At 71.5% G+C, this 57,296-nt stretch carries 49 protein-coding genes, 1 tRNA gene and 1 pseudogene (2 of these 51 cut by a window edge); 18 read left to right on the plus strand and 33 right to left on the minus strand.

Going from position 1 to position 57,296, the window contains the following annotated elements; all coding sequences use genetic code 11:
- The 14 genes from J3P30_RS04815 to rpoB all read right to left on the minus strand — a co-directional run.
- Positions 1–577, minus strand: partial view of a type 4a pilus biogenesis protein PilO gene (locus J3P30_RS04815; RefSeq protein ID WP_210479826.1) — the 5' portion only. It extends 8 nt beyond the left edge of the window; 577 of the gene's 585 nt are visible here — the first part of the coding sequence; the start codon lies at positions 575–577; its stop codon lies off the left edge, out of view.
- On the minus strand, positions 574–1,245 hold the full coding sequence (locus J3P30_RS04820) for a hypothetical protein (RefSeq protein ID WP_210479827.1): 672 nt from the start codon (positions 1,243–1,245) through the stop codon (positions 574–576). Before J3P30_RS04820 ends, J3P30_RS04815 begins: the two co-directional genes overlap by 4 nt.
- Positions 1,242–2,306, minus strand: a complete 1,065-nt coding sequence (gene pilM, locus J3P30_RS04825) for a type IV pilus assembly protein PilM (protein ID WP_210479828.1) — start codon at positions 2,304–2,306, stop codon at positions 1,242–1,244. Before pilM ends, J3P30_RS04820 begins: the two co-directional genes overlap by 4 nt.
- A 2-nt stretch (positions 2,307–2,308) precedes the next feature.
- Positions 2,309–3,121, minus strand: a complete 813-nt coding sequence (locus tag J3P30_RS04830) for an A24 family peptidase (protein ID WP_210479829.1) — start codon at positions 3,119–3,121, stop codon at positions 2,309–2,311.
- Positions 3,121–4,983, minus strand: coding sequence for a hypothetical protein (locus tag J3P30_RS04835; protein WP_210479830.1), 1,863 nt, complete (start codon positions 4,981–4,983; stop codon positions 3,121–3,123). The genes J3P30_RS04830 and J3P30_RS04835 overlap by 1 nt, the downstream gene beginning before the upstream one ends.
- Positions 4,977–5,549 carry a PilW family protein gene (locus J3P30_RS04840; RefSeq protein ID WP_210479831.1) on the minus strand — a complete coding sequence of 191 codons (573 nt, stop codon included), beginning with the start codon at positions 5,547–5,549 and terminating at the stop codon, positions 4,977–4,979. The genes J3P30_RS04835 and J3P30_RS04840 overlap by 7 nt, the downstream gene beginning before the upstream one ends.
- Complete coding sequence (locus tag J3P30_RS04845) at positions 5,546–5,956, minus strand: hypothetical protein (RefSeq protein ID WP_210479832.1); 411 nt, start codon at positions 5,954–5,956, stop codon at positions 5,546–5,548. Before J3P30_RS04845 ends, J3P30_RS04840 begins: the two co-directional genes overlap by 4 nt.
- Before the next feature lie 81 nt (positions 5,957–6,037).
- On the minus strand, positions 6,038–6,487 hold the full coding sequence (locus tag J3P30_RS15380; protein ID WP_210479833.1) for a type II secretion system protein: 450 nt from the start codon (positions 6,485–6,487) through the stop codon (positions 6,038–6,040).
- A gap of 186 nt (positions 6,488–6,673) precedes the next feature.
- Positions 6,674–7,906, minus strand: coding sequence for a type II secretion system F family protein (locus J3P30_RS04855; protein WP_210479834.1), 1,233 nt, complete (start codon positions 7,904–7,906; stop codon positions 6,674–6,676).
- Positions 7,903–9,222, minus strand: a complete 1,320-nt coding sequence (locus J3P30_RS04860) for a type IV pilus twitching motility protein PilT (protein WP_282593725.1) — start codon at positions 9,220–9,222, stop codon at positions 7,903–7,905. The genes J3P30_RS04855 and J3P30_RS04860 overlap by 4 nt, the downstream gene beginning before the upstream one ends.
- Positions 9,223–9,250: 28 nt before the next feature.
- Positions 9,251–10,909, minus strand: a complete 1,659-nt coding sequence (locus J3P30_RS04865) for a GspE/PulE family protein (RefSeq protein ID WP_210481870.1) — start codon at positions 10,907–10,909, stop codon at positions 9,251–9,253.
- A gap of 467 nt (positions 10,910–11,376) precedes the next feature.
- A complete protein-coding gene (locus tag J3P30_RS04870; protein WP_210479835.1) occupies positions 11,377–11,946 on the minus strand; it encodes a hypothetical protein in 570 nt (189 codons plus the stop codon).
- A gap of 402 nt (positions 11,947–12,348) precedes the next feature.
- Positions 12,349–16,212 carry a DNA-directed RNA polymerase subunit beta' gene (locus tag J3P30_RS04875; RefSeq protein ID WP_210479836.1) on the minus strand — a complete coding sequence of 1,288 codons (3,864 nt, stop codon included), beginning with the start codon at positions 16,210–16,212 and terminating at the stop codon, positions 12,349–12,351.
- A 49-nt stretch (positions 16,213–16,261) separates the two neighbouring features.
- Positions 16,262–19,750: a DNA-directed RNA polymerase subunit beta gene (gene rpoB / locus J3P30_RS04880; RefSeq protein WP_210479837.1), complete on the minus strand. Its 3,489-nt coding sequence runs from the start codon at positions 19,748–19,750 to the stop codon at positions 16,262–16,264.
- Between the two features lie 478 nt (positions 19,751–20,228).
- Here rpoB and J3P30_RS04885 point away from each other — a divergent pair, with 478 nt between their 5' ends.
- The 3 genes from J3P30_RS04885 (at position 20,229) to J3P30_RS04895 (ending at position 22,921) form a co-directional block, all read left to right on the plus strand.
- Positions 20,229–21,095: a spermidine synthase gene (locus J3P30_RS04885; protein ID WP_210479838.1), complete on the plus strand. Its 867-nt coding sequence runs from the start codon at positions 20,229–20,231 to the stop codon at positions 21,093–21,095.
- A 94-nt stretch (positions 21,096–21,189) separates the two neighbouring features.
- Positions 21,190–22,332 (plus strand): sorbosone dehydrogenase family protein, encoded by a 1,143-nt coding sequence (locus tag J3P30_RS04890; protein WP_210479839.1) that lies wholly within the window; start codon positions 21,190–21,192, stop codon positions 22,330–22,332.
- Positions 22,333–22,426: 94 nt separating this feature from the next.
- Entirely contained in the window at positions 22,427–22,921 is a 495-nt protein-coding gene (locus tag J3P30_RS04895; RefSeq protein WP_210479840.1) for a SprT-like domain-containing protein, read from the plus strand.
- A 19-nt stretch (positions 22,922–22,940) separates the two neighbouring features.
- Here the strand turns inward: J3P30_RS04895 and J3P30_RS04900 are convergent, their stop codons facing one another.
- Entirely contained in the window at positions 22,941–23,243 is a 303-nt protein-coding gene (locus tag J3P30_RS04900) for a DUF427 domain-containing protein (protein WP_210479841.1), read from the minus strand.
- A gap of 89 nt (positions 23,244–23,332) precedes the next feature.
- Here J3P30_RS04900 and J3P30_RS04905 point away from each other — a divergent pair, with 89 nt between their 5' ends.
- On the plus strand, positions 23,333–23,842 hold the full coding sequence (locus J3P30_RS04905) for a hypothetical protein (protein WP_210479842.1): 510 nt from the start codon (positions 23,333–23,335) through the stop codon (positions 23,840–23,842).
- A gap of 170 nt (positions 23,843–24,012) precedes the next feature.
- Positions 24,013–25,422 carry a DEAD/DEAH box helicase gene (locus tag J3P30_RS04910; RefSeq protein ID WP_210479843.1) on the plus strand — a complete coding sequence of 470 codons (1,410 nt, stop codon included), beginning with the start codon at positions 24,013–24,015 and terminating at the stop codon, positions 25,420–25,422.
- On the opposite strand, the gene J3P30_RS04915 is transcribed toward J3P30_RS04910, so the two are convergent.
- On the minus strand, positions 25,419–25,961 hold the full coding sequence (locus J3P30_RS04915) for an NUDIX hydrolase family protein (protein ID WP_210479844.1): 543 nt from the start codon (positions 25,959–25,961) through the stop codon (positions 25,419–25,421). The two genes, J3P30_RS04910 and J3P30_RS04915, sit on opposite strands and share 4 nt — an antisense overlap.
- 125 nt (positions 25,962–26,086) lie before the next feature.
- On the opposite strand from J3P30_RS04915, the gene J3P30_RS04920 reads away from it, so the two are divergent.
- From J3P30_RS04920 to J3P30_RS04935, 4 genes are all read left to right on the plus strand, one after another.
- Positions 26,087–26,731, plus strand: a complete 645-nt coding sequence (locus J3P30_RS04920) for an alpha/beta hydrolase (protein WP_210479845.1) — start codon at positions 26,087–26,089, stop codon at positions 26,729–26,731.
- Between the two features lie 33 nt (positions 26,732–26,764).
- Positions 26,765–31,306: an ATP-dependent helicase gene (locus J3P30_RS04925; protein WP_210479846.1), complete on the plus strand. Its 4,542-nt coding sequence runs from the start codon at positions 26,765–26,767 to the stop codon at positions 31,304–31,306.
- Entirely contained in the window at positions 31,299–32,093 is a 795-nt protein-coding gene (locus J3P30_RS04930) for an Fpg/Nei family DNA glycosylase (RefSeq protein ID WP_210479847.1), read from the plus strand. Before J3P30_RS04925 ends, J3P30_RS04930 begins: the two co-directional genes overlap by 8 nt.
- Before the next feature lie 194 nt (positions 32,094–32,287).
- The gene (locus J3P30_RS04935) at positions 32,288–32,569 is read left to right on the plus strand and encodes a hypothetical protein (RefSeq protein WP_210479848.1); all 282 of its coding nucleotides are present in this window, start codon (positions 32,288–32,290) and stop codon (positions 32,567–32,569) included.
- A 26-nt stretch (positions 32,570–32,595) separates the two neighbouring features.
- On the opposite strand, the gene J3P30_RS04940 is transcribed toward J3P30_RS04935, so the two are convergent.
- The 5 genes from J3P30_RS04940 to J3P30_RS04960 all read right to left on the minus strand — a co-directional run bounded on the left by J3P30_RS04940 (position 32,596) and on the right by J3P30_RS04960 (position 36,776).
- Entirely contained in the window at positions 32,596–32,820 is a 225-nt protein-coding gene (locus J3P30_RS04940) for a hypothetical protein (RefSeq protein ID WP_210479849.1), read from the minus strand.
- 118 nt (positions 32,821–32,938) lie between these two features.
- Positions 32,939–33,349, minus strand: coding sequence for an ATP-binding protein (locus J3P30_RS04945; protein WP_210479850.1), 411 nt, complete (start codon positions 33,347–33,349; stop codon positions 32,939–32,941).
- The gene (locus tag J3P30_RS04950) at positions 33,342–33,677 is read right to left on the minus strand and encodes an STAS domain-containing protein (protein ID WP_210479851.1); all 336 of its coding nucleotides are present in this window, start codon (positions 33,675–33,677) and stop codon (positions 33,342–33,344) included. The genes J3P30_RS04945 and J3P30_RS04950 overlap by 8 nt, the downstream gene beginning before the upstream one ends.
- A 1-nt stretch (position 33,678) precedes the next feature.
- The gene (locus J3P30_RS04955) at positions 33,679–35,595 is read right to left on the minus strand and encodes a glycosyltransferase family 2 protein (protein ID WP_210479852.1); all 1,917 of its coding nucleotides are present in this window, start codon (positions 35,593–35,595) and stop codon (positions 33,679–33,681) included.
- Positions 35,592–36,776, minus strand: a complete 1,185-nt coding sequence (locus J3P30_RS04960; RefSeq protein WP_210479853.1) for a PP2C family protein-serine/threonine phosphatase — start codon at positions 36,774–36,776, stop codon at positions 35,592–35,594. Before J3P30_RS04960 ends, J3P30_RS04955 begins: the two co-directional genes overlap by 4 nt.
- Positions 36,777–36,971: 195 nt before the next feature.
- On the opposite strand from J3P30_RS04960, the gene J3P30_RS04965 reads away from it, so the two are divergent.
- Positions 36,972–37,247: a hypothetical protein gene (locus J3P30_RS04965; RefSeq protein WP_210479854.1), complete on the plus strand. Its 276-nt coding sequence runs from the start codon at positions 36,972–36,974 to the stop codon at positions 37,245–37,247.
- Here J3P30_RS04965 and J3P30_RS04970 read toward each other — a convergent pair.
- From J3P30_RS04970 to J3P30_RS04980, 3 genes are read right to left on the minus strand one after another with little or no spacing between them, the layout of a single operon-like run.
- Positions 37,217–39,226 (minus strand): glycosyl hydrolase, encoded by a 2,010-nt coding sequence (locus J3P30_RS04970; protein ID WP_210479855.1) that lies wholly within the window; start codon positions 39,224–39,226, stop codon positions 37,217–37,219. The two genes, J3P30_RS04965 and J3P30_RS04970, sit on opposite strands and share 31 nt — an antisense overlap.
- The gene (locus J3P30_RS04975; protein ID WP_210479856.1) at positions 39,223–39,954 is read right to left on the minus strand and encodes an HlyD family efflux transporter periplasmic adaptor subunit; all 732 of its coding nucleotides are present in this window, start codon (positions 39,952–39,954) and stop codon (positions 39,223–39,225) included. Before J3P30_RS04975 ends, J3P30_RS04970 begins: the two co-directional genes overlap by 4 nt.
- Positions 39,951–41,678: a glycosyltransferase family 2 protein gene (locus tag J3P30_RS04980; protein WP_210479857.1), complete on the minus strand. Its 1,728-nt coding sequence runs from the start codon at positions 41,676–41,678 to the stop codon at positions 39,951–39,953. The genes J3P30_RS04975 and J3P30_RS04980 overlap by 4 nt, the downstream gene beginning before the upstream one ends.
- A gap of 281 nt (positions 41,679–41,959) precedes the next feature.
- On the opposite strand from J3P30_RS04980, the gene J3P30_RS04985 reads away from it, so the two are divergent.
- Positions 41,960–42,613 (plus strand): type 1 glutamine amidotransferase, encoded by a 654-nt coding sequence (locus tag J3P30_RS04985; protein ID WP_210479858.1) that lies wholly within the window; start codon positions 41,960–41,962, stop codon positions 42,611–42,613.
- Here J3P30_RS04985 and J3P30_RS04990 read toward each other — a convergent pair.
- Positions 42,593–43,189 (minus strand): LysE family translocator, encoded by a 597-nt coding sequence (locus J3P30_RS04990; RefSeq protein ID WP_210479859.1) that lies wholly within the window; start codon positions 43,187–43,189, stop codon positions 42,593–42,595. The genes J3P30_RS04985 and J3P30_RS04990 overlap by 21 nt on opposite strands.
- Before the next feature lie 113 nt (positions 43,190–43,302).
- On the opposite strand from J3P30_RS04990, the gene J3P30_RS04995 reads away from it, so the two are divergent.
- Positions 43,303–43,977 (plus strand): rhamnogalacturonan acetylesterase, encoded by a 675-nt coding sequence (locus tag J3P30_RS04995; RefSeq protein ID WP_210479860.1) that lies wholly within the window; start codon positions 43,303–43,305, stop codon positions 43,975–43,977.
- A 52-nt stretch (positions 43,978–44,029) separates the two neighbouring features.
- Here the strand turns inward: J3P30_RS04995 and J3P30_RS05000 are convergent, their stop codons facing one another.
- The 4 genes from J3P30_RS05000 to J3P30_RS05015 all read right to left on the minus strand — a co-directional run bounded on the left by J3P30_RS05000 (position 44,030) and on the right by J3P30_RS05015 (position 48,053).
- Positions 44,030–44,677 (minus strand): hypothetical protein, encoded by a 648-nt coding sequence (locus tag J3P30_RS05000; protein ID WP_210479861.1) that lies wholly within the window; start codon positions 44,675–44,677, stop codon positions 44,030–44,032.
- Positions 44,678–44,753: 76 nt separating this feature from the next.
- The gene (locus J3P30_RS05005) at positions 44,754–45,671 is read right to left on the minus strand and encodes a carbohydrate ABC transporter permease (RefSeq protein WP_210479862.1); all 918 of its coding nucleotides are present in this window, start codon (positions 45,669–45,671) and stop codon (positions 44,754–44,756) included.
- Complete coding sequence (locus J3P30_RS05010; protein ID WP_210479863.1) at positions 45,668–46,666, minus strand: carbohydrate ABC transporter permease; 999 nt, start codon at positions 46,664–46,666, stop codon at positions 45,668–45,670. The genes J3P30_RS05005 and J3P30_RS05010 overlap by 4 nt, the downstream gene beginning before the upstream one ends.
- A gap of 67 nt (positions 46,667–46,733) precedes the next feature.
- Entirely contained in the window at positions 46,734–48,053 is a 1,320-nt protein-coding gene (locus J3P30_RS05015; RefSeq protein ID WP_210479864.1) for an ABC transporter substrate-binding protein, read from the minus strand.
- A 264-nt stretch (positions 48,054–48,317) separates the two neighbouring features.
- On the opposite strand from J3P30_RS05015, the gene J3P30_RS05020 reads away from it, so the two are divergent.
- A complete protein-coding gene (locus J3P30_RS05020; protein WP_210479865.1) occupies positions 48,318–48,917 on the plus strand; it encodes a putative glycolipid-binding domain-containing protein in 600 nt (199 codons plus the stop codon).
- Here J3P30_RS05020 and J3P30_RS15075 read toward each other — a convergent pair.
- Together J3P30_RS15075 and J3P30_RS15080 are read right to left on the minus strand one after the other, a co-directional pair.
- Positions 48,851–50,236 (minus strand): beta-galactosidase, encoded by a 1,386-nt coding sequence (locus J3P30_RS15075; RefSeq protein ID WP_246852709.1) that lies wholly within the window; start codon positions 50,234–50,236, stop codon positions 48,851–48,853. The genes J3P30_RS05020 and J3P30_RS15075 overlap by 67 nt on opposite strands.
- 484 nt (positions 50,237–50,720) lie before the next feature.
- Positions 50,721–51,236, minus strand: a pseudogene (locus J3P30_RS15080) (beta-galactosidase); the annotation flags it as partial.
- Positions 51,237–51,395: 159 nt separating this feature from the next.
- Here J3P30_RS15080 and J3P30_RS05030 point away from each other — a divergent pair.
- The 4 genes from J3P30_RS05030 to J3P30_RS05045 all read left to right on the plus strand — a co-directional run bounded on the left by J3P30_RS05030 (position 51,396) and on the right by J3P30_RS05045 (position 55,110).
- Positions 51,396–52,451, plus strand: coding sequence for a DNA polymerase IV (locus tag J3P30_RS05030; RefSeq protein WP_210481871.1), 1,056 nt, complete (start codon positions 51,396–51,398; stop codon positions 52,449–52,451).
- A 176-nt stretch (positions 52,452–52,627) separates the two neighbouring features.
- On the plus strand, positions 52,628–53,560 hold the full coding sequence (locus tag J3P30_RS05035; RefSeq protein WP_210479866.1) for a CPBP family intramembrane glutamic endopeptidase: 933 nt from the start codon (positions 52,628–52,630) through the stop codon (positions 53,558–53,560).
- A 190-nt stretch (positions 53,561–53,750) separates the two neighbouring features.
- Positions 53,751–54,560: a creatininase family protein gene (locus tag J3P30_RS05040; protein WP_210479867.1), complete on the plus strand. Its 810-nt coding sequence runs from the start codon at positions 53,751–53,753 to the stop codon at positions 54,558–54,560.
- A gap of 334 nt (positions 54,561–54,894) precedes the next feature.
- Positions 54,895–55,110 (plus strand): hypothetical protein, encoded by a 216-nt coding sequence (locus J3P30_RS05045; RefSeq protein ID WP_210479868.1) that lies wholly within the window; start codon positions 54,895–54,897, stop codon positions 55,108–55,110.
- A 219-nt stretch (positions 55,111–55,329) separates the two neighbouring features.
- Here the strand turns inward: J3P30_RS05045 and J3P30_RS05050 are convergent.
- A tRNA-Ser gene (locus J3P30_RS05050) sits at positions 55,330–55,419 on the minus strand.
- A gap of 129 nt (positions 55,420–55,548) precedes the next feature.
- Between J3P30_RS05050 and radA the strand changes: the two genes are divergently transcribed.
- The gene (gene radA / locus J3P30_RS05055; RefSeq protein ID WP_210479869.1) at positions 55,549–56,931 is read left to right on the plus strand and encodes a DNA repair protein RadA; all 1,383 of its coding nucleotides are present in this window, start codon (positions 55,549–55,551) and stop codon (positions 56,929–56,931) included.
- Between the two features lie 36 nt (positions 56,932–56,967).
- On the opposite strand, the gene J3P30_RS05060 is transcribed toward radA, so the two are convergent.
- Positions 56,968–57,296, minus strand: the 3' portion of a protein-coding gene (locus J3P30_RS05060; protein ID WP_210479870.1) for a hypothetical protein. Its footprint extends 316 nt past the window's final position; 329 of the gene's 645 nt are visible here — the last part of the coding sequence; its start codon lies beyond the right edge, outside the window; it ends in the stop codon at positions 56,968–56,970.

Genomic DNA, 57,296 nt, shown 5'->3' on the forward strand with positions numbered 1-57,296 from the left:
GCGGCGATGCGTAGGCGTACCCGGACAGGCCGCCCTGGAAATCGCCTCCGTCCTCCTGTAGTGCGAAGGTGAGCCCCGACGGCAGGAGGAGCCGGTCGGCCTCCTGGACCCGGGCGACGAAGTCGAGCAGGCCGTCGAGCGTCCCCTCCGCCGTGAGCTGCACAGGGATCGCGACCGTGCCGGGCGCCGCCGCCGGGTCCTCGCCCTCGGCGCCGCCGGGGGTGTCGGCCGGGGCGAGCGCCAGGGCGTCGTTCGATCCGAAGGCGATGACGCGCACCCCCGCGGCCGCCGCGAGCTGCGAGAGCTCTCCGACGAGCGCCGGCATCGCGGTGTCCTCGGGGAGGGCCGCCCGGAGCTCGCGGACGTCGGCCTCGAGCCCGTCGCGGTCCTCCGCCTGCCGCTGCAGCTCCGCGAGCTGCCGCTCCTGCGTGGCCACGAGTGCGGCGACCGACGCCCGCTGGGCGCGGTTGTCCTCCGCCACGGCGAGCATCGGCTGCACTCCGAGCAGCCATCCACCGGCCAGCACGGCGACGACGGCGAGGATGCCGCCGCCGATCCACACCCGGGACAGGTTCATCGGTCCTCCTCCGAGACGTCGAAGCGGTGCGACCAGGCGTCCTCGCCGACGCCTACCGTCACCTGGGCGGTGATGGTGCCGTCGTCGGCGGCGCTGATCGATCCCGGCTGTGCATCGGTGTAGCCGGGCAGTGTCTGCAGCGCGGCCAGCCAGGCCTCGACGGATGCGAGGTCGGAGGCGGTGGCCGTGAGCGAGAGCGTCGCGATGCGCGGCGCCTGCAGCGGCGCGGTCGGCTGCACGATCTGCTCGAGCGGGGTGCTCGCCTGAACGTCGGCCGACTGGAGGGCCATGCCGGGTGCGAGGGTGCCGCGGATCAGGCCGAGGTAGGCGGACCAGTCCACGTCGGTCGCTGCCGCAGCGGCCCGCTCCTCGAGGAGCCGGGAGCGCGTCGACAGCAGCTCGCGGACGTCGCTGTACTCCGCCTGCGCGGCGAGCAGAGCGTCGCTCTTCGCCCGCTCCGCCTGCAGGGCCGAGGCGGTCTGGGCGACCAGCACGGACATCGCCCCCATGCCGACGGCGACCGCGCCGATCGACGCGACGACCATCAGCAGGACCACCCGCACGGCCCGGCGCCCGCGCTGGGCGGCGAGGACCGACGGCGGGAGGAGGTTGGCGCGCGGCGCCGCTCCGAGGAGGAGCGGGGACTTCCGGGACAGGGCGATGCTCACGCCGCGCCTCCGCTCGCGAGGCCGACGGCCACGGTCATGGCGCCCCAGCCGCCGGACGGCTCGCGCTCCTGCAGGGCCCGTGCGAGCGTGATCCCCTCGAGCGGGTTCCCCTCGCGGACCGGCACCCGTGTGAGCTCGGCGAGCGCGTCCGGGAAGCCCGGCAGCCGCCCGGCGCCGCCCGTGAGCAGGATGCTCTCCACCTGGTCGCCGTGGTTCGCGGCGTAGTAGGCGAGCGTGTTGCGCAGCCCGGAGAGCAGCTCGCTCGTCACCGAGAACACGATCTCGAGGACCGTCTCGTAGGCGAGGGTCGACAGCCCCTCGGGAGCCTTGGGAGTCGCGACGAGGCCCACCATGCGCTTGAGGCGCTCCGCCTCCTCCTCAGCGAGGTCGAGGCGGTCGGCGAGGGCGCGGGTGACGTCCTGGCCGCCGGCCGGGATGATGCGCACGAAGCTCGGCACGCCGTCCCGAGCGACGACCACGATGGTCGTGGTCTCGCCCACGTCGATGAGGGCCACCGAGCCCGACGCGCCCGCGCGGGGCAGCAGGACCCTGCTGAGCGCGAACGGGACCAGGTCGACGCCGACCGGGTTCAGGCCCGCGAGCCGGGCCGCGCTCACCTTCGCCTCGACCGACTCCTTGACCGCGGCGATGAGCAGCCCGCGCACCATGGGTCCCGAGTCGCCCTGCTCCTCGGCGACCGGGTAGAAGTCGAGGAGGGCGTCGGCGACCGGGACCGGGAGCAGGTCCTGCACCTGGAAGGGCAGGCTCTCCCGGATGCGGTCGAGCGGCATCTTCGCGACGGTGAGGTCGCGCACGATCACCTTGTGGTTGCCGACGCCGAGCACGACGTCCTTGCTCTTGAAGCCCGCGCTCGCCCAGAGCCGGCGGAGCGCGTCCGCGACCGTGTTGGGCTCGCGGACGTCGCCGTCCCGGACCGCCCCCTCCGGCAGCTCGATCTCCTCGTAGCGGTGCACGGCCGCACCCGGCTTCGCCGGGTCGTGCACCTCGGCGGCGCGCACGGTGGCGCCGCCGATGTCGATCCCCACGATCCTCGTTCCCATCGTCAGTCCCCCAGTCCGAACAGTGAAAGATAGGCCTCGGCGAGCGGAGCGCCCGCGAGGATCCCGAGCCAGGCGCCCGCGAGCATCCACGGGCCGAACGGCACGGCCGTCCGTCGCCCGGCCCGGCGCAGGGCGAGCAGCGCGACGCCGAATCCTCCGCCGAGCAGGAAGCCGCTGACGGCGCCCACGGCGAGCTCCGCCCAACCGAGCCAGCCGAGGTACAGGCCGAGGACGCCGGCGAGCTTGACGTCCCCTCCGCCCATGCCGCCCGGCACGCCGAGCGCGAGGGCGAGGTAGACCGCTCCGACGAGCAGCATCCCGGCGCCGGCACGGGCGAGTCCGCCGAGGTCGCCGCCGAGGACCGCCGCGGGCACGAAGAGCGCGGCGCCGACGACGTAGGCGGGCAGCACGAGCGCGTTCGGCAGGCGCCGGACATCGAGGTCGATGAGAGCGAGCGCGACCGTTATCGCGGCGAGGTAGAGGAAGGCCAGCAGCGTGAGCAGGCCCGGCAGCGCGCCGGGGCCGGCCGGCAGCGCCGGGACGAAGCGGACCGCGACGACCGCGAAGGCGGCCGCGGTGCCGAGCTCGACGAGCGGGTACCGGATCGGGATCGGCATGCGACAGGAGCGGCAGCGTCCGCGCAGCAGCAGCCACGACAGCACGGGCACGTTGTCGTGAGGGCGGATGCGCATCGCGCAGCCGGGGCACGCGCTCGGCGGGGACACGACCGACAGCCCCCGCGGCACCCGGTAGATGACGACGTTGAGGAAGGACCCGAGCAGCGAGCCGAACGCTCCGAGCAGAACCGCGGCCATCAGCCCTCCTCGGTGACGTCGAGCCGCGACAGCAGCTGGGCCGAGTAGGTGGGCGTCGGCGAGGAGGTCGAGGTGACCGCACCGGGCACGTTGACCGCCGCCTTCGTGATGGAGCTGTTGTTCGGGTACGTCACGAAGCCGCCGTAGATCTGCCCCTCGAAGCCGATGAGCTGGTTGCTGATCGACACCGTGCAGGGCGAGTAGAGGAACCAGTGCGCGCCCGTGATCTCGGTCCTGTTGTTGATCGCGATGTTCGCACCGGGGCTCGTGCAGCTCGGCGCGTACTGCGTCGGGCTGGTGCCGGCGACGGGGCTCCAGGAGATGCCGGGCCCGTCGGAGGGCACGATCCACATGAGGTCACGGACCGTGCTCGTCGAGGACGCGACCTTGAACGCGTTCGACGCCTCGAAGCCGCTGGTGCTGAGGATCGCGAGATCGCCCTTGAGCGTCAGGGTCTCGTTGTTCCAGGTGAGGGGCGTCGAGCACCCCGTGACGAGGAGCAGCTGCTTGCCGCTCCAGGCGCCGGCGAGGAACGCCTTGGCGTCCGCGCACGAGTTCGGCCCGTCGAAGGTGTGGATGCCCCACCCGGTCCACTTGGCGAGCCCGGTGGGGCTCATCTCGATCCGCGGGAGCTCCTCGCGGACGGGCTTGGTGACGACCGGCAGCACGGGAGCGACCGACGGGTAGCCGAGGGTCGCGGGCAGCGCCGCCGCCGGGTTCGGGGCGGGGATGGCCGGCTGCGAGCCGCACGCGGCGAAGCCGCTTCCCGCGGTCTTCTGGCACGAGCCCGCCACGTTGCCGATCCGCTCCGGCGCGATGCCGATGGTGCCCCACGCGCGCACGGAGCCGCCGACCGTGGTGTCCCGCAGGCCGCTGCCGGACACGCCGCCGTTCCGGACCACGACGTCGTGCCCCACCACCTGCGTGCTGTTCGCGGTGGACGCTGTGAAGCCGGCCTCCGCGTAGGCGCTGCCGCCGACGCTCGCGCCGTTCTTCGATGTGATGCTGCCGCCGAGCGCGACCACCGAGCCGCACACGCCCCACTCGCGGGCGGTGCCGGGGCAGGGAGCCGAGCCCGGGGCGTTGTCGAGCACGACGCTGCCGTTCGTGACGATCGAGCCGTCGAGGTGCGAGGAGTTCGCGAGGGTCATCGTGCCGCGGCCGGCCGCGTAGATGCTGCCGGAGAGGTTGACGGACGAGCTGAACGAGGCGTTGCCGCCGATCCAGATCGTGCCGAGGCCCTGGCACGTGTTCTCGAAGGCGAGGTCGCCCTGAGCGGTGATGTCGCCCTGGATCTCGAGCTGCGTCCGGCAGTAGATCGTGCCGTTGCTGTAGAGGTCAGCATCGGTCTCGCCGGTCTCCGACTCCTCGATCGTGACGTTGTTGTTCAGCGTGAACGAGCCCTCGCTGAAGACCGCCTTGTCGAGCGGCGCGGGACCGCCGCTCGAGCCGAGGGTGAGCTCGGCCACGACGGTCCGCTCGTCCCCGTCGGCGCTGCCGACCCCCGAGTCCGCGGCCGCGCCGGTCGACGAGATCCGAGCGGCGACGGGTGTGCCGGCGACCACGGTCCCGCAGGGCATCTCGTTGCCGGCGGCGTTGATGTAGGTCACCGTCGCGCTGAACGCGGGCGACGGCGAGGTGAGGCTGCAGACGTAGTTGCCGGCGAGGAGGTTCGCGTAGACGGCGTCGACGCCCGCGTCGGCTGCGGCGAGCGACTGCACGTTGGCCCGGCTGGAGGTGCTGTACGCGGCGCCCGTCGCGGCGGAGGTGAGCACCGCGGCGGAGACGACGCCGATCACGAGCAGGAGTCCGACGACGGCGGCCATGGCGCTGCCCTCGTCGCCGCGGAGCCGCCTCAGCACGTCGCACCCCCGGTCGAGTTCTGGGGCCGGGACGCGGCAGTGGTGCTGATCCGCGCCGCGCTGCCCTCGTCCTCGGCGACGAGGAGCTCGACGCGGAGCTGATTGGAGGACGCGGTGAAGGGCGCGCTCGTCCCGGCGGGGAGACGCACGTCGTCGGCGAGCAGGGTCCACCCGGCAGGGTCCGCGGCCGCCGGCGCCGCGACCGGACCGGCGGTGCTGCTGTCGGTGTAGAGCGCCGAGTCGCCCGCGGACCAGAACCAGGCGACGCAGCGCCAGGTCGCGGTCCCCGTGGCGTCGACCGCCGCGACCCGGGCGCGGACCAGCTGGCCGGCCGCGGTCGCACTCTCGGCGGTGAACCAGGACGAATTGCGGATGCCCTGGACGATCGAGCGCGTGACGACCTGCGCCTGTGCGGATGCCGAGGTGGTGGAGGAGACGTCGCGCTGCGCACCGATGCCCGCGATGAACACGCCGCTCACACCGGCGAGCACGAGTGCGAGGAGCGCCACGGTGACGATGAGCTCGATCAGGGTCAGTCCGCGGTCGTCCGCGGCAGCGCCGCTCATGCCGCGCTCACGAAGATGAGGGTCGTGGCGCTCGCGAGCACCGATCCGCCGCCGCTCACCGACACGGTCAGCCGCGCCGTGCCGGGATACGCCGGCGGGCAGGTGACAGTGCGGCTCGAGGTGAGGGCGATCCCGCGACCGGTCGAGGCGGCCAGCGCCGGAGCGGCCGCATAGGCGGTGATCCCGCTGCAGGTCGCCGTCTGTCCGCGGGCCTCGGCGAGCTGGCGCTCGACGAGCTCGGCCGCGGTGGCGCGGTCGGCGCTGCCGGCGGCGAGGGGGGGGCTGCCGGCGATGAGCGGGGCGAAGGACAGGGCGAGGAGCGCGAGCACGAACATCGCGATGACGATCTCGATCAGCCCGATGCCGGCGTCGCCCTCGGCGACCTCCGACCGGATGGTCTCGCTCATCTCCCTGCACCTCCCCCGGTGGTTCGTAGAGATCCGGTGAGGGTGGGACCGGCCCCCCGGCCGGTCCCACCCTCGTGTCGATTACGGAGCGGTCGTCGCGCTGGTGGCGGGGCCGGCGGCGCAGGTGCCCTTCTGGGCGCCCTCCTCGTAGGAGACGAAGTAGTCCGTGGTGCCCGAGCTCTCGCTCTCGCCGTCGATGCAGAACTGCTCACCGCCGGTCGTGATGGTGAGGTCGCCGGAGGAGGCGCCGGCGTCGAAGCCGTAGTCGGCCAGCGTGTCGAGGTCGGTCGTGTCCCCGTCGGGGTTGGCGACGAGGTAGCTGACGTAGGCGATCTTCGCGTTGGCGAGGTCGGACTGGATCGCCGAGTCCTTCGCCTGGTCCTGCTGCGCGAGGAAGACCGGGATGGCGATGGCGGCGAGGATGCCGATGATGAGAACGACGACGAGGAGCTCGATCAGGGTGAAGCCCTTCTCGTCCTTCTCCAGCTCGTCGCGCTTGGCGACGAGCGCCGTGCGGATGTTGGTGATCATGTTCACTGTCCTGTTCGTTTCCTGATGCGGATGACAGGAGGCCCCCCAATTGGTCCCCCACGACGATGGTGGCGGCTCTTCTACCGGCGCACATCCCCGCGTCAGGGGTACAAACGGGTAGCGACATGCCCCCATTTCTAGGGGGATCAGGCGCGTGTCGGTCCTCGCAATGGGGGACAAACCGCCCTAGTGGACGAGTGTGAAGATGCTGAAGATCGGCAGGTAGAGGGCGACGATCATGCCGCCGATGACGACGCCGATCACGGCGATCATGAGCGGCTCGATGAGCGAGGTGAGCTGCTCCGTGGTCGTCTGGACCTCGTCGTCGTAGAAGTCGGCGATCTTGCTCAGCATCGTCTCCAGCGCGCCGCTGTCCTCGCCGACGGCGATCATCTGCGTCACCATCGCCGGGAACACCGGCTCCTCGGAGAGGGGGACGGCGAGCGAGCGGCCCGAGCGGACGGACTCCTGCACCTTGCGCAGGGCCCGCTCGATGACGAAGTTGCCGGAGGTCTCGCCCACGACGGAGAGCGCCTGCAGGATGGGCACGCCGGCGCCCATCATCGTGGACAGGTTGCGGCTGAAGCGCGCGATCGCGACCTTCTTGAACAGCTGTCCGAACACCGGGAGCCGGAGCTTCAGAGGATCGACCCTCGATCGCACCCGCTCGGTGTGCTTGTTCCGGCCCCACCACCAGGCGAGGGCGACGCTCCCGACGACGAGGACGGGGGCCACCCAGCGCATGGCCTCCGAGAGCCACACGAGCACCTGGGTCGGCAGCGGGAGCTGCCCGCCGAGGCCCTCGAACATCGTCTTGAAGACGGGGACGATGAACAGGAGCATGCCGATGACGGCGAGGACCGCCATGGCGAGCACCACGACCGGGTAGGTGAGCGCGGACTTGATGGTCGAGCGCAGCTTCACCTCGGACTCGTAGTTCCGCGCGACGGACTCGAGCGAGTCCTCGAGGAACCCGCCGGTCTCGCCCGCCCGCACGAGGTTGATCATGAGCGGCGGGAACACCTCGGGGTGCATGCCGAACGCCGAGGACAGCGACGCCCCCAGCTCGACCTCGTTGCGGACGGTGGCGAGCGTCTTCGCGAGGGCCTCGTTCTCGGTCTGGTCGGCGAGGATCGTGAGCGTCCGCAGCAGCGACAGGCCGGCGCCGACCATCGTCGCCATCTGGCGGCTCATGACCGCGAGGTCCTTGAGCCCGGCCCGCTTGCCGAATCCCGGCAGGGTGATCTCCCGCTGCAGCCCGGTCCCGGCCGGCGCCTCGTCGATCGCGATGGGCGACAGGCCCATGCTCTTGAGGCGGGACGCCACGGCGGACTCGCTCGCCGCGTCCAGCTTGCCCTTGTGCACCCGGCCGGTCGCGTCGCGCCCGCGATAGGCGTACGCCTTCACGGTCGCGCTCACCGCGCGGCCCGCCGCCCGGTGCCCGGCTCGAACGAGAGGTCGCCGAGGTCGAAGCCGTGCCCGGAGACGGGCTCCGCCCGGTGGATCAGCATCTTCAGGCTCTCGAGATCCTGCGCCTTCTCGAGCGCGGCGGCATGGGTGATCGTGCCGGAGTCGACGAGCTCGGCGAGGTTCTGGTCCATCGTGTGCATGCCGAGCTCGCGGCCGGCCTGCATCGCGGAGGGGATCTGGTAGGTCTTCGCCTCGCGGATGAGGTTGCCGATGGCCGCGGTCGCGAAGAGGACCTCGGTCGCGACGACGCGGCCCTTGCCGCTCGCCCGCTTGACGAGGGTCTGGCAGACGATGCCCTGGAGGGTGGCCGCGAGCTGCGCTCGGACCTGCCCCTGCTGATGGGGCGGGAAGACGTCGATCACGCGGTCCACGGTCTGGGCCGCGCTCTGCGTGTGCAGGGTCGCGAAGACCAGGTGACCGGTCTCCGCCGCGGTCAGCGCGACCGAGATCGTCTCGAGGTCCCGGAGCTCGCCGATGAGGATGACGTCGGGGTCCTGGCGCAGCACGTGCTTGAGGGCGTTCGCGAAGCTGTGGGTGTCGCTGCCGACCTCGCGCTGGTTCACGATCGCCTGCTTGTTGGCGTGCAGGAACTCGATCGGGTCCTCGACCGTGACGATGTGGTCCGCGCGCGTCCGGTTGACGAGGTCGATCAGCGCGGCGAGGGTCGTCGACTTGCCCGATCCGGTCGGGCCGGTGACGAGGACCAGGCCCCGGGGCAGGCCCGCGAACCGTCCGACCACCTCCGGGACCCCCAGGTCCTTCAGCTGGCGGATCTCGGTGGGGATGATGCGGAAGGCGCCGCCGAGCGAGTCGCGCTGCTGATAGAAGTTGACGCGGAAGCGGGAGTCGGCGGACAGGGAGTAGGCGAAGTCCAGCTCGAGCTCGTGCTCGAACTTCTCGCGCTGCGCCGGCGAGAGGATGCTCGTGAGCGCCGCGGCGACCTTCTCGCGGGTCCAGACCGGGGCCCCCGGCACGGGGCGCAGCGATCCGTCGACGCGGATCATCGGCGTCGCGCCCGCCGTGACGTGCAGGTCGGACGCGCCCGCGTCGACGACGGCCTGCAGCGCGGCGATCAGCTCCGGATCGTGCCCGGAGCGCTCGGGACGCGTGCGCACCGCGCCGCCTGCGGTCTCGTGCACGCGCGCGGCGCTCCGCTCGCGCAGCCCTGCCGTGCCGAGCTCGTGCACGCGCACCGGCTCACGGCCCACGTCGGGCACCCCGGTGCCCGCCAGGTCCCAGACCGGCCGTGCGTATCCCTCAGTCATGCGTCTCCCCCCGGTTCCGCGACGTTCGTCAGGCCACTACTCGGAGGATCTCCTCGACCGAGGTGAGCCCCATCCGGACCTTCGCCCAGCCGTCCTCGCGCAGCGTGCTCATGCCCTGCTCGATGGCGGTCCGCCCGATCGTGAGGCTCGACGCGCGCTCGACGGCGAGGCGCTCGATCTCCTCCGACACCGGCATGACCTCGTGGATCGCGATCCGGCCGCGATACCCCGTGCCCGAGCAGCTCGGGCACCCGACCGGCCGGTAGAGGTGCGGGATCGCCTGCCCCTGGAAGAGGCCGAAGCGCAGCGGGACCAGCTTGCTGACGTCGTGGTCGTACGGCTCCTTGCACCGCTCGCAGAGCCGGCGGGCGAGCCGCTGGGCGACGACGCAGTCGAGCGCGGAGCCGACGAGGAAGGGCTCGATGCCCATCTCGGTGAGGCGCGTGACGGCGCTCGGCGCGTCGTTGGTGTGCAGCGTGGAGAGCACGAGGTGCCCCGTGAGCGACGCCTCGATCGCGATCTGCGCCGTCTCGTGGTCGCGGATCTCGCCGAGCAGCACGACGTCCGGGTCCGAGCGCAGGATCGAGCGCAGCGCCCCGGCGAAGGTCAGCCCCGCCTTGGGGTTCACCTGCACCTGGTTGATGCCGGGCATCAGGTACTCGACCGGGTCCTCGACCGTGATCACGTTGATCTCCGGCTTCGCCACGGCCTTGAGCGTCGTGTAGAGCGTCGTCGACTTCCCGGAGCCGGTCGGCCCGGTGACGAGGATCATGCCGTAGGGCTTGCTGTAGGCCTTCTGGTAGTTCTCCAGGTTGCGGCCCAGGATGTGCAGGTCCTCGATCTTGAGCGCGGTGTTCGAGTCGTCGAGGATGCGCATGACGACCTTCTCGCCCCACACTGTCGGCAGGGTCGCGACGCGGAGGTCGATCTGCCGGCCCGCGTGGGCGACGGAGATGCGGCCGTCCTGCGGGCGCCGGCGCTCGGCGATGTCGATGTCGGCCATGATCTTGAGTCGCGAGATGATGCCGCTCTGGATCGCCTTGGGCGCGCTCTGCATCCGGTGCAGGACGCCGTCGATGCGGTAGCGGACCTGGACCTCGTGCTCGCCGGGCTCGATGTGGATGTCGGACGCCTGGTCCTGGATGGCCTGGCTGATGAGCAGGTTGACGAAGCGCACGATCGGCGCCTCGTCGTCGGCGTCGACGACGGGCGCGGGTGCGAGCTCGGGAGCGCTCTGCTCCTCCAGGGCGTTGGTGAGGTCGGTGAGCTCGCCGTCCGCTCGCAGGTGACGGTCGATGGCGGAGAGGAGGTCCTGCCGCACGGCGACGCGGACCTCGATGAGCCGGCCGGTGACGGCGCGGAGGTCGTCGAGGGCGATCAGGTTGCCGGGATCGACCATGGCGACGGTCAGGCGATCGCCGCTGAGCGCGATGGGCAGCAGCTCGTGGCGGCGGCACATGTTCGCGGGCACGAGCGCGATCGCCGCGCTGTCGATCGGATAGTCGAGGAGGTCGACGGTGGGCAGGTTGGCGCGCAGCGCACGGGCCGTCGCGACCTGCGCCTCGGAGACCGCGCCGCGCGCGACGAGCGCCTCGACCGCGGCCTCCTCGTCCAGGCCGGACGCGCTCTCGAGCGCCTCCGGCGGCACGAGACCCCGGATCACGAGGATCTCGGTCAGTGTCGCCACACGTCCTCCTGACATGCGGAAGAGGAAGGGTGGGGCGCCCCCCAGCGCCACACCTTCCGGAGTCCCCCCGACTCCGCTGTCAACGTTAGGGCTCGGCGTGTCGCCCGGAAATCCCGCAATCGGGTGTCGGTCTTTTGGGGGACACGAGTCCTCCTCGTTCGGATCCGACGGGTCGTCCGGGTCCGTGGCGTTGTCCTCGACGGGGTCCGGAGCTGAGGTGTCGTCCTCGTCCGGGTCTGGGTCGGTGGGGTCGTCCTCGTCCGGGTCTGGGTCGGTGGGGTCGTCCTCGTCCTGCTCCGGATTCGTGGCCTCGTTCGCGCCTGGGTCGATGACGTCGCGGGCGTGTTCGTCAGCCTCGTCGACCGCCTCGTCGACGGGAGCGTCGACGGGCCACAGAGCGCGAGGCCGTCTGCGCTTCTCGGCGGCGTCGGTGTCCTCGGGATCCTCGGGCAGCGCCGCCGCGCCGGTCATGCTCCGCAGACCTCCGTGACGAGCTCCTCGGCCATCCGCCGGACCTTCGGCTCGATGTACGCGTCGACCGCGCGGAGCACGAGCGAGCGCTGCGAGGCGAGCCGGTTCACGGCGGAGTTGAAGAGCATGTAGTACATGCGGACGAGCTCGATCCGCGCCTCGGCCGCCTTCTGCGGCGACACCCCGCCGCGGAGGAGGGCGTCCAGAGGGCTGTCCGCCTCGCTGTCGTCGAGGAGCTCGTCGACCTCGCGGCCATCGCTCGAGGTGATGCGGACGATGCCGCGGTCGAGCCACACCTTCCACTCGCCGTCCCGCTCGAGCTCCGGGAACCGGGCCGCCGAGTTGCGGAGGAAGTGCTCGATGAGCAGGGACTCGATGGACGTCACGAGGGCGTGCAGCGGGCCGTGCGGCAGCTCGGTCAGTCCGAGCTCGTCGGCGTAGCGCGGGCACACGGTGCAGACGTCGCTGCGCCGGCGCAGCGTGCCGGGCTCCCAGCGCGGGAGCCACGCGAGCCACTGGGCGACGGAGCGGTCGAGCTCGCGCTCGAAGCGGTAGGGACGCAGCATCTCAGCCCCCGATCCGGAGGGAGCGGGAGGAGGCGGGGGAAGTCGAGTACGCGTCCTGGGTGATGGCGCGGCCGACCACGAGCGGGTTGGTGGTCACGGTGGGTCCGTTGGGTGAGACGGTCGCCGCGATGGGTGGTCGCGCCGAGCCCGTGGGGTGTCGGGCTGATCACAAAGTAGCGGCGCGCAACCCGCCCTCACCAGGCCGCAAACGGGGGACACGACATGTCCCCCGCCGGCCCCTACCCTCTCGCTCGACAGGCAGAATCGCGGCCAGCAGGAAGAAACGGGTTCATCTTGCCTGCCGACGGCGATTCCGCCTGTTGAGCGAGAGAAGACGGACCCCCGGGGAACGACGAAGGGCCCCGCGCATGCGCACGGGGCCCTTCGTGGTCCTTCAGGGGATCAGCTGTAGCTGCCGCCGAAGTCGTCCGAGCTGAAGCTGTCGAAGTCCACGAACGACAGGTCCGACTCGGAGAACACCGACTCGTCCCCGAAGATGCGGTTCGGGTAGCGCTCCGCCTTCGCCTCCTCGGTCGGCTCGACCCGGATGTCGCGGTACTTGGGCAGGCCCGTACCGGCCGGGATGAGCTTTCCGATGATGACGTTCTCCTTGAGGCCGAGCAGCGGGTCGGACTTGCCCTCCATGGCGGCCTGGGTGAGCACCCGGGTCGTCTCCTGGAAGGACGCGGCCGACAGCCACGACTCGGTCGCGAGCGAGGCCTTGGTGATGCCCATGACCTCCTGGCGGGCGGACGCCGGACGCTTGCCCTCGGCCACCGCGGCGCGGTTGACCTCCTGGTAGCGCGAGCGGTCCACGAGCTCACCGGGGAGCAGGTCGGTGTCGCCGTGCTCGACGACGGTGACCTTGCGCAGCATCTGCCGCACGATGACCTCGATGTGCTTGTCGTGGATCGGCACACCCTGCGACCGGTAGACGCCCTGCACGCCGTCGACCAGGTGCTGCTGCACGGCACGCACGCCCTTGACGCGCAGCACCTCCTTCGGGTCGACCGACCCGACGTGCAGCTGGGTGCCCAGCTCGACGTGCTGCCCGTCCTCGACGAGGAGGGTGGCACGCTTCAGGACCGGGTACACGTGCGCCTCGTCGCCGTTGTCCGGCGTGAGGATGATCCGGCGCTGCCGGTCGGTGTCCTCGATCGTGATGCGTCCCGCGGCCTCCGCGATCGGCGACGAGCTCTTCGGGGTGCGGGCCTCGAACAGCTCCTGCACGCGGGGCAGACCCTGCGTGATGTCGTCGGCCGACGCCACACCACCGGTGTGGAAGGTGCGCATCGTCAGCTGGGTGCCGGGCTCGCCGATGGACTGGGCGGCGATGATGCCGACGGCCTCGCCGATGTCCACCAGGTTGCCGGTCGCCAGGGAGCGGCCGTAGCAGCGGGCGCAGACACCGACCGCCGACTCGCAGGTGAGGACCGAGCGCACCTTGATGTGCTCGATGCCCGCCTCGAACAGCTTGCCGATGAGCACGTCGCCCACGTCGTCGCCCGCGGCGGCGAGCACCTCGCCGGCCTCGTTCACCACGTCGGTGGCGAGCGTGCGGCCGTACACCGAGTTCTCGACGTTGGCGTCGAGGACGCCGTTCGCCGCGATCGGCAGGTCGAGGCCCTTGTTCGTGCCGCAGTCGTCCTCACGGATGATGACGTCCTGGGACACGTCCACGAGACGACGGGTCAGGTAGCCGGAGTCCGCGGTGCGGAGCGCCGTGTCGGCCAGGCCCTTGCGGGCGCCGTGGGTCGAGATGAAGTACTCGGCCACGGTGAGGCCCTCGCGGTACGAGTGCACGATCGGACGGGGGATGATCTCACCGCGCGGGTTCGACACGAGACCGCGCATACCGGCGATCTGGCGGACCTGCATCCAGTTGCCACGAGCGCCCGAGCTCACCATGCGGAAGATGTTGTTGTCCGAGGCGAAGTTCTTCTGCATCGCGTCGGCCACCTCGGCGGTGGCCTTGTTCCAGATCTCGATGAGCTCCTGGCGACGCTCGGCATCCGTGGTGAGACCGCGGTCGTACTGGCTCTGGACCTTCTTGGCCTGCGCCTCGTAGCCCGCCACGATGTCCGCCTTGGTCGGCGGGGTGACGATGTCGGACAGGGCGACGGTCACACCGGACCGCGTGGCCCAGTAGAAGCCGGCGTCCTTGATCCGGTCCAGCGTCGCCGCGACCTCGGTCTTCGGGTACCGCTCCGCGAGGTCGTTGACCAGCTTGGAGAGGCGGCCCTTGTCCGCGACGTCGTCCACGAAGGGGTAGTCCTCCGGCAGCGCCTCGTTGAAGAGGGCGCGACCGAGGGTGGTCTCGAGGAGGAACGGCTTGCCGGCCTCGAAGCCCTCGGGCTCCTCGCCCTCGGCGAAGTGCAGGCCGTCGAGACGGATCTTCACCTTGGCGTTAAGGTGCAGCGTGCCCTGGTCCTTCGCGAGGATCGCCTCGGCGACGGACGAGAACGCGCGGCCCTCACCGGCGACACCCTCCTTGACGGTCGTCAGGTGGTGCAGGCCGATGATCATGTCCTGGCTGGGCAGGGTCACCGGGCGGCCGTCCGACGGCTTGAGGATGTTGTTGCTCGCGAGCATGAGGATGCGGGCCTCGGCCTGCGCCTCGACCGACAGCGGCAGGTGGACGGCCATCTGGTCGCCGTCGAAGTCCGCGTTGAAGGCGGCGCAGACGAGCGGGTGCAGCTGGATCGCCTTGCCCTCGACGAGCTGCGGCTCGAACGCCTGGATGCCGAGGCGGTGCAGCGTGGGCGCGCGGTTCAGGAGGACGGGGCGCTCGCGGATGATCTCCTCGAGCACGTCCCACACCTGGGGGCGCGACCGCTCCACCATGCGCTTGGCGGCCTTGATGTTCTGCGCGTGGCTCAGGTCGATGAGGCGCTTGATCACGAACGGCTTGAACAGCTCCAGCGCCATCTGCTTGGGCAGACCGCACTGGTGCAGCTTCAGCTGCGGGCCGACCACGATGACCGAACGGCCGGAGTAGTCGACGCGCTTGCCGAGCAGGTTCTGGCGGAACCGGCCCTGCTTGCCCTTGAGCATGTCGCTCAGGGACTTGAGGGCGCGGTTGCCGGTGCCGGTGACGGGGCGGCCGCGGCGGCCGTTGTCGAACAGGGCGTCGACGGCCTCCTGCAGCATCCGCTTCTCGTTGTTCACGATGATCTCAGGGGCGCCGAGGTCGAGAAGACGGCGGAGGCGGTTGTTGCGGTTGATGACCCGGCGGTACAGGTCGTTCAGGTCGGAGGTCGCGAAGCGGCCGCCGTCGAGCTGGACCATCGGGCGCAGCTCCGGCGGGATCACCGGGACGACGTCGAGGACCATGGCGGCCGGCGAGTTGCCGGTCTGCAGGAACGAGTTGACGACCCGGAGGCGCTTGATGGCGCGGATCTTCTTCTGGCCCTTGCCCTCGGCGATCTCGAGGCGGAGGCTCTCGCTCTCGGCCTGGAGGTCGAACGCCTCGAGGCGCTTCTTGATCGCCTCGGCGCCCATGTAGGCGTCGAAGTAGATGCCGAAGCGGTCCTGGAGCTCGTGGAAGACGGAGTCCTCGGGCTTGAGGTCGCCGACCTTGAGGCTCTTGAACTCGTCCCAGACGCGCTCGAGGTGGGTGATCTGGTCGTCGAACGACTTCCGGATCTGGCCCATCTCCTTCTCGGCGCCGTCCTTCGTCCGGCGCTTCTGGTCGCTCTTGGCGCCCTCCTCCTCGAGCGCGGCGAGGTCGACCTCGAGGCGCTTGAGGCGCTCGTTGATCCGCGCGTCGCGCTGGTCGGAGAGCGTCTTGATCTCGAGGCGGAGCTCGTTCTCGAGGTCCGGCATATCGGCGTGACGACCCTCGTCGTCGACGTCGATGATCATGTACGCCGCGAAGTAGATGACCTTCTCGAGGTCCTTCGGCGCCATGTCGAGGAGGTAGCCGAGGCGGCTCGGCACGCCCTTGAAGTACCAGATGTGGGTGACCGGGGCGGCGAGCTCGATGTGGCCCATGCGCTCACGGCGCACCGACGACTTCGTGACCTCGACACCGCACCGCTCGCAGACGATGCCCTTGAAGCGGACGCGCTTGTACTTGCCGCACGCGCACTCCCAGTCCCGGCTGGGACCGAAGATCTGCTCGCCGAACAGACCGTCCTTCTCGGGCTTCAGCGTGCGGTAGTTGATCGTCTCGGGCTTCTTGACCTCACCGTGCGACCAGCGGCGGATGTCGTCGGCCGTGGCGAGGCCGATGCGCAGCTCATCGAAAGTGGTTACGTCGAGCAATTTCTCTTCTTTCCTGCGTTACGTATCAGAACTCGTAGATGACTGCGGATCAGATGTCGTCGATGGAGGACGACTCGAAGCGCGAGGAGATGTTGATGCCGAGCTCCTCGGCGGCACGGAAGACCTCGTCGTCCGTGTCGCGGAGGCTGACCGCCGTGCCGTCGGCCGAGAGGACCTCAACGTTCAGGCAGAGGGACTGCATCTCCTTGATGAGGACCTTGAAGCTCTCCGGGATGCCGGGCTCCTGGATGTTCTCGCCCTTGACGATCGCCTCGTACACCTTGACGCGGCCGAGGATGTCGTCCGACTTGATCGTGAGGAGCTCCTGGAGCGCGTACGCGGCGCCGTAGGCCTCGAGAGCCCACACCTCCATCTCACCGAAGCGCTGGCCGCCGAACTGCGCCTTACCACCGAGCGGCTGCTGGGTGATCATCGAGTACGGGCCGGTGCTGCGGGCGTGGATCTTGTCGTCCACCAGGTGGTGCAGCTTCAGGATGTACATGTAGCCGACCGAGACCGGGTCCGGGAACGGCTCGCCCGAGCGGCCGTCGAAGAGACGGGCCTTGCCGGAGCTGCCGATCATCCGCTCGCCATCGCGGTTCGGGGTCGTCGAGTCGAGCAGACCCGCGATCTCCTCCTCGAAGGCGCCGTCGAACACCGGGGTCGCGACCTTCGTGCCGGGGGCGACGGTGCGGGTGCCCTCGGGCAGGCGCTGAGCCCACTCCGGGTCGCCCTCGACGCTCCAGCCCTGCTTGGCGGCCCACCCGAGGTGGGTCTCCAGCACCTGGCCGAAGTTCATGCGGCCGGGAATGCCGAGCGGGTTGAGGATCACGTCGACCGGGGTGCCGTCCTCGAGGAACGGCATGTCCTCGACGGGCAGGATCTTCGCGATGACGCCCTTGTTGCCGTGACGGCCGGCGAGCTTGTCGCCCTCGGTGATCTTGCGCTTCTGGGCGATGTAGACCACGACGCGCTGGTTGACGCCCGAGCCGAGCTCGTCGTCGTTCTCCGCGGAGAACTCCTTGACCGCGATGACGGTCCCCTCCTCGCCGTGCGGCACCTTGAGGGACGTGTCGCGGACCTCGCGGCTCTTCTCGTTGAAGATCGCGCGGAGGAGGCGCTCCTCGGCGGACAGCTCGGTCTCGCCCTTCGGGGTGACCTTGCCGACCAGGATGTCGCCGGGACGGACCTCGGCGCCGATGCGGATGATGCCGCGCTCGTCGAGGTCGGCGAGCAGCTCGGGGCTCACGTTGGGGAGGTCACGCGTGATCTCCTCCTTGCCGAGCTTGGTGTCGCGGGCGTCGACCTCGTACTCCTCGATGTGGATCGAGGAGAGGACGTCGTCCTTCACCAGGTTCTGGCTGAGGATGATGGCGTCCTCGAAGTTGTGGCCCTCCCACGGCATGAACGCGACGAGGAGGTTCTTGCCGAGCGCGAGCTCGCCGTTCTCGGTCGCGGGGCCGTCGGCCAGCACCTGGCCCGCCTCGACCCGCTCGCCCGCGTCGACGACCACGCGGTGGTTGTACGAGGTGCCCTGGTTGGAGCGGTCGAACTTGCGCAGGTAGTAGTTCTGCGTGCCGCCCTCGTCGAGCTGGACGGTCACGACGTCGGCCGACACCTCGGAGACCACACCGGCCTTGTCCGCCGTGATGACATCGCCGGCGTCGATCGCGGCGTAGCCCTCCATGCCGGTGCCGACGAGCGGCGACTCGGAGCGGAGCAGCGGAACGGCCTGGCGCTGCATGTTCGCACCCATGAGGGCGCGGTTCGCGTCGTCGTGCTCGAGGAACGGGATGAGCGAGGTCGCGACCGACACCATCTGGCGCGGCGAGACGTCCATGTAGTCCACGCGCTGCGCGTCGACGAGCTCGACCTCACCGCCCTTGGGTCGGACGAGGACCTGCTCCTCGGCGAAGGCGCCGTCCGCGAGCAGCGGGGCGTTCGCCTGCGCGACGAGGTAGTCGTCCTCCTCGCTCGCGGTCAGGTAGTCGATCTGGTCGGTGACGACGCCGTTCACGACCTTGCGGTACGGCGTCTCGATGAACCCGAACGAGTTGATCCGCGCGAACGAGGCGAGCGAGCCGATGAGGCCGATGTTCGGGCCTTCCGGCGTCTCGATCGGGCACATGCGGCCGTAGTGGCTCGGGTGCACGTCGCGGACCTCGACGCCGGCGCGCTCACGGGACAGACCGCCGGGGCCCAGCGCCGACAGGCGGCGCTTGTGGGTCAGGCCCGCGAGCGGGTTGTTCTGGTCCATGAACTGCGACAGCTGGCTGGTGCCGAAGAACTCCTTGATCGCGGCCACCACGGGGCGCACGTTGATCAGGGTCTGCGGCGTGATCGCCTCGATGTCCTGCGTGGTCATGCGCTCGCGGACCACGCGCTCCATCCGGGACAGGCCCGTGCGGACCTGGTTCTGGATGAGCTCGCCGACGGCGCGGATGCGGCGGTTGCCGAAGTGGTCGATGTCGTCCACGTCGAGGCGCAGCTCGACCGGCTGGCCGTCGCGCACGCCGGGCAGGGTGGTGCGGTTGTCGTGCAGCGCGACGAGGTAGCGGATGGTCGCGATGATGTCCTCGAGGGTGAGGACGGAGTCCGACAGCGGCGCGTCGAGGCCGAGCTTCCGGTTGATCTTGTACCGGCCGACCTTCGCGAGGTCGTAGCGCTTGGCGTTGAAGTAGAAGTTGTCGAGGAGCGCGCGGGCGGCCTCGGCGGCCACCTGCTCGCCCGGGCGCAGCTTCCGGTAGATGTCCTTGAGCGCCTCCTCCTTGGTGAGGATGTTGTCCTTCTCGAGGGTCGCCTCGATGGACGCGAAGCCCTGGAACTGCTGCAGGATCTCCTCGCTCGTCAGGCCCAGGGCCTTGAGGAAGACGGTGACCGACTGCTTGCGCTTGCGGTCGATGCGGACGCCGACCTGGTCGCGCTTGTCGATCTCGAACTCGAGCCAGGCGCCGCGGCTCGGGATGATGCGGGCGGAGTAGATGTCCTTGTCGGAGGTCTTCTCCTGCTGGCGCTCGAAGTAGACGCCGGGCGAACGGACGAGCTGCGACACGACGACGCGCTCGGTGCCGTTGATGATGAAGGTGCCCTTCTCGGTCATGAGCGGGAAGTCGCCCATGAAGACCGTCTGGGTCTTGATCTCACCGGTCTGGTGGTTCATGAACTCGGCCTCGACGTACAGCGGAGCCGCGTACGTCTTGCCGCGCTCCTTGCACTCCTCGAGCGAATACTTCTTCTCCTCCAGGAACGGGTTCGTGAAGGACAGCTGCATCGTCTCCGCGAGGTCCTCGATCGGCGAGATCTCCTCGAAGATCTCCTCGAGTCCGCTGCGGGTGGGCAGGTCGGTGCGTCCCTCGGCCTGGGCCTGGGCGACGCGCTCCTTCCACGCGTCCGAGCCGACGAGCCAGTCGAAGCTCTCGGTCTGCAGCGCGAGCAGGTCCGGGACGGTGAGCGTGTCCTGGATCTTGGCGAACGACGGGCGCCGAGCGGCCCGGCCGTTCTTGGGAGTGGTGGACGATGCGTTGTTCGCAGCAGCCAAGGAAATAACCTCCGGAGCCCCGGTAGGGGGCCGTGTCACTGTAGGTGTGCCGAGTTGGGGATGTAACGATGAGGAGCGGTCCCCGGCGGGATCACTCGAGAGCGGAATGCGAGCGCGCGCGACGAGACGCCGGGAGGAATTGCACGGGGCATGAACCGTCCGGTGAGAGGTCGAGGGCTCTGGGTGCGCGACCGCCGACCGCAATATGAAGGCGTGATTCGTCCACGAAGGATGAAGGGGAGCGCAAGGGACTACTATAGGCCGCGCCGACCGGCATGTAAAGCCGAATCTTGACCTCCCCCCGCGTCACCGGGTATAACCGCGCGGGCGCCGCCGTTCTTCCCGTCCTCCGCGCCGCGTTTCCCCTGCCGAGATGCCACGTGATGCTGTCATCGGCGCGGTTTGGGAGCACCAGGTGGCATCTCGGCGGGACCCACGTGGGGGCGTCCACACGGACCCCGGCCGAGCGCGTGACAGGATGCGAAGGGTGACCGAGGAGCCCTCCAGGACCCTGTCGAACGGCATGCGCGCGGTGCTCGAGCAGGACCGCTGGCGGCCCGGCTTCGTGAACCTCGTCGTGGATGGGACGCCGCAGTCGCAGGTGAACCCGGCGGATCCCCGCCAGCTCGGCTTCGAGTACGTCCAGCGCATCGGGCACGTCATCGATCTGCTGCGCGAGCCGGGCGCCCCGCTCACGGCCGTGCACCTCGGCGCCGGGGCGCTCACCCTGCCCCGCTACATCGCGGCGACCCGTCCCGGCTCCCGTCAGCAGGTCCTCGAGCTCGAGCCGGCGCTCGTCGAGCTCGTGCGGGAGCACATCCCCCTGCCGCCCGACTCCGGGATCCGCGTCCGCTACGGCGACGCGCGCGAGGGGCTCACCCGGCTGCCGCGGGCGCTCACGGGCTCCGTCGACCTCGTGGTCGTGGACATCTTCAGCGGCTCCCGGATCCCGGCGCACGTGACGACGGTCGAGTTCTACCGCGAGGTGGCGGCCCTCCTCGCGCCCGACGGCGTGGTCGCGGTCAACCTCGCCGACGGTCCGGGCCTGTCCTTCGCCCGCGGCCAGGCGGCCACCCTCGGGGCCGCAGTGAAGGAAGTCGCGGCTCTGGCCGAGACGCAGATCCTCAAGGGCCGCCGCTTCGGCAACGTCGTCCTGATCGGCTCGGACTCGTCCCTGCCGCTGCAGTGGCTGCCGCGCCTGCTCGCGGCGGGACCGCACCCCTCGAAGGCGGTCGCGGAGCGCGAGCTGCGGGACTTCGTCGCCGGCGCTCCAGTGGTCACCGACGCGACCGCGCGCCCCTCTCCCCCACCCGGCCGGACCTTCCTCGCCGTCGACCGCGACTGAAGGCCGGCGGGTGCCGCGCCCCGCTGTGCCGACCGAGACCGGATCGGAACCGGATCTCCGTGAATCGCTCAGGGACGGATGCCACCGTTCCCTCATGCAGGCAGGACGACGGGCGCTCGCCACGGCGCTCGTCGTGCTCGCGCTGACCGCCTGCGCGGAGTCGCCCCGCGAGCCGGCCGGCACCCCCGTCCCGCTGCCCTCGACGACATCGCCCTCGTCCGCCTCCCCCACCCCGACGGGTCCGGCCGGCGCAGTGCAGCCCGCGGGCGAGCCGTCGGACCTCGCGACCGGCCTGCAGGCGCCGTGGTCGGTAGTGCCGGTGGACGGGGCGATCTTGATCAGCCAGCGCGACGCCGGGACGATCGTCGAGGTCCAGCCGGGCGGAGCGCTCCGCGAGGTGGGCCGCGTCGACGGGGTGGTCGCCGGCGGGGAGGGCGGCCTGCTCGGGCTCGCCCTCCTCCAGGAGGACGGCGAGCGGTGGCTGTACGCGTACCACACGGCCGAGGACGACAACCGGATCGTCCGCATGCCGCTCACGGGCACTCCCGGCTCGTTCGCGCTCGGGCCGCCGACGCTGATCCTCAGCGGCGTGCTGAAGGCGGCGAATCACAACGGCGGCCGCATCGCCTTCGGCCCGGACGGGATGCTCTACGCGACCAGCGGCGACGCCGGACGTCGGGAGACCGGGCAGGACCCGGCGTCCCTCAACGGGAAGATCCTGCGCATGACGCCCGAGGGCCGTGTGCCGGAGGGCAACCCGTTCGGGGACTCGCTCGTGTGGTCGATGGGTCACCGCAATCCGCAGGGGATCGCGTGGACGGGGGACGGCACGATGTTCGCCGCGGAGTTCGGGCAGAACACGTGGGACGAGCTGAACCGGGTCGAGCCGGGCGGCAACTACGGCTGGCCGGTCGTCGAGGGCGCCCAGGGGGACGAGCGGTTCCTCGACCCGGTGCACCAGTGGGCGACCGACGATGCGAGCCCGAGCGGACTGGCCGCGGCGGGCGACACGCTCTTCGTCGCCGCGCTGCGCGGCCGCACGCTGTGGATGGTGCAGGGCGCGCCGGCCGGCGCCCCCGTGGCGACCGACTTCTTCACCGACCAGTACGGGCGCATCCGGGACGTCGTGCCGGCGCCGGACGGATCGCTCTGGTTCATCACCAGCAACACGGACGGCCGCGGCTCGCCCCGGGAGGGCGACGACCGCCTCGTGCGCATCGCCCTCGCCCCCGCGTAGGGCGCGCCACTCCCGGCCGCCGGGTGTCGGTGGCGGAGGATAGCCTCGGCTCGGTGCCGGAGCGATGGGGCCCGTGCCCGAAGGAGGATTGGCGATGGCGGAGCTCGCCCTGGTCCGCATGCGAGCGGAGACGTTGATCGCTGCCCATCTCGGCAGCGGATGGTCGTTCGGCTTCGACGCGGCGAAGCGCCGCGCCGGTCTGTGCAACTACTCCGAGCGGCGCATCACCGTGTCCCGCTACCTCGCCGCGCGCTGGACGCTCGCCGAGATCGAGCAGGTGCTGCTGCACGAGGTCGCCCACGCGCTCGCGGGGCACCGGGCGGGGCACGGCCCGCGCTGGCTGGGGGTCGCCCGGCGCCTCGGTTACACGGGCGCCCGCGTCCACGACGGCGAGACCGCGCACGAGCTCGCACCCTGGGTGGGCACGTGTCCGCGCGGCCACCTGCACTACCGCTACAAGGCTCCGCAGGCGCCGCTCAGCTGCCGCCTCTGCGGGCGGGGCTTCGATCTCAGCCGCGTCATCACCTGGTCACGACGCGAGGTGACCACCGCGCAGCGGAAGGCCGCCATGCAGGCCGCGAGGGACTGACCCCCGGCGCCGGTCCGCGTCAGTCGGTGACGCGGACCTCCTTCCAGAAGGCGACGTAGCCCGAGAAGTCCTGACCCACGCGGTCGAAGGCGGTGGGCAGCGGCTGGGGGTAGCTCCACGCCCGGTCCTGCAGCAGGGAGTCGCCCGCCTTCACGCTGAAGTACTGGCACTCGCCCTTCCAGGGGCAGTAGTACGGAGTGCGGCTCTCTTCGAGGTGCTCGCCCTTCACGCTCTCCGGCGGGAAGTACCAGTTGCCCTCGATGCGGATGAGGTCCTCCTTGTCCGCCTCGGCGAGAACGATGTCGTCCAGCACAGCCTTCACGGGGTCTCCTTCGGTCGGTCCTTCTCGGCCCAACCGCGCAGCGGTGCCCGGGATTCCCACGGTCGGGAGGCCGTGCGAGACTGGCCGCCATGCGGGTGCTGCTGAAGTTGACCCTCGACTGCGAGCCCGAGGCCGCCTGGCGGGCGGTCCAGTCGCCGGCGGTGCTCCGCGAGGTGTACACGCCTCTGGTCAAGGTCGACTCGCTCGAGCCCGGCGGCTTCCCCAACCGCTGGGAGGAGGGCGCGCATCCGGTGCGGATGAAGGCGGCGGGCATCGTGCCGCTCGGCGACCAGGTGATCGCCCTCGAGTTCCCCGGGCGCCGGCACGAGGGCGTCCAGATGATGCGCGATCACGGCGGCGGCCTGACCGGCCTCTCGAGCCTGTTCACGGAGTGGGACCACCGCATCGCGATCTCCCGCCACCCGGACGACCCCGCCAAGACGCTGTACCGCGAGCAGCTGCGCTACTCGGCCGGGCCCTGGACCGCGGCGGCGTGGCCGGCGCTCTGGGGGCTGTGGCAGTTCCGGGCCGCGCGGCTCAAGCAGCTGGCCCCGACGTGGTCCTCGCGCCTCGGCGAGCCGGAATTCCCCGGCGACTGATACGGTTGCATCCATCGGCGCCCATCTGCGTGCGCCACGCGTCGATGGAACGCCCCTCTCTCCGCTGCCGTACCGGCCGCGTCGAGTGACACCTTCTGCCGGCGACCGGATGCGCCTCCCGGCGCACTCGCCACCGCGGCCTTCTGCCGCTTCCTGCCTGAAAGGCATGCATGACCTCCTCCTTCTCCTCGCTCGGCGTGCCCGCGCCCCTCGTCGCCGCTCTGGCCGAGCAGGGCGTCACCGAGCCCTTCCCCATCCAGGCCGACACCCTCCGCGACACCCTCGCGGGGCGCGACGTCCTCGGCCGCGGCAAGACCGGCAGCGGCAAGACGCTCGCCTTCTCCATCCCGCTCGTCGCCCGGCTCGCCGGTGCGCTTGCGGGCGGCCGCCGCCGTCCGGGCCGACCCACCGGGCTCGTGCTCGCTCCCACGCGTGAGCTCGCCACCCAGATCGCGGCCGTGATCGAGCCGCTCGCCCGGGCCTACAACCTGTCGGTGACCACGATCTTCGGCGGGGTCTCGCAGAGCCGTCAGGTCTCCGCGCTCAAGGCCGGCGCCGACATCGTCGTGGCCTGCCCGGGCCGCCTCGAGGACCTGATGAAGCAGCGCGTCCTCACCCTCGACGCGGTCGAGATCACCGTCATCGACGAGGCCGACCACATGGCGGACCTCGGCTTCCTCCCCGGCGTCACGCGGATCCTGTCCGCGACCCCGGCGGGCGGCCAGCGCCTGCTGTTCTCGGCGACCCTCGACAACGGGGTGGACAAGCTCGTGAACCGGTTCCTGTCGCAGCCCGTCCTGCACTCGGTGGACGAGGCCACCTCGCCGGTCGCCGCCATGACCCACCACGTGCTCGAGGTGGACGGCGCCGACGCCAAGCGCGACCTGGTGCGCACGCTGGCCTCGGGCAGCGAGCGCCGCGTGCTGTTCCTGCGCACCAAGCACGCCGCCAAGAAGCTCGCGAAGCAGCTGACCGAGTCCGGGATCCCGGCGGTGGACCTGCACGGGAACCTGTCCCAGGCAGCTCGCGACCGCAACCTCGCCGAGTTCGGCAAGGGCGACGTCAAGGTCCTCGTCGCGACCGACGTCGCCGCGCGCGGTGTCCACGTCGACGACGTCGACCTCGTCGTGCACGTCGACCCGCCCACCGAGCACAAGGCGTACCTGCACCGCTCCGGACGCACGGCGCGCGCCGGCAAGACCGGCAGTGTCGTCACGGTGGTCCTGCCGGAGCAGCGCCGCGACGTGAACGCGCTGCTCAAGAAGGCCGCGATCACGGCGGCCCCGGTTTCCGCGGCTGCCGCCGGGGACGTCATCACCGAGCTCGTCGGCGTCGTCGCGCCGCATGTGCGACCCGCGCCGAAGACGGCTGAGCAGGCCCCCGCCGGCCGCTCCACCGGAGCGAACGCCCAGCGCAAGCGCGCCCAGCGGACCGGCCAGAGCGCCGCCGCCCACGGCGAGCGCCGTGACGCGCGCCCGGGTCGCGCGGAGTCGAGCCGGCCGGGCCGGACCGAGGCCGGCCGTCCGACGACCGGCATGGTCGTCCGCTCCGGCGGCGGATCCCGCCGCCGCGGCCGCTAGGGCAGCCTGCCCACGGAGGCGAGGGCGGTCCGGAGCAGCGCTCCGCGGCCGCCCTCCATCTCCGCGGAGACCTCCGGGCTCGCGGCCTCCTCGGGCGTCATCCAGGTGATCTCGAGGGCGTCCTGGCGCGGGTCGCACGTGCCGGTCACCGGCACCACGTAGGCCAGCGCGACGGCGTGCTGCCGCTCGTCCCGGTACTGCCCGAAGGTCGGCGGCGGGAAGTACTCAGCGACCGAGAACGGGGCAGGGCTCGCCGGCAGCTGCGGGAACGCCATCGGGCCGAGATCCTTCTCCAGGTGACGGAATAGGGCGTCGCGCAGCGTCTCCCCGTACATCACGCGCCCGGACACGATGGTGCGGCTGATCTCCCCGCTCGGGTTGACTCGCAGCAGGATGCCGATCTGCGTCACCTGGCCGAGGCCGTCGACCCGCACGGGGACCGCCTCGACGTACAGCAGCGGGAGCCGTTGCCGGATTCTGGCCAACTCCTCGTCGCTCAGCCAGCCGGGATTCGGATCGGGCGTGCGGACGAAGCTCATTCCCCCATTCTTACCAGCCGCCTGTCCCCCATCCGGCCGCTCGGCCGGCCTGCTCCCGCTGCGCCCGGCCGGATGGGCCGCGGGCTCAGCGCCGGTCCGCAGGTTCCCGGTGCGAGGATCGGGGGATGGAAGAGCTCCCGGATCCCCGGCTCGACCCCGCCGCCGTGCTCTGGTCCTCCCGGATCGAGGAGCTCGCCGAGCGTCCCCTGCTCGTGCTGCTGCACGGCATCGGCGCCGACGAGGGCGACCTGTTCTCGATGTCGCCGCAGCTTCCGCTGCACCCCGTGATCGCCTCGCTCCGGGCTCCGACCCGGCACGGTCCCGGCTGGTCCTGGTACGACCTCGGCACCCCGGGCGACCCGAACAGCGAGGGGGTCGACGCCGCCGCGCGCGCTGTCCTCGCCTGGCTCGACGAGCTCCCGGTGCAGCCTCCGTCCGTGGGCGTCCTCGGCTTCTCCCAGGGGGCGGCGGTCGCCGCGCAGGCCCTCCGCCACGACCCCTCCCGCTTCTCGTACGCGGTGCTCCTGTCCGGCTACGTCACCTCCGGGACCGTGGAGGGCGACGAGGAGCTCGCCCGGCTGGCACCCCCGGTGTTCTGGGGCCGCGGGACCGAGGACTACGTGATCCCGCCCATCGCGATCGCCTACACGGCCGAGTGGCTGCCCCGGCACACCACGCTCGACGCCCGCATCTACGAGGGAGTCGGACACTCCGTGTCCCAGCAGGAGCTCGCCGACATAGTGGGCTTCCTGCGCGACCGCCAGCGCTGAGTCGGTGTCGGTGGCTCCGGGAACAATGGGATCATGACCGCCCCCGACGGGCGCACGCCGCTCGACCGCTTCTCCCCGGCGACCCGGGAGTGGTTCGACGGCGCCTTCCCCGCTCCGACCGACGCCCAGCTGGGCGCCTGGGAGGCGATCTCGAAGGGCGCCAACGCCCTCGTGGTCGCGCCGACGGGCTCGGGCAAGACGCTCGCGGCCTTCCTCTGGTCGATCGACCGCCTCGCCGCCGAGGGCGCGCCCGCGGCGGGCGCGCCGCGCACGCGCATCCTGTACCTCTCACCCCTGAAGGCCCTCGGGGTCGACGTCGAGCGCAACCTCCGCAGCCCGCTCGTCGGCATCACCCAGACCGCGAAGCGGCACGGTGCAGCGCCGCCGGACATCCGCGTGGGCGTCCGCTCCGGCGACACCCCCTCCTCGGACCGGCAGAAGCTGCTGCGCGATCCCCCCGACATCCTGATCACGACTCCCGAGTCGCTGTACCTGATGCTCACCTCCAACGCGCGCGAGACGCTCCGCGGAGTGGAGACGGTCATCGTCGACGAGGTGCACGCCGTCGCGGGGACGAAGCGCGGATCGCACCTCGCGCTGTCCCTCGAGCGCCTCGACGCCCTGCTCGAGCGGCCCGCGCAGCGCATCGGGCTCTCCGCCACCGTGCGTCCCCTGGACGAGGTCGCCCGCTTCCTCGGCGGGAGGAATCCGGTGATGATCGTGGCGCCGAGCGCGACCAAGCGGTTCGACCTCCGGGTCGTCGTGCCGGTGGAGGACATGAGCGACCTCGGCGCTCCGCCCGCGCCCGAGGGGGCGCAGAGCGGGCCGTCGAACGGCTCGATCTGGCCGCACGTCGAGGAGGCCATCGTGGACCTCGTCGCCGAGCAGCGATCGACCATCGTCTTCGCCAACTCCCGGCGGCTCGCGGAGCGGCTGACCGCCCGCCTCAACGAGGTCTGGTCCGAGCGGCTCGAGCTCGAGCTCGCCCCGGCCGGCCTCCCGGCCGCGCAGTACATGGCGCAGAGCGGATCCACCCGCGGAGCCGACACGGTGCTCGCGCGCGCCCACCACGGCTCCGTCAGCAAGGAGCAGCGGGCGACAATCGAGGACGACCTCAAGAGCGGGCGGCTCCGCTGCGTCGTCGCGACCTCCAGCCTCGAGCTCGGCATCGACATGGGCGCGGTCGACCTGGTGGTGCAGGTGGGCGCCCCGCCGTCGGTGGCGAGCGGTCTCCAGCGCCTCGGCCGCGCCGGCCACCAGGTCGGCGAGGTGTCTCGGGGCGTGGTGTACCCGACGCACCGGGCGGACCTCATCCACTCCGCGGTGGCGGCGGGGCGCATGGTCGCCGGGGAGATCGAGGCCCTGGCCGTGCCGGCGAACCCGCTCGACATCCTGGCCCAGCAGACGGTGGCGGCAGCCGCGATGGACGACCTCGACGTCGAGGAGTGGTTCGACCTCGTCCGCCGCAGCGCCCCGTTCACCTCGCTCCCCCGGTCCGCGTACGACGCCACGCTCGACCTCCTCGCCGGCCGCTACCCCTCGGACGAGTTCGCCGAGCTCCGGCCCCGCGTGGTGTGGGACCGCGATGCGGGGACGATCACCGGCCGCCCCGGCGCCCAGCGGCTCGCGGTCACCTCGGGCGGCACCATCCCCGACCGCGGCCTCTTCGGCGTGTTCATGGTGGGGGACGCCGGCTCGTCGTCACGGGTCGGCGAGCTCGACGAGGAGATGGTCTACGAGTCGAGGGTCGGCGACGTCTTCGCGCTCGGCGCCACCAGCTGGCGCATCCAGGAGATCACCCACGACCGGGTGCTCGTCACGCCCGCGTTCGGGGAGCCGGGGCGGGTCCCCTTCTGGAAGGGCGACGGCATCGGCCGCCCCGCGGAGCTGGGCCGGGCCATCGGCGCCTTCGTCCGGGAACTCGGCGGACTCGACGAGGAGGCCGGCGCCCAGCGCGTGCGGCCGCTCGGTCTCGACGAGCGGGCCACCGCCAACCTGCTCGCCTACCTGGCCGAGCAGCGCACGGCCACGGGCACCCTTCCGACGGACCGGACACTCGTCGTCGAGCGGTTCCACGACGAGCTCGGGGACTGGCGCGTCGTGCTGCATTCCCCGTACGGCATGCAGGTGCACGCGCCGTGGGCGCTCGCGGTGGGCGCGCGCGTGGAGGAGCGGTACGGCATCGACGGAAACACGATCGCGAGCGACGACGGCATCGTCGTCCGCATCCCCGACACCGACGCGGACCCGCCGGGCGCGGAGCTGTTCGTGTTCGATCCCGACGAGATCGAGGCGGTCGTCACAGCCGAGGTGGCGGGCTCGGCGCTGTTCGCCGCCCGCTTCCGGGAGTGCGCCGCTCGGGCCCTGCTGCTCCCCCGGTACAACCCGGCGCGACGGTCGCCGCTGTGGCAGCAGCGCCAGCGCGCGTCCCAGCTGCTCGACGTGGCGCGCAAGTACCCGTCCTTCCCGATCGTCCTCGAGACCATCCGGGAGGTGCTGCAGGACGTCTACGACCTGCCGGCCCTGAACTCCGTCAGCCGCGAGCTCGCCTCGCGGCGCATTCGGATGGTCGAGACGACGACGGAGGCGGCCTCGCCCTTCGCGAGCTCCATCCTCTTCGGGTACGTGGGCGCCTTCATGTACGAGGGGGACAGCCCGCTCGCCGAACGCCGCGCGGCCGCGCTCTCCCTGGACGCCTCCCTGCTGTCGGAGCTGCTCGGGCGCACCGAGCTGCGGGAGCTCCTCGACCCCGCCGTCATCGAGCGCACCGAGCGCGAGCTGCAGCGCCTCGTCGAGGACCGCAAGGCCCGGGACCTCGAGGGCGTCGCGGACCTGCTCCGCCTGCTCGGGCCGCTCACCGCCGAGGAGGTCGAGGCCCGCGTCCAGCCCGAGGGCGTCCCCCTCGCCCGCGGCTGGCTGGACGACCTGGTGTCCGCCCGCCGCGCGCTGCGGGTCACGTTCGCGGGCTCCGAGTGGTGGGCGGCGATCGAGGACGCCAGCCGCCTCAGGGACGCGCTCGGAGTCCCCCTCCCGATCGGCACGCCCACTGCGTTCGTCGAGCCGGTGGACGACCCGCTCGCGGACCTCGTCGGCCGGTACGCCCGCACCCACGGACCCTTCACGGCGTCCGCCGCAGCGGCCCGCCTCGGGCTGGGCGTCGCGGTCGTGACGGACACGCTGCGCCGGCTCGCGGCTCAGCGGCGCGTCGCGGACGGGGAGTTCCGCCCGGGCGGGCAGGGCACGGAGTGGTGCGACGTCGAGGTGCTCCGCCGCCTCCGGAGCCGCTCCCTCGCCGCGCTGCGCAAGGAGGTCGAGCCGGTCGACCACGCGACCTACGCCCGGTTCCTGCCCGGGTGGCAGCAGGTGGGCGGGAAGCTGCGCGGAGTGGACGGCGTCGCGACCGTCATCGACCAGCTGGCGGGCGTGCCGATCCCCGCGAGCGCCTGGGAGACCCTGATCCTGCCGGCGCGGGTGCGGGACTACTCCCCGGCGATGCTCGACGAGCTCACGGCGACGGGCGAGGTGCTCTGGAGCGGATCCGGCGCGCTTCCGGGCAACGACGGCTGGGTCAGCCTGCACCTGGCGGACACGGTCGCCGTCACGCTGCCGGATCAGACGGAGCCCGAGCTGAGCCCGCTGGAGCGCGAGATCCTCTCCGCCCTCGGCAGCGGCGGGGCCTACTTCTTCCGCCAGCTGTCCGACGCCGTCGGCAGCCTCGACGACGACGCGATGCGCACCGCGATCTGGAACCTCGTGTGGGCCGGCCTCGTGACGAACGACACCTTCGCGCCGCTGCGCGCTCTCGTCGGCTCCGGCGGGTCGGCCCACCGACAGCCGCGGCGCCCGACGCGACCACGGTCCTACCGGGGACGGGGGCTGCCGAGACCCGCTCTGCCGACCCGCACCGGGCCCCCCGTGGTGGGCGGCCGCTGGTCGATCGTCCCCCTCGCCGAGAGCGACCCGACGCTGCGCGCGGCGGCCGCTGCCGAGATCCTGCTCGACCGGCACGGCATCGTCACGCGCGGGGCGGTGGCCGCCGAGCGCGTGCCCGGCGGCTTCGCGCTGGTCTACAAGACGCTCAGCGCGTTCGAGGAGAGCGGGAAGGCCCGTCGCGGCTACTTCATCTCGTCCCTCGGCGCCGCCCAGTTCGCCACGTCCGGCGCTGTGGACCGCCTCCGCTCGTTCGCACGGGATCCCGGCGACGAGCGCACCGAGACGACCTGCGTCGCGCTCGCGGCCACCGATCCGGCGAACCCGTACGGCGCCGCGCTGCCGTGGCCGGCGCTCGAGGGACATCGCCCGGGCAGGAAGGCCGGCGGGCTGGTCGTCCTCCAGGACGGCGCCCTCGCCCTCTACCTCGAGCGCGGGGGCAAGACGATGCTCACCTTCACCCAGGATCCCGGATCGCTCACTCAGGCGACCGCCGCTCTCGCGGACCTGGTGCGCAGCGGAGCGGTGGACAGACTGACGATCGAGAAGGTCAACGGCGACTTCGTCGTCGGCACGGAGGCCGGCCGGGCGCTCGAGGCGGCCGGGTTCACCGCGACGCCGAGCGGATTGCGGCTGCGTGCCTGAGGGCGACACCGTCTATCAGGCCGCTCGCCGGCTGGATGCGGCGCTGCGCGGCAAGACGCTCATCCGCTCCGATGTGCGGGTGCCGCGCTTCGCGACCGTGGACCTCTCGGGACAGACGGTGCACGAGGTCGTCTCGCGCGGGAAGCACCTTCTGATGCGAGTGGGCGACACGACCATCCACTCCCACCTCAAGATGGAGGGCGTCTGGCAGGTCTACCCGCGCGGCGACCGCTGGCGCCGCCCCGCCCACGAGGCGCGGATCGTGCTGGAGACCGAGGACGTCCAGGCGGTCGGCTTCGCGCTGGGCGTCCTCGAGGTCCTGCCGACGGCGGAGGAGGACACCGCGGTAGGCCACCTCGGCCCTGACCTGCTCGGCCCCGACTGGGACCCCGCTGAGGCGGAGCGGCGGCTGCGCGCCCAGGCCGGCCGGCCGATCGGGATCGCGCTGCTGGATCAGCGCGTCATGGCGGGGCTCGGCAACGTGTACCGCAGCGAGATCTGCTTCCTGCGCGGCGTCCTCCCGACGCGGCCGGTGGAGGAGGTACCGGACCTCGCGGCCTGGGTGGACCTCAGCCGCCGCACCATGCTGTCCAATCGGGACCGCCCCCGGCGCGTGTTCACCGGGAGTCTCCGGCGCGGCGAGGGCTTCTGGGTGTACGGCCGGGAGGGGCTGCCCTGCCGCCGCTGCGGCACCCCGATCCGGCTCGCGGAACTCGGTGACCCGCTCGTCCCCGGGCGCGGCAGCACCGATCGGCAGGTCTACTGGTGCCCTCGGTGCCAGTCCTGAAGTCCCCTCGGCGAACTGTTCGGAAACGATTCGATAACGATCGCCTCGGCGTCGGTGGTGCCCGGTACTCTGCCTGCACCGGGGAGGAAGCACCCCCCTCGACGGCGCGACGAACGCAGGGAGCGAGCGCGGCATCGAGGGTCCTTCGCGGCTGAGGACGGGGTCGGCTGAGCCCCGAGATCACGGTCACCCGAATGGCCACTGCAGTACCCGAGGCACCCACCACGACGATCAACGCGACAGCGCCCACGACGACAACGGGCGAGCTCGCACTCCCGATCACGTCCGGCGACATGCTGGGCAGACTGACCCTGGCGTCGTCCGTCGCGCCCGCTCAGCACTCCCGGCACCATGCCGTCACGCACCGCCGGGAGACGTTCCGGCCGCCGCGACGCGACATCGTGCTCATGTGGGCCGCCACCGTCGCCCTGACGGTGACCGCCCTCGTGATCGCGATCGCGATCATCGCCGGCTGAGGCGCGAGCACCGCGTAGGCGGTCGGTCAGGCGCTGCGCGCCTGCCAGTCGGCGCACGCCTCCTCGAGCTGGGAGCAGCACTCCTGCACCTGCTGCCTGGAGCGTGAGACCAGGCGGCGCAGCCCCATCCCGCGCGCCGGCCGGTCGAGGCGGAGCCGCTCCGCGACGACGCGCTGCCGCTCGAGCGCGTCGGTCAGCGCCCTCTCCTCCGCCGCTCGGAGGGAGGGGAAGTACTCGGTGGTGACGAGCATGAGAACCTCCTGGTTTCGACGTCCTCAATCTGCTCCTGGCGCTTTCTCGACACCAGTGGCGTTCCTGCCATCCGACGTGCAAAGCGCGCCATGCCGCCACAGTGCCGGCACGGGCCGGCTAGGGACGAGCCGGGGCCCGGTCGATCCTCAGGTTCCACACGTTGCGGCCCCGCTCCCGCTCGCAGGCGGACGCGTCGACGACAGCGGTGGCGATGGCGAGGCCGCGACCCCCGACCGCGTCGGCGGCCGGCATGTCGGGGACCTCCGCCGGCACGGGAGCGCCGTCGTCCTCGATCCGCACGGCGACCGAGTCCGAGGCCACCACGACCTCCATCTCGAGGACCGTCGCCGAGCCCCCGTGGCGGACGACGTTCGACACCACTTCGCTGACCGCGAGGTCGAGGCGCGTCCGGTCCTCCTGCGGGACCGACGGATCCGCTCGCCAGGCATCCTGCAAACTCTCCGCGGCGAGCGCGAGGAGGTCGGCGGACACCGGAGCGGTGAAGCGCGAGCGATGGAGCTCAGGCATCGGCGAACGCGGACCCGCTGTCGGCGTACACCCGCAGCACCCGGTCCACCTTCGTCAGGCGCAGGACCATCACGACGGCGTCCGACGCACGGGCGAGGCGGAGATCGCCGCCCGCCTCCCGCGCCGTCTTGAGGGAGGCGATGATCGCCCCCAGACCCGACGAGTCGAGGAAGTCGACGCCCTGCAGATCCAGCACGATCCGCCGGTTCCCGGCCTGCACTCGCTCCGCGATGAGCGACCGCAGCGCGGGCGCGGCGACGAGGTTGAGGCGTCCCCGCGGCGCGATCTCGTGCGTTCCGCCGGGCAGCTTCTGCTCCGTGAACTCCACCTCAAGCCTCCTTCGAGGGCGGCCCGGTGTAACGGGCGGCCCGGAACACGATACTGAGCACGACCAGGTCGTAGACGACCCAGACGATGTTGACGAGGACACCGGTGCCGTCGGCGTCGCCCAGGGCGAAGCGGGTCAGCCCCACCACGAGGGCGATCACGAGGACCACGACCGCGGTCACCTGGGGCCAGACCAGCCGCCACGGCGGACGGGTGGCCTCCGTCCTGCTCTTCGGCGTGACGACGAACGCCAGCGGACGATGGAACAGGACGTTGGCCGCCGCCGACCAGCACGCGCGGATCCACACAGGGAACAGGGCGAGGGCGTACTGCTGGCCGCGCCAGCTCCGGGTGCCGCGGCTCGCGAGCACGAACATGAGCTGGTTGGCGAGGAAGTAGGGCAGGAAGCGGACGAAGAACTCGAAGCTCCAGGCCTCGACCGGGAGCACCCCGAAGCAGAGGTAGACCACCGGGGCGACCAGATAGACGATCGCGACGAAACCGGAGAGGTAGCTCCACATCGTGGCGAAGTACATGAGCCGCTGGCCCGCGGACAGGCCCTGCTTGAACAGGGGATTGTCCCGGAGCATCACCTGGAGGGTCCCCTGCGCCCAGCGCAGGCGCTGCTGGAGCATCGTCCCGAGGTCCTCCGGGGCGAGGCCGGTCGCGAGGACCTCGTGGTGGTACACGGACTTCCACCCCTGTGAGTGGAGCTGCATCGCGGTGGCCATGTCCTCGGTGACCGAGATCGTGGCGAGGGGGGCGAGCGCCTCGGCCTCCTCGGCCCGGATCACGTCGAGGGACTGCGCGAGGGACCGCACGGACGCGAGGGCGCCGAGCGGCGACAGGTCGGAGGAGGCGAGCCGGTCGAGCTCGGCGTCGTCGAGCGGCCTCTCCTCGAGGTCCGCTCCCCCGCCCAGGGAGACGAGGACGGCGTTGATCTGCTGCACGTCCGCGGCGACGAGCAGGCGCGACGCCGCCGACACGGCCTGCTGGAACCGCCAGGTCGCATCCGCGAGCGGTGCGCCGCCCTCGAGCGCCTGCTGCGCCTCGCGGACGCCGCGGGCGACGATCGAGAGGGCACGCCTCTCCGGCAGGTTGCGCGCCTGCCGTCGCGCCTTCCGGACGACCGCTGCGGCCGTCCTCAGCGTTCCACGGACCGACCGCTCGACCGCCTCGACGTACCCGGCGATGCCGAGCTGCATGAGGGCCTCCCGCCGCAGGACGGCGTTGGAGCCGCAGAAGAACGCGGCGTTCCAGCCGTCCTTGCCCTGCTGGATCGGACCGTAGAACAGGGGGGCCTGCGACCCGAGCACGTCGGCCGCATCGACGTTCCCGAAGTACTGCGGCGTCTGCACGAGCGCGACGCGCTCGTCCTCGAAGTGGCCGAGCGTGCGCGTCAGGATGTCGGGGTCCGGCACCTGGTCCGCGTCGAGGATGAGCAGGAACTCGCCGTCCGTCTGCACGAGCGCGTTGTTGAGGTTGCCCGCCTTCGCATGCCGGGGCCGGTCCTTCCAGTTCTCCGACCTGGTGATGTAGCCGACGCCCGCCTCGGCGGCCGCCTCCCGCATCTCGGGACGCGCACCGTCGTCCAGGATCCAGGTCCGGTGGGGATAGCGGATCTCCCGGGCGGCGACGGCCGTCGCGAGCACGAGCGGCACGGGCTCGTTGTAGGTCGTGATGAACACGTCCACGGTCGCATCCGCCGGCGGGTCGGGGATGCCCCGCTCCTTCATGCGCCACATCGTCAGCCCGAAGAAGAACGTGTCGATCAGGCTGTAGGTCTCGGCGACGACGAGCGGTACCGCGATCCACCACGCGTCCCAGTTCACGGACGCGAGCCACCGCCACGCGATGTAGTTGACGCCGAGCAGCAGCGACAGCAGGATCGCCACCCGCAGGAGGAGCCCGCGGATCATGCGATCCGCCGCACGATGACCACCGTCACGTCGTCCTCGACGCGACCCCACGGCACCTCGTGCCGGATGCGCCGGATCGCCTCGTCCACCGTCGGTGCCTCGCCGAGGATGCGCGCGCCGGCCTCGAGGGTCAGCCACGGACTGCCGAGGGCGTCCGACACCCCGTCTGAGCAGCACAGGAGGGCGTCGCCGACCTCCAGGTGCACATTCCCCTCCTGGAATGCACCGTCGGAGGGGACGCCCATCGGCGGATCGGGCGACCGCAGCGGCTCCATGCCGCCGTCCTGGCGGACCACGGCGGCGAGCCCGTGCCCGGCGTCGGCGTAGCGCACGGTCCCGTCGTCGGCGACGAGCGAGTGGAAGACCGTCACGAACGCGGACGCCTCCGCCAGGTCGTCGTCGAGGGCGTCGGCGGCGTGGGCCAGCGCGGCCGCGGGTCCGGTCAGCGGCGCGGTGCCGCGGAGCACGGCTCGCACGGTCGCGGCGAGGATCGCGGCGCCCAGGCCCTTCCCCATGACGTCGGCCAGCGACACCGCGACCCCGCCGGGGACGGGGTACCAGTCGTAGAGGTCGCCGCCGATCCGCCGGGCCGGCTCGCACAGGGCGCCGAACTCGAATCCGGGCAGATCGGGCGGCGCCTTCGGCAGGAGACCCCGCTGCACCTCCGCCGCCTGCTCGAGCTCGCTGTCGCGGACGAGCTCGGCCTGGACGAGGGCGGACAGGTCCCGCAGCAGGGCGGTCTCGGAGTCGCTCAGGGCCCGCGGTTCCGTGTCCATGATGCAGAACGTGCCGATCGGCTCCCCCGTCGGCGCCTCCAGCGGATGCCCGGCGTAGAAGCGCAGGTGCGGGTCGCCCTGGACGAACGGGTTCGCCTCGAACACCGGGTCCGCCGCCGCGTCGGGCACCACGAGCGGCGCGTTCCGGACCAGCGTCGCATCGCAGAAGGAGTCGTGCCGGGGAGCCTCCCGCTCGAGCGGCCCCTGCATCGACTTGCGCCACTGCCGATCCGAATCCACCAGGGTGAGGCTCACCATCGGCACCCGGAACAGCTGCTGGGCGAGGCGGGTCAGACGGTCGAACCGCTCGTCCGGCGGCGTGTCGAGGATCTCCAGCGCATGCAGCGCCTCCACCCGCCGGATCTCGTCCTCCCCAGCGCGAACCCCGACGTCCTCGATCGTCAACGCGTGCCTCTCCCGTACGCCGCTCCCGCGGTCAACGCCTATGGAACCTATCCGACGCGAGGCGCGGGAGAGTTCGGGCTTGCGCCGCGCCGGGGCCGGCCTCTAGAGATGCCCCCCGAAGAGGGCGCACCAGCCTCACGGCCCCGCACGTACGCTTGCAGGAAGCTCGGGGGAGCGACCGTGGGGGGAACGGGAATGACGACAGAAGTGCGCGCGCTGGACCGGCGCCCGGTTCCTTCCCTGCTCGCACTGTTCGTGCCCGCGGTGGCCGCCCTCGCCGTGGTGGTCGCGGTCGTTCCGGCCCCTGTGCTCGCCGCAATCGTGGCGCTGGCACTCGTCGTGGGCGCGGCGATCGCGGTGCTGAGCCCCAGGGCAGCCCCGCCCGCCTCCGCCCCGCCGGCGCCGCTCTCTCCGCTCTCGCGGACGCCGGCGTCACCGGGTCAGCGCGACAGCATCCACGCCATCAGGTAGCTCCGCGAGTTCGCGCCGTCGATCGACTCGGGCGCCAGGCTGTTCGCCTGCTCGATGAGCTCGCCGCGGTCCGCTCCGCCGAGCGCGGCGTACATCAGCAGGTAGTCGCCGAACTGGACGTCGATGCCCTCCGCCGAGGCCTCGGACACGTTGGCCGCGATGCGCTCGTCGTCGCCCGCCAGGTAGCCGGACACCGGGCTCATCGGGAGGAGCTGGATGCCGAGCTTCGCCGCGGGAGCAGGGCTGAACCAGGTGGCGTAGTCCCGCTTGCCGCCCCAGTTCAGCGCGACGATGCCGTGGTCGTAGCCCGGGAACGTCTCGAGGTCGGGCTCGACCCAGTACGCCATCGCGGTGGCCGCCTCGCTGGCGAGCATCCAGTCGGCCTCGCCCTTGAGCCTCTCGTTCCCGGTCGCCTCGGCCCAGAGCGCGAGCCCGTTCCACGCCGTCACGGCCTCGGAGGTCGACTCCTGGTTGTTGCCGTCGGCGAAGGGGGAGAAGCCGGAGGCCCAGGAGTGTCCCGAGTACTCGTCGAAGTTGCGCCGCTGCGGGAACAGGGACGACTCGCCCTCCATCGCGACGTCGGCCGCGAGCAGGTCGATGACCGGCTGGAGGTCGGCCGTCACCGAGGGGTCCGCCTCCGCCGCGACCGCCGCCGCGTAGAGGAAGTAGCCGTAGTGGAAGTGGTGGTCGTTGAACTCGTCGGAGCCGAACGATGCCGTCTGCCCGACGATGCCGCGCAGCGTGTGGTCGTAGGTGAAGCAGAACGCGTCGCGAGCCGCGCACCCGTCGACCTCGGTCCACATGCGCAGCTGGTCGGCCAGTCGCGCGGTGAGCGACGCGTGGACGTCGTCGAGGCCGAGACTGTCGGCGAGCTGCACCAGGTTCGCGAGGCGGTACAGCCACTTGCCGCCGAAGTAGGTGTCGCCCGGAGGGGGCGGCTCCTCCGCGGCATCCAGCCGCAGCCGCTCCTCGAGCGCTGCGCGGTCCTCGCCCGACAGGGACGCGAGGTCGAGCCGGCCCGATGCGGGCAGGGCGTCGAGCGCGAAGGCGAGGCTCGTGCCCGCGCAGAGCGCGAGCGGGCCGTAGATGCTCGGGTAGGTCCCCTCGCCGCACTGCGCCCCGGCCGACTGCTGATGCGGGAGCGCCGCGAGGTAGGTGGGCTCCCCGTCCACCGTCCGATAGGAGAGGACCGTCTCGATGCGGTCGCCCTCGGCGCGGTACGAGACGGACGACCCGGTGACGGCAGCCTCCCCGCCCTGGGCGAGCTCGGCCAGATCCGGGCCCTCCTCGGGCACGGCGAAGAAGGCGGCCCGCGCACCCTCGGGCAGCTGGAGGCGCCGGCCGTCGTCGGACAGCGTCGCGTCCGCGGCGACCAGCCCGTACTCCTCGCCCGCGACAGTGGCGCTCCAGACGCCGTCGGACGCCGGCTCGAACGCCTCCGTGAGCTCGGCATCCAGCGCGGCCGTGGCCATCAGGGCGACGTACGGCCACCCGCGGGCGACCGTGACGTCCGCCAGCTGGTTCCCGCTCGCGTCGGCGAAGGCGAGCGTCGCGGTGAGGTCGTCGTAGGCGGAGACCTCGAAGCCGGCGGCGCCGAGGTCGACCGCGACCCGGGGCTGGAAGGGCCCCGCGATCACGTCGGCCGTGCTGGTGACCTCGGGAAGGCCGAACGCCGGACCCGACTCGGTGGCCGCGAAGGCCAGGGGGAGCGGGAAGACCGGCTGCGGAGTGTCCCCGAACACGAGGCCGCTGAACCAGGTGTTGGTCGGCGGAACGAGCCCTGCCGCGAGTCGCGCGGCCGAGTTCTCCGTGCCGGGAGCCGCGGGCAGGGCGTCGACGAGCTCGGTGAGCCGGGCCTCGGGGAACAGCGGATCCCCATCGGTCACCGCGCTGCTCGAGCTCGTGCACGCGGTGAGCGCGAGCCCCGCGACGGCCGTGACCGCGAGGGCGGCGAGCCGCCGGGACGCGCCGCGGATCACAGGCCGATCTTCCGGGCGAAGGCGAACACCTGGTCGGTGACGCCCGCGAGGGGTCCGTCGTCCCGGAGGTGCAGGGTCGCGTCCACCGGCGTGCCGGCCCTCACGAGGTTGTCGAGGTCTCCCTCGATCAGCCCGTCACTCGTCACGAGCAGCTCGGCCTCCGCGACGCCGTCCACGGTCGAGACGGACACCTGGGATACCTCTCCCGCGATCCGCGCCCGGTTGGGAAGCACGAGATCGACCGTCGCGCCCTGCTCGACGCGAGAGTAGTCGGTCGGCGAGAGCGCGAAGGTGGCGCTGACGTACAGGGAGTCGGACCTGTGGATGGTCGCGAGGATCGCACCCGGCTGCACGAAGGCGCCGTCGTGCGCATCCATGTCCGCCACCGTGCCGTCGACGGCGGAGGTGAACGTGGTCACCCCGTCCTCGCTGACCGAGTAGCCGACGGTGGACGGGCTCAGCAGGCCCTCGCCGAGGTCCTGCAGCAGGGTGAGACTCCGGACGCTGACCAGAGGGTCACCGGCGCGGACCACGTCGCCCTGCTGGACGAAGGTCTGCACGACGCTTCCGCCGTAGTCGGTGCCCACCGGGTACTCCTGGGCGGCGATCGCCGCCGTGGTGCTCGTGGCCGCGTGATGGCGCTGGTTGAACAGCACCGTCAGCGCCGCGACGAGCGCGACGACGCCCACCAGCCCGCCGAACAGCTTCAGTCGATTTCTCCAGGTCATGCTGCACCTCTCTGTTCCTCGGCGACCCGGGCGAGCACGCCCACCGGCCGCCGGATCATCCGCGTACCCCCGCTCCGCGCCCGCCGGGCGCTCCGGCTCGCGGAGGGCCGCAGCTGCCGGGCCTCCCGAGCCGCTCCCAGGACGAAGAAGCCGAGGATCATCGTGTTGGTCACGTTCCATGCCATGGCGAGGCTGGGGACGCCGTTGTCGAGATCCCGCCACACCGCGACACCGGAGGTGAGCAGGAGGAAGGCGAAGAAGAGCACCTGCGGGATCATGAAGTTGAACGGGGAGCTGACGCGCGAGCGATCGCCGGTCGCGCTCCACTTCTGCTCGCGTCCGCTGATCACGTTGATCAGAGCTCGGACGTAGATCGGGAACGAGACCGTCGCCAGCATCAGCGTCTGCCAGCGGAACGAGCCGAGCGTGTAGAACGCGAGCGCGATCTGCAGCACGTAGAACCCCGCGTAGTAGAGGATCCACGTGTACCAGGTGATCGTGAGGTCCATCGGCCGCAGGTCGAGGTAGATCTCGAGCGGCGGGACGAGCAGGAGGATCAGCGGGCAGATCCCGGTGAGGTAGTGCGTGGCCGTCACGAGGTACTGGAGTCGCTGGTCGACCGTGAGCCGGCGCTTCCGCGAGAGCGGATTGTGCGACAGGAGGATCTCGAACCCGCCCGTCGCCCACCGGAGCTGCTGCTTCGTGTAGGCCTCGACGGTGTCCGGGGCCTCCCCGACCGCGAGCGTCATCGGCAGGAAGACGGACTTCCAGCCCTTCTCGTGCAGCAGGAGCGAGGTCCACACGTCCTCGGACTTGGAGTCGGTGAACATGCCGCCGACCTCGTCGACGGCGGCGCGCCGGAAGACCACGTTGGTGCCGACGCAGAACGCGGCGTTGAAGCGGTTCCGGCCGGGCTGGATGAACCGGTAGAACACCGACTGCATGTAGCCGGCGCCCTTCGAGATCAGGTTGTGCAGGTTGCCGTAGGTCTGCGGGGTCTGCACGAACGCGACGTCCGGGTTCACGAAGAACGGCACGGTCTCGACGAGGAAGTTCTCCGAGGGCACGAAGTCGGCGTCGAGGACGACGAACAGCTCACCGTTCGTCAGGGCGAGCGCGTGGTTGATGTTGCCGGCCTTCGCCCCGTTGCCGCTCAAGCGGCGCACGTAGCGCGCGCCGTGCTCGGCGGCCAGGTCGCGGACCTCGTCGGAGCGCCCGTCATCGAGCACCCAGGTCACGTGCCGGCCGGCCATCGCCACGGCGGCCCGGACCGTCTCTCGGATCACCGCGACGTCCTCGCCGTACGTGGTGATGAACACGTCCACCGTGATCTCGCGGCCCTCGAGCATCAGAGGCCACCGCGAGCGGCGCCGCTGCGCCCGCGGGCCGAGGTCCTCAGGGGAGCTCAGGAGTCGCTCCCTCGCGCTGAAGTACGCGAAGTCGCGGGCGTCGTGGCCACCGGAGAGGATCGTCCACATCGACAGCAGCGCCTGGAAGATGAGGATCGCCTCGGCCGTGAGGACCATCACGTAGGGGACCAGGTCCCCGCGGTTGGCCGGGTTCAGGAGGAACGCCGCGTAGGCGAGGATCCCGATGGTCGCCACGAGGACGAGGAGGACGAGCGTCGGCGATTGCGCCGTGACGTGGTCGTTCCGTCCTGCGCGTGGCGGCGGGGCCGCCGGTTCGTCCTCTGCCGCTCGGGTGCGGACGTCGATTGTGGACACTTCGGGTCTCCTCGGTCGATCTGGCCGGGGAGAGAGAAGGGACCCTCGTCGCCGGCGGGTCGGCGACGATGGCGGGGTCGTCACCCACGGGCGGGCGACGGCCGAGCGAGGCTAAGGGTCCTCGCGGCGACTCGGGTCACACTACGGGGCTCGTGGGGGCGCTGTCACCCCGTGACGTTCGGATGTTCATCTGCTATTCGCGCGCAGGCGCGGAGCACCGGGAGAGCGAGCGATGCGGGTTGCTAGCGTGAGCGGATGCGATCGCCGGGGGGGAGGTGCTCGTGCTCCAGCACGAGGCGGCGGTCGGATCCGGCAATCTGGCAGCCTGGCTCGATGATCGGGGGATCCCATGGCGACTCGTCGATGCGCGCAGCGGTGAGTTCCCGGAGGGGAGCTGGAGCGCGGTCGTGGTGCTCGGCAGCGAAGCATCGGCGTACGACGACTCCCTCGACTGGCTGCGCTCGGAGAAGCGATTCCTCCGGCCGCTCGTGGAGCGGGGCGTTCCGGTGCTGGGGCTCTGCTTCGGCGCGCAGCTCCTGGCACTGCTGACGGGTGGGCAGGTGCGCCGCGCGGCGCAGACGGTCCGCGGCTGGACGGACGTCGATGCGGACGACGACGTCCTCGCCGGGCGGTGGCTGTCGTGGCACGGGGACGAGATCCTCGCCCCTCCCCGCGCCGTCGTCCGTGCTCGCAGCGCCACGTGCCTGGAGGCGTTCAGGATCGGACGGCACCTCGGCCTGCAGTACCACCCGGAGGTGACCGCGGGCATCGTCGACGGATGGAGCGCGCAGGACTTCGGGGCGGCGTCCCCCCAGGCCGTCCGCGTCCGCGTCGGCACCGAGGAGAACCTGCCGGACGCGACGGCCGGCGCGAGCCGCATCTACGACCGGTTCTTCACCGCGGCTCTGACGGCGTCAGACGGTCTGCAGCGCTAGCCGGGCGGCGAGCAGCCCGTAGCAGGACGCGAAGATGCGGCGCGTCCAGCCCGCAGCCCGGGGCCGCGCGAGGAGCCGGCGGCTCAGGGTGGAGGCGAGCAGCCCGTACCCGGAGTAGACGACCCCGACGAGGGCGAGGAACACAATGCTGAGGAGGATCACGTCGTCCCGATCCGGCATCAGGAAGCGGGGAAGGAACGCGTAGAAGAAGATCGGCAGCTTCGGATTGAGGAGGCTGAGCAGAGCCCCGTAGCCGAGGAGGCGCACGGCGGAGCGCCGCGGAGGCGTGTGCAGCTCGTACTGGCGGCGGCTGCGCCACGTGCGCACACCGAGGAACACCAGGTAGGCGACGCCCGCCCACTTCAGGACCTCGAAGGCCACGGCGTTCGACGTGATGTGCTCGTCGAGGCCGGCGCCCGCCGCCGCGAGGTACGGCGTCGCGCCGAGGACGCAGCCCGCCGCGGCCAGCACCGAGGCCCGGGCACCCTGCGTGACGCCCGTCGCCAGTACGTAGATCACGCCCGGCCCCGGCAGGAGCGCGAGGACCAGCGCGGTCAGCAGGAACTCGACCGTCACCTGTCCCCTTCCCTGTCGCCGCCGCGTCCAGAGTAGACAGGGGACGGGCGAGAGGCGGCGTCGCGTTCGCGGGGTAGCGGAGCGCCGCCGCGCCGGATATGGTCACGGGTTCCATGACCTACCACCTCGCGGGCGACTCGACCGTCGCCGCCTGCCCTGACTACGAGCAGCCCATGAGCGGATGGGGACCGCACCTCGGTCCGCTCGTCGATGCGCCTGTGCGCAATCTCGCCTTCGGTGGCGCGACGACCGAGTCGTTCCTGGCGGAGGGCGTGTGGGGGCGGCTGCTCGAGGAGGTCGCGCCCGGCGACACCGTGATCCTGCAGTTCGGGCACAACGACCAGAAGCAGCCGGAGCTGCTGGGCTCCCGAGGCGGGTACACCGACCGCCTCTCGCGGATGATCGCCGACGTGCGGGCGAGAGGCGCGACGGCGGTCCTCTGCACCTCGGTGGAGCGGCGGTACTTCGACGGCGGCACGGTCCGCCCGTCCCACGGGGACTACCCGAACGCGGTCCGCGACCTCGGGCACGCGCTCGACGTGCCGGTCATCGACCTGACCGTCTTCACGTCGTGGCTGTACGAGGAGCTGGGGGACGAGGAGTCGAAGCATCTCCTGAGCCACTTCGCGCCGGGTCGGCATCCGCACTGGCCCGACGGCCTCGAGGACAACACCCACTTCCACGAGCGCGGCGCGAAGAAGGTGGCCGCCTTCGTCGCGCGGTCGCTCCGGGCCATCGAGCGTCGCGACGGCGACCGGGAGAGCATGGGCTCGCAGTTCCTGAGCTGAGGCGCCCCGGCCGGCCGCGCGAGCCGTCGGCTCGGAAGCGCGGGCGCGAGGGTCACCGTCGCCGGGCCCGGCGAGGGACCGCCACGATGGCGAGGGCCACGCAGCCGAGCGCCGGCACGAGCAGCGGGACCAGCTGCCACGTCACCACGGCCGTGACGCCGACGGCCGCCGCCAAGTAGAGTGCACCCGCCGGGTCGCGGCTGAGCTGGCGCGGCACCCGCCGCACGGCGCCCGCCCAGCCGAGGCGCGGGCGCCAGGCACCGGCGGCGAGACACAGGGCCACCGCCACCGCGGCGAGCCCCAGCCAGCCGACCGCCATGATGACGGGCCCGCCGGGGATCGCCCCGCTCGAGGCGAGCAGCAGGTCGGCGAGGAGGATGAGCACGAGCACGAGGGTCGCGGCTCCGACACCGATCCCGCCAAGGATGCCCGCGCGCACGTCCCGCCAGAACAGGCTCAGCCGCGAGTCCTCGGCCCGGAGATACCGCCCGAGGTGCCGGACGCCTGCCGCCAGCCCCGCGGGCAGGGTCACCACGGGGAGCGCGACGACGGCGATCAGCATCCCGGTCAGGAGCACCTCGCCGAGCAGCGCGAAGGAGCCGGACGCCCCCGGGAACCGCGCCGCCGGCGTCTCGAGGCGCGAGGGCCCGCTCCCGTCGAGGTCACGGCGCCGGGCGGCCCGGAGCTCGCGTCGGTTCATCTTCCCGCCCGTCCTCGGTGGTCCGGGCGGCGCGATCAGCTGCGGCATCCGGACCACCTCCGACGATACGGCGACGTCAGCCCTTGAGGCCCTGCGTCGCGACTCCGCTCACGAGGAAGCGCTGGAACACGATGAAGAACAGGAGGATCGGCACGAGCGCGATGAACGACGCGGCGACCGTTGCGCCGTAGTCCGAGCCGGAGGTCTGATCGTTGTAGAGCCTGAGCGCGATGGGCAGCGGGTAGTTCTCCGGCGACGTCAGGTACAGCAGCGGGCCGAGGAAGTCGTTCCAGGTCCAGATGAAGGCGAAGATCGCGCTCGTGATCAGTGCCGGCTTGATGAGCGGCAGGATGATCGACAGGAAGATCCGGCCGTGGCCTGCTCCGTCGATGCGGGCGGCCTCGTCCATGTCCCGCGGGATGTTGCGGATGAACTGCACGATCAGGAAGACGAAGAACGCCTCCGTGGCGAGGAACCGCGGCAGGATCAGCGGCCAGAACGTGTCCACCAGGTCGAGCCGGTTGAACAGGATGTACTGCGGGATGATCACGACGTGGAACGGCAGGAGGAGCGTGCCGATCATCGCCGCGAAGAGGATCCCCGCGCCCTTGAACCGCACCCGGGCGAACGCGTACGCCGCGAGCGCCGAGGAGAAGAGCGTGCCGACCACCGCAGCGCCCGCCAGGAGCAGCGAGTTCGCGAAGAACCGCCACAGCGGGACGCCCGCGATGCCCTCGGCGACCTTGAAGTAGTTGTCGATGGTCGGGGCGTTCGGCAGGAGCCCGGGGTTCGAGCCGAACTCGGAGTTCGGCTTGAACGAGGCGAAGAGCAGCCAGGCCAGCGGGTAGAGGACCAGGAGGCAGAACGCGGTGAGGACCACGGCCCAGATAATCGTCTGGACCGTCTTCCGCTTGACCCGGCGCCGCCCTCCGCGCGCGCCCAGCGTCAGCGGGCCGGCGATCTCGGAGCGAGGGGTGTCCGTCGTGGTGGTCATCGGCTGTCTCCTGCGTAGTGCACCCAGCTGCGCTGGGTCCGGAAGAGGATCGCGGCGATGATCGCGACGACGATGAGCAGCACCCACGCCATGGCGGCCGCGTAGCCCATCTGCACGTCCGCGAAGCCGCGCTTGTAGAGGTAGACGGTGATGAAGTTCGTCATTCCGGCCGGGCCGCCGCTGCCGTTCGAGATGATGTACGCCGACGCGAACACCTGGAACGCGCCGATCAGCTCGAGCAGCAGGTTGAAGAAGATGACCGGCGAGAGCATCGGGATCGTGACCGCGCGGAAGCGGCGGAACGCGCCCGCGCCGTCCATCTCGGCGGCCTCGTAGAGCTCCTTGGGCACCTGCTTGAGGCCGGCGAGGAAGATCACCATCGGCGCGCCGAACTGCCAGACCGCGAGCAGGATCATCATGGGCAGGACGAGGGCGACGTTGCCCACCCAGCCGCCGAGGTTGATGCCGAAGAGGCTGAGCCCGTTGTCGACGGGCCCGTCGTTCGCGAACATCGCCCGCCAGACGATCGCCACGGAGACGGAGGCGCCGATCAGGGACGGCGCGTAGAAGGCGGAGCGGAAGAAGGCGGACCCGCGGTCGCGGTAGTTCAGCAGCATCGCCACGCCGAGGGCGGCCGCGAGCTTGATCGGGGTGCCGACGAGCACGTAGATCAGCGTGATCTGCGCCGACTGCATGAACTGCGGATCCTCCGTGAACATGCGGACGTAGTTGTCCAGCCCGGTCCATCGGGGGTCGCTGAAGAGGTTGTACCTGGTGAAGGACAGGTAGAGGGAGTAGATCATCGGGCCGAGCGTCAGCCCGAAGAAACCGATCAGCCAGGGGATGAGGAAGGTGTACCCGGTGACGCTCTCGCGTACGGTGCGGGCGCGCAGGCCGGGCCGGTTCGAATCGGCGGAGCGTCGGGGCGACGGGCGTCCCGCGCCGGCGTCAGCGACCGCTGTCGTCGTAGTCGTGCTCACTGCTGTCTCCGGCATCGTCGTCTGGAGCTTCGGTCTGCGGTGGGGTCCGGGCCCGGGCGCGAGGCCCGGGCCCGGAGAGGGACTACTGGTTCAGGACCACGTCCATCTCGTTGAAGAACTGGTCGACAGCCTCGTCCACCGTGATGGTGCCGAACCCGAGCTCCTGGCCGATCTGACGGAACTTCTCCTCCAGCGTGCCGTAGCCGACGACCGGCACGGGCGGAGCCTCGCCGAGGCGGTCCTCGATGGAGGCCTCGTAGTCGGCGATCTGCTGGCTGATCGGGTCGAGCTCCGCCGCCTCGAGCGCGGTCTCCGACGCCGGGATGCCCCGGTTGCTACCGAAGATCTCGCCCGACCGAGGCGAGTTGATGAGGAAGTTGACCAACGTCGCCGCAGCCTCGGGGTGCTCGGTCTCGGCCGAGATCGAGTGCAGCATGGAGGCCTTCAGGTAGAGGTCCTTGGCGCCCTCCTCCGTCACCGGCGGCTCCACGAGTCCGAGCTCGGTGTACTCCGCGCCCAGGTTGCCCAGGTAGCCCGAGCCGAAGTTGTCCCAGGTGAGCTCGCTCGCCGCGATGGCGGTGTCGAAGCCCGACAGCGGGTAGACCTCCTCGAGGCGCTGCTGCGGGACGGTGATGCCCTCACGCATCTCGGAGCCCGACTCCCAGTACTCGGCGAGGTCCTCCTCGGTGAAGTTGGGCTCGCCGTCCTCGGTGAACAGGTCCTGCCCGTTGGCGCGCTGCTGGATCTCGAAGCTCTGGATGCGGCCCGTGTAGTCGGTCCCGCCCCACAGCTGCACACCCGCCGCAGCCGCCGCGTCGGTGACCTCCTTCATCCAGTCCTGGTAGTCCTCCCAGTCCCCGCCCTGGAAGTCCTCGACGCCGACCTGCTCGAGCAGCTTCGGGTTCGTGTACATGCCCCAGGCGTTGGTCGAGGTCGGGATGCCGGTGGTCTGGCCGTCCACCACACCGGTGCCCACGATCTCCTCGGAGAGCGGCTCGGTGTCGATGATGTTGCCGAGGTAGGGCTCGAGGTCGAGCAGCAGCCCGTTCTGGGAGTACTGGCGCAGGTAGTTCATGTCCATCGCCATGACGTCGGGAAGACCGCCGCCGGCCGCCTCGGTCTGGCGCTTCTCCCAGTACTCGGGGAAGCCGAGGAACGAGGAGTTCACCGTGATGTTCGGGTACTCCTCGTTGAAGGCCGCGATGACCTCCTCGTAGAGACCCGCGCGGATGTCGTTGCCCCAGAAGGTCATGGTGAGCGTGACCTTCTCGTCCGGGTCGAAGGTGGCCGCCGGCTCGGCGGCGCCACCGCCGCCTCCTCCCGAGCACGCGCTGAGCGCGAGAACCGCGCTCCCGATCAGGGCGCCTGCGCCGAGGGCGCGCCCCTTAAGGAATCTGAACATCGTTGTCCTCCCGGAACGTCATCGTCTTCTTGGTGCCTGAGGGGCCGAAGCACTTCGGGAAAGCGCTTCCCGGGGAACGGTACAGAATCGCGCCACCTAGGTCAACACGATCGGGAAAACGATTACCCGACGCTCCGAGCGCGTCTTCCGCCCCTCTTCGCCCGCCCGGCGAGGGGGTCTCGGCGATCGACAGCACCGGGAGCACGAGGCAACATGAGCGGAGGCGGACGCCGCGATTCGAAACGGCGGGAGGGACCGATTCCCGTGCATTCCTCCGGGGGCATACGGTGGCGGCGACTCGACGCGCCGGGGTGGGAAGAGGCGCGCCTGGAGCGGGCGCCCGACGGCTGGCGACTCTGGGGCGAGCTCGAGTTCGAGGAGGAGGGCGTCCCGACTCGGCTCACCTACCGGATCCTCTGCGACAGACGCTGGCGGACACGATCAGCAGCGGCGACGGGCGAGGTCGGCGGCCGGCCGGTCGAGCTGGCGCTGACCGCGGACGGGCGCGGAAGGTGGCTGCGGAGCGGCCGCTCGATCCCCGAGGTGGCCGGCGCGCTCGACGTCGATCTGAGCGCCACCCCGTCGACGAACACGCTCGCCATCCGGCGTCTCGGCCTGCGAGTCGGAGAGTCGGCGCCCGCTCGCGCGGCCTGGTTCCGCCTTCCCGAGCGTCGGCTGGAGCCGCTCGAGCAGACATACAGCCGTGAGGGCGAGCACCTCTACCGGTTCGACGCCGTCGTGGACGGTCAGCTCTTCTCGGCGCACCTCGACACCGACGCCCGGGGATGGGTGGTCCGCTACGAGGGCCTGTGGGAGGCGGAGGAGCGCCAGGACGGACCCCCGGTGTCGCTCGACCACCTCTGACGGCGCTCCATCCGCACCCGATCGACGGCGAGCAGCGCGTTGCACGACTGCCGACGCCGCTCGTCCGCCGCAGCAGGCAACCGGATCTTTGAGTCGGGGGCGAGGGGCAGGACGTGGAGGGTGACGGCACGGCCCTGCTGAACACCGACGTCCTTCGCGTCGATCGACCAGCACGAGCCGTCCCAGAACCGGTCGCTGACCGCGACTCCGTCGACGCGGAGCTCCGCCACATCCCCGGCCCACTCGATGTGGATGCTCACGTCCCCCGATCCGTCCAGCGCCCACGGCGGAAGCTCGAGCTCGTACACGGCGGCCCGGGTCTCGACGGCGGAATCGGTCGGAGCCGACTGGCGCCCGTCGTGGAAGCCGTAGTCGGACGGCACGGTGCCCGCCGGACGCCGCTGCACGGGGAGGACCTCAGCCGCCAGAGGGGCCGCCGTCAGCGGGCGAAGCTCCACCGGCCGGAACTCCCGCGTGTCGACGTCGTAGCGCTGCACGTCGGGCTCTCCCGTCACCGAGACGCCGAGCACGGCGCTCTCGCCCCACGTGAGCGCGTCAGGCGACAGGAGGAGTTCGCGCTCGCCTCCTGCCTCGGAGCCCTCGCGCACCCAGGCGTGCGATCCGTCCTCGGCGGAGAGGACGAGGACGTCCACCGCTCCGCGCGGTGCCCGGACCCGGACCGCGGAGCGCCCCGGGGTGATGCCGTACGTCTCCCATGATCCCGAGCGTCCCGTGCGGCCGGCGCCGACCGCCCCCGCTTCGGGCGGCACCGCGAGCTCCACGGGCACCCCCGGCTGCGCCACGAGGACCAGCGTCGGCACAGGACCGCCAAGGAGCGTGAGAGCCGACGCGGTGACCCACCCGATGCGCACCCCGCCGACCGTGAGCCCGATCGGCCAGGACGCGAGGGTGCCGGGCGGGACGTCCACGGGCCGGGAGGGGAGCAGGAGCTCCTCCTCGCCCAGCTGCACTCGGAACCGAGCCGCCTCGTAGGTATCGAGCGGCTCGTGCGGCTGGCGCCAGGCGAGGAAGAGGAACCCGCCCTGCGGGGAGGCGCGCAGCGCCCACCGCAGGGTCGACCGGTCGGCGACTCCGCTCGGGCGCACGTCGGGGAGGCTCGACGGCAGGTCGGCGAGCATCGGCCCGAAGGCCGCCAGGAAGGCGTGCTGGCGGCGCAGCTCGGCGTAGCTTCCGGCGAGGAGACCGGCCTCGCCGATGGGTGCGTGGAAGTCGTAGCTGAGGGCGACGATGTCGTTCGGGTATCCCGTCGCCTGGGACTCCTGCAGGCCGCGGGCCGGGTTCGTCCCCCCGGCGTACATGTAGTAGCCCTGCCAGGCGGAGCCGTTCCCGATCTTGCAGCGCCACGGTCGCGATGTCGAGGGGCGCCGGGAGGGGCCGGCGGTGGTAGGCCGTCGCCATGCCGCCGCCGAGCTCGCACGTCGCGGGCGGGAAGAGGTCCGCTCCCGCTCTCTCGGCGGTCGCGGCGAAGTCCTTCCGCTGGCCGACGTCGGCGCCGATCCCCGGGTCGTCCCACGTCTCGGAGAAGAAGAAGTGCTCCCGGAAGGTCCGATGCCATCGCGCATCGGCGTCCACCCAGAAGCCGTCGCCGTAGCCGCCGAAGAGCGGGAACACCTCCTCCGGCGGGAGCGCGGCGTTCCCCCACCCCGTCGCGGTCCAGAGCGGCGCCGTCATCCCCAGCTCCCGGGCCAGCCTCTTGAGCGTGATCAGGTGCCCCGACTGGTCGTACAGCTCGTTCTCCAGCTGGATCGCGAGGACCTTCTCCGGAACGCACCGGCCGTCCAGGGCCGCCGCCAGCTGCGTCCACCACTCGCGCACCAGGTCGAGGTAGCCGCGGTCGTCGGTGCGGTGCGCGACCGGCGCCGACTGGACGCAGTCGGGGAACCCGCCGTTGCGCATCTCCGCGTGGACCCACGGCCCGATGCGGAGCACGACGTCGAGCCCGGTCTCGCCGCAGAGGTCCACGAAGGCCGCGAGGTCGAGGTTGCCGTCGAAGCGCGGCCGGCCGCGCTCGGGCACGTGGTGCAGCCACGGCACGTAGGACGAGACGACGGTGATGCCGCCCGCCCGCGCCTGCCGGACGCGCTCGGCCCAGCGGTGACGCGGAATGCGGCTGTAGTGGATCTCCCCCGACACCGGGATCCACGGGACGCCGTTCCGCCACAGTGAGCGGCTGGTCAGCTCCAGGCCGGGCCGGACGTCCTCCCGGTTGGCCATGGCCGGCCGCCGCTCGTCGACCGGCCAGGACGACGCCCGGGCCCTCAGGGCGGGTGCCGCCGCGGTCCCGGGCTTCGTGCTCATCGTCCCCCTCGGATCGCAGACTCGGCTCGGCTGCCGGATCCGCTCTCGACACTATCGATCCGCCGTGCGGGCTCCCACGGCGCCTCGTCGCCCGCGGTCCTGTCGGGAACGGGGGCCGGGATCCAGACTGGTCGGGTGAGCGGGACCGGTAGCCCCTGGGTGCTTCACGTCGACCTCGACCAGTTCATCGCGGCCGTCGAGGTGCTCCGGCGCCCGGAGCTGGCGGGCCGGCCCGTGATCGTGGGCGGACGCGGGGATCCGGCGGAGCGCGCGGTGGTGTCGACGGCGTCCTACGAGGCGCGCGCCTACGGGGTCGGCTCCGGCATGCCGCTGCGTCTCGCCGCCCGCAAGGTGCCCGACGCGGTGATCCTGCCTGTGGACGCCGAGACGTATACGGCCGCCTCGGCGGAGGTCATGGCCACGCTGCGAGCTCAGCCGGGCGCGACCGTGCAGGTGCTCGGCTGGGACGAGGCGTTCGTCGGCGTGCGCACGGAGGACCCGGAGGCGTACGCCCGCGGGCTGCAGGAGGCCGTGCTCGAGCGGACCCGGCTCCACTGCAGCGTCGGCATCGGGGACACTCTCGTCCGGGCCAAGGTCGCGACCGGGTTCGGGAAGCCGGGCGGCGTGTTCCGGCTCACCGCCGCGAACTGGCTGGAGGTCATGGGACACCGGCCGACGAAGGACCTGTGGGGCGTCGGCTCCGCCGTCTCGCGGCGCCTCGCGACGCACGGCATCCTGACCGTCGCGGAGCTCGCAGCGGCCGATCCGGCCGTTCTCGCCGGGGAGTTCGGGCCGCGCATGGGCCCGTGGTACGGCCAGCTCGGACGCGGCGAGGGGGCCCGGGCCGTCGACGACACCCCCTGGGTGGCGCGCGGCCACAGCCGCGAGACGACGTTCCAGCAGAACCTGACCGAGCCCGCGCAGGTCGACGCGGCGCTCGCGGAACTCGTGGCGCGCGTCATGGAGGACGTCGCCGCAGAGGGGCGGCCCGTCATCAGCCTCACGCTCAAGGTGCGCTACGCGCCGTTTCTGACGAAGACGTTCGTCAAGAAGATCCCCGAGACCACCGACCCGGAGGTCGTGCTCGCCCGCGCGCGTGAGCTCGCCGGACGGATGGAGCCCGGGCGATCCATCCGCCTTCTGGGGTTCCGGGCCGAGATGACGATGCCGGACGATGCCCGTGAGGGGCACACTCCCACCCGCAGCGGCTGGTGAGGGTGATCGGGGCCCGACGCGGATCCCGCTCGGGGACTCGGCGAGGCGGCCCGGCCCCGGACATCCGAACTGTCCGGGAACTGTTCGAGCCCCTGTCCGTGGTGCCGGCGGCGGAGCAGCGGCAGATTCTCGGCATGCCCGACGGGCAGCTCGATGAATCGCAGAAAGGCAGTTCGATGAATAAGCACGTTCCCGCTCGACGAGGCCTTCACGGCATCGCGCAGCGGCATCCCATCGCCACGCTCAGCGTGGCCGGCGTGGGCATCGCCTACGCGTTCGCGTCCGTCTGGGGTCTCGCGTACCACGGCTGGATCTCGGGGGAGATCATCGAGGGGCTCGGGATCCACCCGCAGCAGGTGACCGCCGGCGTCATGATGCTCGCCCTGTTCCCGACCGCGGTCTACGTGACCTGGGCGAGCCGCGGCCGCGACGGAGTGCGCGACCTGTTCCGGCGGATGCTGAGGTGGCGCGTCAACCCCGGCTGGTGGATCACCGCCCTCGTCGCGCTCCCCCTGCTGACCGCCGGGATCGCGGTGCTCGCCGGGGACACTCTCCAGCCGGTCGACCTTCCCAGCACGTTCGTGACCCAGCTCCTGCTGCTCGCCGAGACGTTCCTCCTCATCAACGTCTTCGAGGAGGCGGTCTGGGCGGGGGTGTTCCAGAGCACGCTCGAGCGACGGCACAACCTGTTCGCCGTCGCAGCCCTCTCCGCCGTGCCGTTCGCCCTGGTGCACCTGCCCCTCGAGTTCTTCATGGGCGTCGAGGTGACCCTGCTCGGACTCGCGGTGGCGTTCGCGATCTACTTCGTGTTCGGCATCCTCGTGCGGTCGATGTACGGGACCTTCCTCCGCGCGACCGGCGACAGCATCCTCCTGGTGGGGCTGCTGCACGCGGTGTTCAACCGCACGACGGGCAGCGACGGGATCGTCGCGGCCTTCGTGGAGGGCGACGTGCGAATGCTGGCGCAGCCGATCGCGGTCGTGCTGCTCACCGTGACGATCGCGATCGTGTTCCGCGGGCGGATGACCAAGGAGCACCGCCGCCTCCTCGATGCTCAGCAGGTGGAGGAGCGGACCACCGCTCCGGACCTTGTGTCCGCGGCCCGCTGACGGCCCCGCGGCGACGCCGTCCGGATCCCCACGAAAGAATCCCGAGGACGCCGCTCCGGGCGATGCCGGCTCCCCCAGCCGGATACGAGGAACGCCGCCGGGCTGCCGGCGGCGTTCTCTCCGTCCGGGTGTCGTCGTGGACGGACGCCCCAGTAGGGTCGGGTCCAGACCGACGAAGGTGGGAGACGGCATGCGCTGGGAGGAGCTCACGGGCGACGCGTTCGTGACGGCAGTGGAGCGAAGCGAGGGCGTCTGCCTGGTGCCGCTGTCCGTGGTCGAGCGGCACGGCCACCATCTCCCGCTCGGCACCGACACCTTCATCGGCCGGGCCGTCGTCACTCGGGCAGCGGCGATCGAGCCGGCGGTCGTCTTCCCGGATCACATCTACACCCAGATCCCGGAGGCCCGGCACCTTCCGGGAACGATCGCGATCGACCCCGAGCTCATGGTGCAGCTTCTCGACAACGTCTGCCGCGAGATCGCCCGCAACGGCTTCCCGAAGATCGTGCTCGTCAACGCGCACGGCGGCAACGCGGGGCTCGTGAGCCTGTTCAACATGCTGCAGCTGTACCGCCCGCGGGACTACGTCGTGTACCTCGTCCAGCCCTTCATGGAGATCTTCGGCGGAGGGGTCGACCTGCCGTGGGCGCCCGAGAGCGACGGCCACGCGGGCCCCAGCGAGACGAGCATCATCCTCCGCGAGCGACCCGACCTCGTGCATATGGACCAGGTGCCCGAGGACGATGAGGGTGCCGCGAGGGGGCGCCTGCGCGACCTCCGGGCCGCGGGCGTCCAGACCGGCATCTGGTGGTACGCCGACCATCCCACCCACTACCAGGGCGACGCCGCGCCGGCGACGGCCGACGCGGGCGAGAGGCTGCTCGACCTCATGGCGCAGGCGGTCGTGCGGGCGGTGCGCGCGATCAAGGCGGACGACGAGTCGCGGCGGCTGCAGGACGAGTTCTTCGAGGGGTCCCGGGCGCCGCTTCGCGGAGAGTAGAGGGCGCCTGAGAACGGCGCGGGAGGGACTCCTGTGAGCGCTGAGCCGACCACGGGGGTGCGACACCGCCCCTCGGCACTCCAACAAGAAATGCCGCCGGGATCCGACGCCGTTTCTGATCGGCTCCCGTTCGCGACCCGGGCGAAGGGTGGCGCAGCGAGCTCCATGTGGCGTTAGCGGTGAACTTGAACCTAATCAGAGCCGCAAGAGCACAGGCCCGAGAGCCCGGATGCGCAAGATTACGCGGTACGACACTGCTCCAAGTTCACGCTTATAGGCCATGGATCGTGGGTAGTTGTGGGGGATCTGCGGGGCGCGGCTACCGTGCCTTCTGATGGTCGTCCTGCAGATAGTGCTCCTCGTCGCCGGATTCGTACTCGTCGTGTGGGGTGCCGTTCGCGCCTACCGCCGCAGTCCCAGAGTGATCGACAACCGGGATGGAACGCTCAACCTGGAGAACATGGAGGGTGGCGACCCGAAAGCCCTCGTCCTCGCGATCGTCGGAGCGATCCTCGGACTCGTCGGCGGACTCCTCGGGCTCTGGGCCTGACGTTGGGGGGTCACCGTCTGCGAGTAGTCGTTGAGGTACCGCAGCGGGAACGGGCCCGTGCGGCGGCGTACACCCTGTAGCGGTCCTCCACCTCGGTGAAGGCCTTCCCGGGGACAGGCTTCACGCGTTGTCGGGAATCGAGCTTGCGGGGCGGGAGGCTCCAGACAGGGCTGAAGCCCCTCGCACCGCGGAATCACGCGGAGCTGAGGGGCTTCAGTGTGGCGGTAGCGGTGGGATTTGAACCCACGGTGGAGTTGCCCCCACACATGTTTTCGAGACATGCTCCTTAGGCCGCTCGGACACGCTACCGCCGTCGAGTGTACGCGACCGGCGGAGTCGGTCGCGAACCGCCCCCTCCCCGCGACCGCGCCCAGCCGTAGCCGCCCGACCTCCGCGTCCCTTCGGGGACGTGTCGCCGGCCCCGCTTAGGGTGAGCGCATGCCCAAGGCCTCCTCCGCGTCGACCACTCTCGCGTACCGCTGCACCGAGTGCGGATGGCGGGCGGCCAAGTGGGTCGGCCGCTGCTCGGAGTGCCAGCAGTGGGGCACCGTCCAGGAGGCGATGGAGCGCACCGGAGCGCTGCGGTCGCTGCAGCCCGTGGCGGTCGCCCCCGAGCGGCGCGCCCGGTCCATCTCCGACGTCACGACGGCCGACGCGCGCCATCGGCCGTGCGGGATCGCCGAGTTCGACCGCGTCCTCGGCGGCGGACTCGTCCCCGGCGCGGCGATCCTCCTCTCCGGCGAGCCCGGGGTCGGCAAGTCCACGCTTCTCCTCGAGGTCGCATCCCGGGCCGCGGCGACCGGGGCACGGGTCCTGTACGTGACGGCGGAGGAGTCCGTCGGGCAGGTCCGGGTGCGCGCGGAGCGGACGGGCGCCCTGCAGCGCGAGCTGTACCTGGCGGCGGAGACCGACCTCGCATCCGTCCTCGGTCAGATCGAGGACGTCGACCCGCAGCTGCTCATCGTCGACTCGGTGCAGACGGTGTCGAGCTCGGAGGCCGACGGCATTGCGGGCGGCCCCGCGCAGGTGCGGGAGGTCGCGTCGACCCTGATCCGCGTGGCCAAAGAGCGCAACCTGCCGCTCCTGCTCGTCGGCCACGTCACGAAGGACGGGTCGATCGCTGGGCCGCGACTGCTCGAGCACCTCGTGGACGTCGTCTGCACCTTCGAGGGCGACCGGCAGACGGCGCTGCGCTTCGTGCGCGCCCTCAAGAACCGCTTCGGTCCGACCGACGAGGTCGGCTGCTTCGAGATGAACGGGGTCGGCCTCGCGGAGGTGCCGGATCCCAGTGCGCTCTTCCTCAGCCGGAACCCTGTGCCGGTGAGCGGCACGTGCACCACCGTCGCCATGGAGGGGCGTCGTGCCCTCCCCGTCGAGGTGCAGGCGCTCGTCGTCCCGACGTCCGCACCGCAGCCGCGGCGGGTCACGAACGGGGTCGACTCGAGCCGCGTCGCCATGCTGCTCGCCGTCCTCGAACGGCGGGCAGGGGTCAAGCTCGGGCAGGCCGACGTCTACGTCTCGACCGTGGGCGGCGTCCGTCTCACGGAGCCCGCCGCCGACCTCGCCATCGCTCTCGCCGTCGCGAGCGCCGCGGCCGACTCCCCCATCCGGAACGACGTGGTGGCCGTGGGCGAGATCAGCCTCGCCGGCGAGATCCGGCCCGTCTCGTCGGCGAAGCAGCGCGAGTCCGAGGCGGAGCGAATGGGCTTCAGCGTCCTCATCGACGACGCGATGCGCTCGGCCCAGGCGGCGGTCCACTACGCGCTGACCGCGGCGAAGGAAGCGCCGCCGCGGCACGGCGGCCTCACCGCGCTGCGCTGAGCCGAGCGGGCGGCCGTGTCCCGGCCGCTCGTCGAGCTAGCCGAGGATGAACTGCGCGCTCTCGGCCGACTCGAAGCCGCCCACGCTGACGCTCAGGTGGTACGAGGCGCCGTCCGCCCCGACCGTGGGCCGGTCCGCCTCGCCACAGGTCTCCGGGCTCGACCGCTGACGCTCCCAGGAGAACGGCGACGAGGAGGCCGGGGTGCCCGGCGCGAGCGTCACCGGCTGGTCGACCGCGCCGGTCTGGCAGTCCGTCGACGTCCAGATCGTGTCGCTGCCGCTCGTGATCGTGAACACCTGAGCGGTGGTGCCCACGTTGAGCGTGCAGGGCGCCGCGCCGACGTTGGCGATCGTGAACGAGAGCT

Origin of the sequence: Naasia sp. SYSU D00948 (assembly GCF_017916515.1) — a bacterium.
GTDB lineage: Bacteria > Actinomycetota > Actinomycetes > Actinomycetales > Microbacteriaceae > Naasia.

Coding starts and splice junctions, on each gene's coding strand:
- J3P30_RS04885 (WP_210479838.1), top strand. CDS start 20,229: ATGCGAAGGGTGACCGAGGAGCCCTCCAGGACCCTGTCGAACGGCATG.
- J3P30_RS04830 (WP_210479829.1), bottom strand. CDS start 3,121: ATGGCCGCGGTTCTGCTCGGAGCGTTCGGCTCGCTGCTCGGGTCCTTC.
- J3P30_RS04910 (WP_210479843.1), top strand. CDS start 24,013: ATGACCTCCTCCTTCTCCTCGCTCGGCGTGCCCGCGCCCCTCGTCGCC.
- J3P30_RS04940 (WP_210479849.1), bottom strand. CDS start 32,820: ATGCTCGTCACCACCGAGTACTTCCCCTCCCTCCGAGCGGCGGAGGAG.
- pilM (WP_210479828.1), bottom strand. CDS start 2,306: ATGGGAACGAGGATCGTGGGGATCGACATCGGCGGCGCCACCGTGCGC.
- J3P30_RS04870 (WP_210479835.1), bottom strand. CDS start 11,946: ATGCTGCGTCCCTACCGCTTCGAGCGCGAGCTCGACCGCTCCGTCGCC.
- J3P30_RS05015 (WP_210479864.1), bottom strand. CDS start 48,053: ATGTTCAGATTCCTTAAGGGGCGCGCCCTCGGCGCAGGCGCCCTGATC.
- J3P30_RS05000 (WP_210479861.1), bottom strand. CDS start 44,677: ATGAACCGACGCGAGCTCCGGGCCGCCCGGCGCCGTGACCTCGACGGG.
- J3P30_RS15380 (WP_210479833.1), bottom strand. CDS start 6,487: ATGATCACCAACATCCGCACGGCGCTCGTCGCCAAGCGCGACGAGCTG.
- J3P30_RS04840 (WP_210479831.1), bottom strand. CDS start 5,549: ATGAGCGGCGCTGCCGCGGACGACCGCGGACTGACCCTGATCGAGCTC.
- J3P30_RS04845 (WP_210479832.1), bottom strand. CDS start 5,956: ATGAGCGAGACCATCCGGTCGGAGGTCGCCGAGGGCGACGCCGGCATC.
- J3P30_RS04920 (WP_210479845.1), top strand. CDS start 26,087: ATGGAAGAGCTCCCGGATCCCCGGCTCGACCCCGCCGCCGTGCTCTGG.
- J3P30_RS04890 (WP_210479839.1), top strand. CDS start 21,190: ATGCAGGCAGGACGACGGGCGCTCGCCACGGCGCTCGTCGTGCTCGCG.
- J3P30_RS05045 (WP_210479868.1), top strand. CDS start 54,895: ATGGTCGTCCTGCAGATAGTGCTCCTCGTCGCCGGATTCGTACTCGTC.
- J3P30_RS04905 (WP_210479842.1), top strand. CDS start 23,333: ATGCGGGTGCTGCTGAAGTTGACCCTCGACTGCGAGCCCGAGGCCGCC.
- J3P30_RS05040 (WP_210479867.1), top strand. CDS start 53,751: ATGCGCTGGGAGGAGCTCACGGGCGACGCGTTCGTGACGGCAGTGGAG.
- J3P30_RS05005 (WP_210479862.1), bottom strand. CDS start 45,671: ATGACCACCACGACGGACACCCCTCGCTCCGAGATCGCCGGCCCGCTG.
- J3P30_RS04925 (WP_210479846.1), top strand. CDS start 26,765: ATGACCGCCCCCGACGGGCGCACGCCGCTCGACCGCTTCTCCCCGGCG.
- J3P30_RS04955 (WP_210479852.1), bottom strand. CDS start 35,595: ATGATCCGCGGGCTCCTCCTGCGGGTGGCGATCCTGCTGTCGCTGCTG.
- J3P30_RS04995 (WP_210479860.1), top strand. CDS start 43,303: ATGACCTACCACCTCGCGGGCGACTCGACCGTCGCCGCCTGCCCTGAC.
- J3P30_RS04895 (WP_210479840.1), top strand. CDS start 22,427: ATGGCGGAGCTCGCCCTGGTCCGCATGCGAGCGGAGACGTTGATCGCT.
- J3P30_RS05010 (WP_210479863.1), bottom strand. CDS start 46,666: ATGCCGGAGACAGCAGTGAGCACGACTACGACGACAGCGGTCGCTGAC.
- J3P30_RS04860 (WP_282593725.1), bottom strand. CDS start 9,222: ATGACTGAGGGATACGCACGGCCGGTCTGGGACCTGGCGGGCACCGGG.
- J3P30_RS04975 (WP_210479856.1), bottom strand. CDS start 39,954: ATGACCTGGAGAAATCGACTGAAGCTGTTCGGCGGGCTGGTGGGCGTC.
- J3P30_RS04945 (WP_210479850.1), bottom strand. CDS start 33,349: ATGCCTGAGCTCCATCGCTCGCGCTTCACCGCTCCGGTGTCCGCCGAC.
- J3P30_RS05035 (WP_210479866.1), top strand. CDS start 52,628: ATGAATAAGCACGTTCCCGCTCGACGAGGCCTTCACGGCATCGCGCAG.
- J3P30_RS04915 (WP_210479844.1), bottom strand. CDS start 25,961: ATGAGCTTCGTCCGCACGCCCGATCCGAATCCCGGCTGGCTGAGCGAC.
- J3P30_RS15075 (WP_246852709.1), bottom strand. CDS start 50,236: ATGTACGCCGGGGGGACGAACCCGGCCCGCGGCCTGCAGGAGTCCCAG.
- J3P30_RS04935 (WP_210479848.1), top strand. CDS start 32,288: ATGGCCACTGCAGTACCCGAGGCACCCACCACGACGATCAACGCGACA.
- J3P30_RS04965 (WP_210479854.1), top strand. CDS start 36,972: ATGACGACAGAAGTGCGCGCGCTGGACCGGCGCCCGGTTCCTTCCCTG.
- radA (WP_210479869.1), top strand. CDS start 55,549: ATGCCCAAGGCCTCCTCCGCGTCGACCACTCTCGCGTACCGCTGCACC.